At 72.2% G+C, this 56,928-nt stretch carries 48 protein-coding genes and 1 pseudogene (2 of these 49 running past the window's edge); 26 read left to right on the forward strand and 23 right to left on the reverse strand.

Translation table 11 applies throughout. The features are described 5' to 3' along the window. Nucleotides 1-2, reverse strand: a 2-nt sliver of a protein-coding gene (locus OO62_RS19090; RefSeq protein WP_033268677.1) for a MarR family winged helix-turn-helix transcriptional regulator. 430 nt of this gene lie to the left of the window's left edge; a 2-nt sliver of its 432-nt coding sequence is all that appears in the window; only part of the start codon is in view: it crosses the left edge, with 2 bases visible at nt 1-2; its stop codon lies off the left edge, out of view. 89 nt (nt 3-91) lie between these two features. Here OO62_RS19090 and OO62_RS19095 point away from each other — a divergent pair, with 89 nt between their 5' ends. The 7 genes and pseudogenes from OO62_RS19095 to OO62_RS19125 all read left to right on the forward strand — a co-directional run bounded on the left by OO62_RS19095 (nt 92) and on the right by OO62_RS19125 (nt 9,854). After that, nucleotides 92-1,111 carry an NADP-dependent oxidoreductase gene (locus OO62_RS19095; protein ID WP_033268678.1) on the forward strand — a complete coding sequence of 340 codons (1,020 nt, stop codon included), beginning with the start codon at nt 92-94 and terminating at the stop codon, nt 1,109-1,111. Between the two features lie 846 nt (nt 1,112-1,957). Next, nucleotides 1,958-2,386 (forward strand): organic hydroperoxide resistance protein, encoded by a 429-nt coding sequence (locus tag OO62_RS19100; RefSeq protein WP_033268679.1) that lies wholly within the window; start codon nt 1,958-1,960, stop codon nt 2,384-2,386. A gap of 447 nt (nt 2,387-2,833) precedes the next feature. Then, nucleotides 2,834-2,959 carry a hypothetical protein gene (locus OO62_RS41365; protein WP_266105129.1) on the forward strand — a complete coding sequence of 42 codons (126 nt, stop codon included), beginning with the start codon at nt 2,834-2,836 and terminating at the stop codon, nt 2,957-2,959. A gap of 454 nt (nt 2,960-3,413) precedes the next feature. Continuing rightward, the gene (locus OO62_RS19105) at nt 3,414-4,415 is read left to right on the forward strand and encodes a LacI family DNA-binding transcriptional regulator (protein ID WP_033268680.1); all 1,002 of its coding nucleotides are present in this window, start codon (nt 3,414-3,416) and stop codon (nt 4,413-4,415) included. A 400-nt stretch (nt 4,416-4,815) separates the two neighbouring features. After that, the gene (locus OO62_RS19110; protein ID WP_051733420.1) at nt 4,816-6,675 is read left to right on the forward strand and encodes a sugar ABC transporter ATP-binding protein; all 1,860 of its coding nucleotides are present in this window, start codon (nt 4,816-4,818) and stop codon (nt 6,673-6,675) included. Further along, nucleotides 6,665-8,721: pseudogene (locus tag OO62_RS41755) on the forward strand (ABC transporter permease/substrate-binding protein). The gene OO62_RS19110 and the pseudogene OO62_RS41755 overlap by 11 nt, the downstream one beginning before the upstream one ends. A gap of 209 nt (nt 8,722-8,930) precedes the next feature. Continuing rightward, nucleotides 8,931-9,854 (forward strand): ribokinase, encoded by a 924-nt coding sequence (locus OO62_RS19125; protein ID WP_033268683.1) that lies wholly within the window; start codon nt 8,931-8,933, stop codon nt 9,852-9,854. Between the two features lie 441 nt (nt 9,855-10,295). Here the strand turns inward: OO62_RS19125 and OO62_RS19130 are convergent, their stop codons facing one another. The 3 genes from OO62_RS19130 to OO62_RS19140 all read right to left on the reverse strand — a co-directional run bounded on the left by OO62_RS19130 (nt 10,296) and on the right by OO62_RS19140 (nt 14,103). Continuing rightward, nucleotides 10,296-11,255 (reverse strand): ornithine cyclodeaminase family protein, encoded by a 960-nt coding sequence (locus OO62_RS19130; RefSeq protein WP_033268684.1) that lies wholly within the window; start codon nt 11,253-11,255, stop codon nt 10,296-10,298. Then, the gene (locus tag OO62_RS38055; protein ID WP_078617248.1) at nt 11,252-12,646 is read right to left on the reverse strand and encodes a nitrilase-related carbon-nitrogen hydrolase; all 1,395 of its coding nucleotides are present in this window, start codon (nt 12,644-12,646) and stop codon (nt 11,252-11,254) included. Before OO62_RS38055 ends, OO62_RS19130 begins: the two co-directional genes overlap by 4 nt. Before the next feature lie 176 nt (nt 12,647-12,822). Then, the gene (locus OO62_RS19140) at nt 12,823-14,103 is read right to left on the reverse strand and encodes a C15 family peptidase (RefSeq protein WP_033268685.1); all 1,281 of its coding nucleotides are present in this window, start codon (nt 14,101-14,103) and stop codon (nt 12,823-12,825) included. A 133-nt stretch (nt 14,104-14,236) separates the two neighbouring features. Here OO62_RS19140 and OO62_RS19145 point away from each other — a divergent pair, with 133 nt between their 5' ends. Next, a complete protein-coding gene (locus OO62_RS19145; RefSeq protein WP_033268686.1) occupies nt 14,237-15,175 on the forward strand; it encodes an LppU/SCO3897 family protein in 939 nt (312 codons plus the stop codon). Nucleotides 15,176-15,193: 18 nt separating this feature from the next. On the opposite strand, the gene OO62_RS19150 is transcribed toward OO62_RS19145, so the two are convergent. Continuing rightward, entirely contained in the window at nt 15,194-15,856 is a 663-nt protein-coding gene (locus OO62_RS19150; RefSeq protein ID WP_033268687.1) for a TetR/AcrR family transcriptional regulator, read from the reverse strand. A gap of 137 nt (nt 15,857-15,993) precedes the next feature. On the opposite strand from OO62_RS19150, the gene OO62_RS19155 reads away from it, so the two are divergent. Next, entirely contained in the window at nt 15,994-18,483 is a 2,490-nt protein-coding gene (locus OO62_RS19155; RefSeq protein WP_033268688.1) for a glycoside hydrolase family 3 protein, read from the forward strand. Between the two features lie 17 nt (nt 18,484-18,500). Here OO62_RS19155 and OO62_RS19160 read toward each other — a convergent pair whose 3' ends face one another. The 3 genes from OO62_RS19160 to OO62_RS19170 all read right to left on the reverse strand — a co-directional run bounded on the left by OO62_RS19160 (nt 18,501) and on the right by OO62_RS19170 (nt 21,390). Beyond that, complete coding sequence (locus OO62_RS19160) at nt 18,501-19,199, reverse strand: DUF4097 family beta strand repeat-containing protein (protein ID WP_033268689.1); 699 nt, start codon at nt 19,197-19,199, stop codon at nt 18,501-18,503. Nucleotides 19,200-19,347: 148 nt separating this feature from the next. Then, nucleotides 19,348-20,409 (reverse strand): aldose epimerase family protein, encoded by a 1,062-nt coding sequence (locus tag OO62_RS19165; protein ID WP_033268690.1) that lies wholly within the window; start codon nt 20,407-20,409, stop codon nt 19,348-19,350. 69 nt (nt 20,410-20,478) lie between these two features. Then, the gene (locus OO62_RS19170; RefSeq protein WP_078617249.1) at nt 20,479-21,390 is read right to left on the reverse strand and encodes an SGNH/GDSL hydrolase family protein; all 912 of its coding nucleotides are present in this window, start codon (nt 21,388-21,390) and stop codon (nt 20,479-20,481) included. A gap of 323 nt (nt 21,391-21,713) precedes the next feature. On the opposite strand from OO62_RS19170, the gene OO62_RS19175 reads away from it, so the two are divergent. Further along, the gene (locus tag OO62_RS19175) at nt 21,714-22,208 is read left to right on the forward strand and encodes a DUF3145 domain-containing protein (RefSeq protein ID WP_018088059.1); all 495 of its coding nucleotides are present in this window, start codon (nt 21,714-21,716) and stop codon (nt 22,206-22,208) included. A 134-nt stretch (nt 22,209-22,342) separates the two neighbouring features. Continuing rightward, on the forward strand, nt 22,343-23,230 hold the full coding sequence (locus tag OO62_RS19180) for an NAD(P)-dependent oxidoreductase (protein WP_033268691.1): 888 nt from the start codon (nt 22,343-22,345) through the stop codon (nt 23,228-23,230). Nucleotides 23,231-23,296: 66 nt separating this feature from the next. Here OO62_RS19180 and fabF read toward each other — a convergent pair whose 3' ends face one another. The 5 genes from fabF to OO62_RS19205 all read right to left on the reverse strand — a co-directional run bounded on the left by fabF (nt 23,297) and on the right by OO62_RS19205 (nt 28,292). Further along, entirely contained in the window at nt 23,297-24,562 is a 1,266-nt protein-coding gene (gene fabF, locus OO62_RS19185) for a beta-ketoacyl-ACP synthase II (RefSeq protein WP_033268692.1), read from the reverse strand. A 79-nt stretch (nt 24,563-24,641) separates the two neighbouring features. Further along, a complete protein-coding gene (locus OO62_RS19190; RefSeq protein ID WP_033268693.1) occupies nt 24,642-24,890 on the reverse strand; it encodes an acyl carrier protein in 249 nt (82 codons plus the stop codon). Between the two features lie 105 nt (nt 24,891-24,995). Next, nucleotides 24,996-26,042, reverse strand: coding sequence for a ketoacyl-ACP synthase III (locus OO62_RS19195; protein ID WP_033268694.1), 1,047 nt, complete (start codon nt 26,040-26,042; stop codon nt 24,996-24,998). A 13-nt stretch (nt 26,043-26,055) separates the two neighbouring features. Beyond that, nucleotides 26,056-27,018: an ACP S-malonyltransferase gene (locus OO62_RS19200; RefSeq protein ID WP_033268695.1), complete on the reverse strand. Its 963-nt coding sequence runs from the start codon at nt 27,016-27,018 to the stop codon at nt 26,056-26,058. 89 nt (nt 27,019-27,107) lie between these two features. After that, complete coding sequence (locus OO62_RS19205; RefSeq protein WP_033268696.1) at nt 27,108-28,292, reverse strand: PucR family transcriptional regulator; 1,185 nt, start codon at nt 28,290-28,292, stop codon at nt 27,108-27,110. 57 nt (nt 28,293-28,349) lie between these two features. Between OO62_RS19205 and OO62_RS19210 the strand changes: the two genes are divergently transcribed. Continuing rightward, nucleotides 28,350-29,021, forward strand: a complete 672-nt coding sequence (locus OO62_RS19210) for a pirin family protein (protein ID WP_033268697.1) — start codon at nt 28,350-28,352, stop codon at nt 29,019-29,021. 46 nt (nt 29,022-29,067) lie between these two features. On the opposite strand, the gene OO62_RS19215 is transcribed toward OO62_RS19210, so the two are convergent. Then, complete coding sequence (locus OO62_RS19215) at nt 29,068-29,889, reverse strand: serine hydrolase domain-containing protein (protein ID WP_033268698.1); 822 nt, start codon at nt 29,887-29,889, stop codon at nt 29,068-29,070. Between the two features lie 127 nt (nt 29,890-30,016). On the opposite strand from OO62_RS19215, the gene OO62_RS19220 reads away from it, so the two are divergent. Continuing rightward, complete coding sequence (locus OO62_RS19220; protein ID WP_033268699.1) at nt 30,017-30,505, forward strand: MerR family transcriptional regulator; 489 nt, start codon at nt 30,017-30,019, stop codon at nt 30,503-30,505. A 7-nt stretch (nt 30,506-30,512) separates the two neighbouring features. Then, nucleotides 30,513-31,538, forward strand: a complete 1,026-nt coding sequence (locus OO62_RS19225; RefSeq protein WP_033268700.1) for an aldo/keto reductase — start codon at nt 30,513-30,515, stop codon at nt 31,536-31,538. Nucleotides 31,539-31,661: 123 nt separating this feature from the next. On the opposite strand, the gene OO62_RS19230 is transcribed toward OO62_RS19225, so the two are convergent. From OO62_RS19230 to OO62_RS19260, 7 genes are all read right to left on the reverse strand, one after another. Further along, complete coding sequence (locus tag OO62_RS19230; RefSeq protein WP_033268701.1) at nt 31,662-32,900, reverse strand: acyltransferase family protein; 1,239 nt, start codon at nt 32,898-32,900, stop codon at nt 31,662-31,664. Between the two features lie 70 nt (nt 32,901-32,970). Beyond that, complete coding sequence (locus tag OO62_RS19235; protein ID WP_033268702.1) at nt 32,971-34,137, reverse strand: alpha/beta hydrolase; 1,167 nt, start codon at nt 34,135-34,137, stop codon at nt 32,971-32,973. Nucleotides 34,138-34,316: 179 nt separating this feature from the next. Next, nucleotides 34,317-34,994, reverse strand: coding sequence for a response regulator (locus OO62_RS19240; protein WP_033268703.1), 678 nt, complete (start codon nt 34,992-34,994; stop codon nt 34,317-34,319). Beyond that, the gene (locus OO62_RS19245) at nt 34,991-36,394 is read right to left on the reverse strand and encodes a sensor histidine kinase (RefSeq protein WP_033268704.1); all 1,404 of its coding nucleotides are present in this window, start codon (nt 36,392-36,394) and stop codon (nt 34,991-34,993) included. Before OO62_RS19245 ends, OO62_RS19240 begins: the two co-directional genes overlap by 4 nt. A 100-nt stretch (nt 36,395-36,494) precedes the next feature. Then, on the reverse strand, nt 36,495-37,373 hold the full coding sequence (locus OO62_RS19250) for a DUF4429 domain-containing protein (RefSeq protein WP_033268705.1): 879 nt from the start codon (nt 37,371-37,373) through the stop codon (nt 36,495-36,497). 214 nt (nt 37,374-37,587) lie between these two features. Further along, complete coding sequence (locus OO62_RS19255) at nt 37,588-38,802, reverse strand: alpha/beta hydrolase (protein ID WP_033268706.1); 1,215 nt, start codon at nt 38,800-38,802, stop codon at nt 37,588-37,590. Between the two features lie 198 nt (nt 38,803-39,000). Beyond that, nucleotides 39,001-39,660, reverse strand: coding sequence for a TetR/AcrR family transcriptional regulator (locus OO62_RS19260; RefSeq protein ID WP_033268707.1), 660 nt, complete (start codon nt 39,658-39,660; stop codon nt 39,001-39,003). Nucleotides 39,661-39,775: 115 nt separating this feature from the next. On the opposite strand from OO62_RS19260, the gene OO62_RS19265 reads away from it, so the two are divergent. After that, on the forward strand, nt 39,776-41,377 hold the full coding sequence (locus OO62_RS19265) for an MFS transporter (RefSeq protein WP_033268708.1): 1,602 nt from the start codon (nt 39,776-39,778) through the stop codon (nt 41,375-41,377). 507 nt (nt 41,378-41,884) lie between these two features. Next, entirely contained in the window at nt 41,885-42,295 is a 411-nt protein-coding gene (locus tag OO62_RS19270) for a peptidase inhibitor family I36 protein (protein WP_033268709.1), read from the forward strand. 71 nt (nt 42,296-42,366) lie between these two features. Here OO62_RS19270 and aceE read toward each other — a convergent pair whose 3' ends face one another. Beyond that, the gene (gene aceE, locus OO62_RS19275) at nt 42,367-45,099 is read right to left on the reverse strand and encodes a pyruvate dehydrogenase (acetyl-transferring), homodimeric type (protein WP_033268710.1); all 2,733 of its coding nucleotides are present in this window, start codon (nt 45,097-45,099) and stop codon (nt 42,367-42,369) included. Between the two features lie 518 nt (nt 45,100-45,617). Between aceE and OO62_RS19280 the strand changes: the two genes are divergently transcribed. The 6 genes from OO62_RS19280 (at nt 45,618) to OO62_RS19305 (ending at nt 50,200) form a co-directional block, all read left to right on the forward strand. After that, nucleotides 45,618-46,049, forward strand: a complete 432-nt coding sequence (locus OO62_RS19280) for a DUF3052 domain-containing protein (protein ID WP_033268711.1) — start codon at nt 45,618-45,620, stop codon at nt 46,047-46,049. A 147-nt stretch (nt 46,050-46,196) separates the two neighbouring features. Continuing rightward, nucleotides 46,197-46,655, forward strand: a complete 459-nt coding sequence (locus OO62_RS19285; protein WP_033268712.1) for a peroxiredoxin — start codon at nt 46,197-46,199, stop codon at nt 46,653-46,655. Between the two features lie 174 nt (nt 46,656-46,829). Continuing rightward, a complete protein-coding gene (locus OO62_RS19290) occupies nt 46,830-47,405 on the forward strand; it encodes a TerD family protein (protein WP_033268713.1) in 576 nt (191 codons plus the stop codon). A gap of 179 nt (nt 47,406-47,584) precedes the next feature. Beyond that, a complete protein-coding gene (locus tag OO62_RS19295; RefSeq protein ID WP_033268714.1) occupies nt 47,585-48,160 on the forward strand; it encodes a TerD family protein in 576 nt (191 codons plus the stop codon). Between the two features lie 52 nt (nt 48,161-48,212). Further along, nucleotides 48,213-49,358 carry a DUF475 domain-containing protein gene (locus OO62_RS19300; RefSeq protein ID WP_033268715.1) on the forward strand — a complete coding sequence of 382 codons (1,146 nt, stop codon included), beginning with the start codon at nt 48,213-48,215 and terminating at the stop codon, nt 49,356-49,358. A 98-nt stretch (nt 49,359-49,456) separates the two neighbouring features. Next, the gene (locus OO62_RS19305; RefSeq protein ID WP_033268761.1) at nt 49,457-50,200 is read left to right on the forward strand and encodes a TerD family protein; all 744 of its coding nucleotides are present in this window, start codon (nt 49,457-49,459) and stop codon (nt 50,198-50,200) included. 45 nt (nt 50,201-50,245) lie between these two features. Here OO62_RS19305 and OO62_RS19310 read toward each other — a convergent pair whose 3' ends face one another. Next, nucleotides 50,246-51,382: a TerD family protein gene (locus OO62_RS19310; RefSeq protein WP_033268716.1), complete on the reverse strand. Its 1,137-nt coding sequence runs from the start codon at nt 51,380-51,382 to the stop codon at nt 50,246-50,248. 216 nt (nt 51,383-51,598) lie between these two features. On the opposite strand from OO62_RS19310, the gene OO62_RS19315 reads away from it, so the two are divergent. The 4 genes from OO62_RS19315 to OO62_RS19330 form a co-directional block, all read left to right on the forward strand. Next, nucleotides 51,599-52,771: an HpcH/HpaI aldolase/citrate lyase family protein gene (locus tag OO62_RS19315; RefSeq protein WP_033268717.1), complete on the forward strand. Its 1,173-nt coding sequence runs from the start codon at nt 51,599-51,601 to the stop codon at nt 52,769-52,771. Between the two features lie 15 nt (nt 52,772-52,786). After that, the gene (locus OO62_RS19320; protein WP_033268718.1) at nt 52,787-55,312 is read left to right on the forward strand and encodes a phosphoribosyltransferase; all 2,526 of its coding nucleotides are present in this window, start codon (nt 52,787-52,789) and stop codon (nt 55,310-55,312) included. Beyond that, a complete protein-coding gene (locus OO62_RS19325) occupies nt 55,309-56,193 on the forward strand; it encodes an HAD family hydrolase (protein WP_051733422.1) in 885 nt (294 codons plus the stop codon). Before OO62_RS19320 ends, OO62_RS19325 begins: the two co-directional genes overlap by 4 nt. A 104-nt stretch (nt 56,194-56,297) precedes the next feature. After that, a protein-coding gene (locus OO62_RS19330; RefSeq protein ID WP_033268719.1) for an O-methyltransferase crosses the window boundary here: on the forward strand, nt 56,298-56,928 show its 5' portion. Its footprint extends 29 nt past the window's final position; only the first 631 of its 660 coding nucleotides appear in the window; its start codon is at nt 56,298-56,300; its stop codon lies beyond the right edge, outside the window.

Genomic DNA, 56,928 nt, shown 5'->3' on the forward strand with positions numbered 1-56,928 from the left:
ATACACACCAGAGTACCCAATTGCTTGACAGCATGAAATATCGATGCGCATTATTGTTTCAGTACCTGAAGCATTAGGAAGGACCGCGCTCATGTCCGCACTGCCCACGACCAGCCGCGAATGGCACCTCACCGCCCGCCCGCACGGCTGGCCCACCCCCGCGGACTTCGCGCTGCGCGAGGCCGCGGTGCCCGAGATCGGCGAGGGCCAGGTCCTCGTCCGCAACAAGCACTTCTCGGTCGACCCGTACATGCGCGGCCGGATGAACGACGTGAAGTCGTACGTTCCGCCGTTCCAGCTCGACCAGCCGATGGACGGTGGCGCGGTCGGTGAGGTCATCGCCTCGCGCGCGGACTCCGTCGCCGTCGGTGACCACGTCCTGCACGGCCTCGGCTGGCGTGAGTACGCGGTCGTGGACGCCAATCGCGTCGCCAAGGCGGACCCGTCGCTCGCCCCCCTCACCGCCTACCTCGGCGTGCTGGGCATGCCGGGCCTGACCGCGTACGCGGGCCTGCTGGAGGTGGCGTCCTTCAAGGAGGGCGACACCGTCTTCGTGTCCGGCGCGGCCGGCGCGGTGGGCAGCGAGGTCGGCCAGATCGCCAAGCTCAAGGGCGCCTCCCGGGTCATCGGCTCGGCCGGCTCCGACGAGAAGGTCAAGCTCCTGGTCGAGGAGTACGGCTTCGACGCCGCCTTCAACTACAAGAACGGCGACGTCACCCAGCAGCTCAAGGAGGCTGCGCCCGACGGCATCGACGTCTACTTCGACAACGTCGGCGGCGACCACCTCGAGGCCGCCATCTCAAGCCTCAAGGTCCATGGCCGGGTCGCCATATGCGGCATGATCTCGATGTACAACGCGACGGAGCCGAGCCCCGCGCCGCGCAACCTCGCCATGGTGATCGGCAAGCGCCTGCGCCTCCAGGGCCTCCTGGTCAGCGACCACGCCCACCTGCAGTCGCAGTTCGTCGAGGAGGTCTCCGCCTGGGTCCGCTCCGGCGAGCTCAAGTACAGCGAGACCAAGGTGCCCGGCATCGAGAACGGCGTCGAAGCCTTCCTGGGCCTCCTCCGCGGCGAGAACACCGGCAAGATGATCGTGAGCCTGGAGGACTGACGCCCGGGGATCGAACTCTGGGGCCTGCGTTCTGCGCTCAGAGGTCTGAGCTTTGAGGGCTGAGGTCTGCGGGCTTGGGACTCGCGGGGTCGCCCAGCACTCAAGGCTGAGTGCGGAGGGCTGACCTTCGAGGGCTGAGCGGTGAGCCAGGAACGGCAGCTGGGTGCGGGTACGGGCACGAGCTCATGCTCGTACCCGCGCGCCGGTGGCTGCCGTGCCCGGGCGGGGGGCATATTCGTCCTTGTGCCGGGGGTACCGGTGCCTGGGTGGGGGCGTGTTCCTACCCGCGCCGGTGGTGGCCGTGCTCGGGCGGGGCGTGTCGTGCGGGCTTCCGTTCTTGGGCCTGTACGTTGCGCCCGCTCCTGGGCGGGCGCAGGCCCCGGGTCGGGGTCCGGCCCTGGGGTTCCCTGCGGGTGCCCGTGGCTGCGTCCGGGCCCGGCGTCGGCCTTGGCGTCGGCGTCGGCCTCGGTCCCGGCTCCGCCCCGGCTCCGGTCCCGGAGCCGGCATCGGTGTCGTGCCGATGGCAGTTCCCGGCCCTGGGGGCGTGTGGATGCTGGTGCCTGCGTACGGGCCCGGGGGTGTACATATCCCGTGTCCGTTCTCAGGTACTGGGTGTGCCCGTGGCTGCGTCTGTGGACCGTAGGGGTGGTGGGGGAGGGTGGGGCGGGGGGAAGGCAGGGAATGTGATTCGCCCGCTGTCCTTGGGTCGTCCGTGGGCTGTCCTTGGGGCTCGTTCCGTCGCCTGCTGCGCCCGCTCGTTGGACTCTTGCGCCCGCCCGTTAGGCTCGGCGGCAAGCCGTCGCGATCCGTGGGCGCGAGTCGCGGCGAACTACAGGAGGATTTCGTATGTCCATCCAGACCGTCGATGTCGTCTACACCGCCGTCGCCACCGCTGAGAACGGCCGTGACGGCCGGGTCGCCAGCGACGACGGCAAGCTCGATGTGGTCGTCAACCCGCCCAAGGAGCAGGGTGGCAGCGGCGCCGGCACCAACCCCGAGCAGCTCTTCGCGGCCGGTTACAGCGCCTGCTTCCAGGGCGCGCTCAGCGTCGTCGCCCGCCGGGAGAACGCCGATGTCTCGGGCTCCCGCGTGACCGCCAAGGTCGGCATCGGCAAGACCCCCGACGGTGGTTTCGGCCTCACGGTCGAGATCTCCGCGTCGATCCCCAACGTCGATGAGGCCACCGCCAAGGACCTCGTGGAGAAGGCGCACCAGGTGTGCCCGTACTCGAACGCCACCCGGGGCAACATCGACGTCAAGCTGACCGTCGCCTGATCCACCGCTGACGTACGCGTCACGCCAAGGGCCGCATCCCGCCATGGGGTGCGGCCCTTGGCATGTGGTTCCGTTACAGGCCGCGCCAGGCGCCCCCTGGCCTGTGAGGCTTCAGCGCTACGGCACCTCGGCGCTGCGTGACCTCAGGCCCGCGTTACGGGTTCACGTCGGCGTGGTCGGCGTGGTCGGCGTGGTCGGCGTGGTCGGCGTGGTCGGTGGGCTCCGGGGGGCGGGTGGTGGCGGGTTTTGCGATGCGGATTCGAGTCGCGGACGTCGCGGATTCGGAACGGCCGCCGGCTTCTCTGCGCCCGGTCAATTTCTCGCCCCGTGGCCTCAACTCGCGCTATTCTTTGGGGGCTTCACCGCGTTCCTCCCTACAGCTCCGCCGGCCGTCCGTCGGCGGGGGCCCTGGTCTCCGGGGCCTGTCCGGAGGAGCGAGGAGGAGCGATGGACGATCAGAACACGGAGCAGGAGAGCGACCGGTGGGCCCCGCCTGACAGATGGCAGGTGGTGATCGGCGTGCTGGGCCTGCTTGTGGCGATCGTCGCTTGTGTGGGGCAGTTCGCCCGGTAAGCGCCGGGCTGAGCCCGCAAGGTCCGGACACGGCCGGTGTCCGCCGTAACGGCGGAGCGGTCAACGGGGGAGTGCCCGGGCTTGGTGCCTCCTCGGCTTCCCATGCCTCCGATGCCTCCCATGTTTTCCGTGCTTCCTGCGGTCGGCTGGCCACGTCGCTTGGCCGCGTTCCTGTCGGTGGGCGAGTTCCCGTGGTGTCGGCGCCGGCCCTCTCTCTTCCCTTCGCTGGCCGTTTCCTGTGCGGGTGCGGGTGCGGGTGCGGGTGCGGGTGCGGATGCGGATGCGTGCGCCGAGCCGGGGGTGTCTCTCGTGAGCGGTGTGGTGTGACGTAGGCAACGTTCGCGGTGTCTTGACGTGAGTGCCGTGTAATCGATTTCGTAGCCCTCACGCAATTCTCGCGGAAACGATTACATCCCGATGAGGGCCACCCCACGGACGGAACGGCAACGGCGCCATGGCGAACATCAAAGATGTGGCAGAACGGGCAGGGGTGTCCGTCGCCACGGTCTCCCGGGTACTCAACGGCCACAGTCCCGTCGCCGAGACCCGTGAGCGGGTGCTCGCCGCCGTGCGGGAGCTGGGGTACCGCCCCAACAACGTCGCCCGCGCGCTGCGCACCGCACGCACCGGCGCGCTCGGCCTGGTCATCAGCGACCTCACCAACCCCTTCTTCACCGAGCTGGCCGACGCCGTCGAGGACGCCGCCCGCAGCCTCGGCTACAGCCTGGTCATCGGCAACGCCGGCGAGCGCCCGGAGCAGCAGGACGACTACATCCGTACGCTGCTCGACCGTCGGATCGACGGCCTGCTGGTCAGTTCGGCCGGCACCGGCTCGGCGATGCTCAGCGAGGTCGTCGCCTCGGGCACGCCACTGGTGCTGCTGGATCGCACCGTTCCCGGCGTCGACGCTCCCTGCGTACGGGCCGACGGCCGCGCCGCGCTCACCGACCTCGCCGCCCACCTGGCCGCGCTCGGCCGCCGTCGCCCCGCGATCATCGTCGCCCCCGCCGGCACCCCCACCGGCGACGAGCGCCTCGACCTCTTCCGTACGGCGCTGGCCGCGCACGGCATCGCGCTCCCCGACGAGCGGGTAGGCGCCACGCCCGATCTCCAGCACACCGGCGGCCGACGGGTGATGAGCGGTTTCCTCGACCTCCCCGAGCCGCCGGACGCGGTGCTGGCCACCGACAACCTGATGGCGCTGGGCGCGATGGACGAACTCCGTGCGCGCGGGCTACGGGTACCCGACGATGTGGCGCTGGTGGTCTACGACGACGGGCCGTGGTTCGCCCACACCGATCCGCCGCTGACCGCCATCGCGCAGCCCACCCGCGAACTGGGCCGGGCCGCCGTCCACACCCTGCTGGAGCGGATCGAGGGCCGGGTCGCCGAGTCGGTGTTGCTGCCCGCCCGGTTGATCACCCGACGATCGTGCGGCGAACCGGCCGCTCCCTGAACGGGCCTCCGCGCGGGCAGTCGAGCCGAGTCGCTGGCTGAGTCGCCGACCGGGACGCCGGCTGAGTCGTCGAGCGGACTGTCGCCGGACCCGGCTACGAGCCAGCTGGTCCGGGCAACTCCGGTCCCGCCGACCCCACCCGGCGGCCCCAACAGCCCCAACAGCCCCAACAGCCCCCAAGATCCCAGCGGCCCCACGGTCCCGAGCTCTCAGCTCACCGGCCCACCCGCTCACCAGCCCGACAGCCCGACAGCCCGGGTCCGACACCCCGAGGACCCGGACCAACCAACAGCTGGCACACCGGCCCCACACGTAGGCCGGGCCCCGGCACCCGCTTCAGCGAAACCGAGCACCTTCCGTCACCGAGCACACCACCACCCGAAGAAGAGAGGGGCAGCGCATGACCGGCGTCAACGACGACGTACCGGGCGGCCGCGAACTGCTGCGCGTGGAGGGGGTGACCAAGTCGTTCCCGGGCGTGCGCGCGCTCGACGGTGTGGATCTGAGCCTGCGCACCGGCGAGGTGCATGTGCTGCTCGGTGAGAACGGTGCGGGCAAGAGCACCCTGATCAAGATGCTTTCCGGCGCCCACCGCCCCGACGGCGGCCGCATCCTCGTCGACGGCCGGCCCGGCCCGAAGCCAGGCGGCCAGCCCACCCCCAGGACCAGCGGCCAGTCCGACCCCAAGACCGGCGGCCAGCCCGATCCCAAGCCCAACACCCGCCCCGGAATCCAGGACGGCGCGTACGAACGCGAAGGCAGAGGCGAACGCGAAGGCGGTGCCGAAGGCGGAGGCGAAAGCGCTGCCCTGCGCGAGGTGCAGATCCGTTCCGCGCAGGACGCCGAGCGCCTCGGGATCGCCACCATCTACCAGGAGTTCAACCTCGTCCCCGGGCTGACCGTGGCCGAGAACATCTTCCTCGGCCGGCAGCCGCGCACCGCCCTCGGCCTCGTCGACAAGAAGACCATGTACGCCCGCGCCGCCGAGCTGCTGGCCCGCGTACGCCTCGATGTCTCGCCGCGCACCCCGGTCGGCGAACTCGGCATCGCCCGCCTGCAGATGGTCGAGATCGCCAAGGCGCTCAGCCTCGAAGCGCGTGTCCTGATCATGGACGAGCCGACCGCGGTGCTCACCTCCGAGGAGGTCGAGACGCTCTTCACGATCGTCCGTGAGCTGCGCGACGCCGGCGTCGGCATCATCTTCATCACCCACCACCTGGAGGAGATCGGCGCCCTCGGCGACCGGGTCACCGTGCTGCGTGACGGGCGTTCCGTCGCCGAGGTACCGGCCTCGACGGACGAGGACGAGCTGATCCGCCTCATGGTGGGCCGCGACATCACCGAGCAGTACCCCAGACGACGCCCCGACGAGCCCGACGAACCCGAAGAGCCCGGTGCGCCCCTGCTGCGCGTCCGGGGGCTGACGCGCAACGGGGCGGTGGCCGGGGTGCCGGTGTTCGCGGACATCGACTTCGAGGTGCGGGCCGGTGAGGTGGTGGGCCTGGCCGGACTGGTCGGCGCGGGCCGTACCGAGGTGGCGCGGGCGGTCTTCGGCGTGGACCGCTACGACGCCGGTACGGTCGAGATCGACGGCGCGCAGCTGGCCCGCGGCGATGTGCGGGCCGCGATGCGGGCCGGACTCGGCCTCGTACCGGAGGACCGCAAGGGCCAGGGCCTGGTCCTGGACGCCTCCCTGCAGGACAACCTCACCCTCGCCCGGCTCGACCGTGACACCCGCGGCGGCCTGGTCGACCGGAGTGCGCAGCGGCGCTCGGCGGCCGCCGTCGCCGAGCAGTTGAAGGTCCGGATGAGCGGGCTGGCGCAGCCCGCCCGTACGCTCTCCGGCGGCAATCAGCAGAAGCTCGTCATCGGCAAGTGGCTGCTGGCGGACACCAGGCTGCTGATTCTCGACGAGCCCACGCGCGGCATCGACGTCGGCGCCAAGGTCGAGATCTACCAGCTCATCAACGAACTGACGGCGTCCGGCCGGGCGGTGCTGATGATCTCCAGTGATCTGCCCGAGGTCCTCGGCATGAGTGACCGGGTGCTGGTGATGTCCCAGGGCCGGCTGGCCGGTGAGCTGTCGGCCGACGAGGCCACCCAGGACGCCGTGATGGAGCTGGCGCTCCAGCCTCCGGGCGGCAACCCCACAAGCAGTGACAGCAACACAAGCAGTGACACCCACACGAGCACTGACACCAACACCAATACGAGCAATGACGCCAACGAGAGCGCGATGGAGGGCTCCGATGTCCGCTGAGGTGAAGACGGGAGCCGCCGCGGAGGCGGTGGGACGGGCACCGGACGGGGACGGTCCCGGGCAGTGGTTCTCCCGGGCGGTCCTCAGGAACGGTCCGCTGGGCGGTCTGATCGCCCTGGTGGTCGTGATGGCGGTGCTGTCGCGGGACTTCCTCAACGGGCAGAACCTGCTGAACGTCGGTGTGCAGGCGTCGGTCACCGCGATCCTCGCCTTCGGCGTCACCTTCGTGATCGTCTCGGCCGGTATCGATCTGTCGGTCGGCTCGGTGGCCGGGCTCTCCGCCATCGTCGTCGCCTGGGCGGCCACCGACCAGGGATTGCCGGTCTGGACAGCGGTACTGCTCGGTCTCGCGGTCGGCGCGGCGGCCGGTTTGGTCTCCGGCGCGCTGGTCGCGTACGGCAAACTGCCCGCGTTCATCGCGACGTTGGCGATGCTGTCGGTGGGCCGCGGCCTGGCCCTGGTCATCTCGGGCGGCTCGCCGGTCCCGTTCCCCGCCTCGGTCAGCCGGCTCGGTGACACCCTCGGCGGCTGGCTGCCGGTGCCGGTGCTGGTCATGATCGCGATGGGGCTGATCGCCGCGCTGATCCTGGCTCGTACGTACGCGGGCCGCGCGATGTTCGCGATCGGCGGCAACGAGGAGGCGGCCCGGCTCTCCGGCATCCACGTCAAGCGCCGCAAGCTGGTCATCTATGCGCTGTCCGGCGTCTTCGCCGCGGTCGCCGGCATCGTGCTCGCGGCCCGGCTCACCTCCGCCCAGCCGCAGGCCGCCACCGGATACGAGCTGGACGCGATCGCGGCCGTGGTGATCGGCGGGGCCAGCCTCTCCGGCGGTTCCGGCAAGGCGTCCGGCACCCTGATCGGCGCGCTGATCCTCGCCGTACTGCGCAACGGCCTCAATCTGCTGAGCGTCTCGGCGTTCTGGCAGCAGGTGGCCACCGGCCTGGTCATCGCACTGGCGGTGCTCCTGGACACGCTGCGCCGCCGGAGCGTGCGATGAGCGCCCGCGGGACGGGACGCGCCCGGGTGCGGAGGAACGGTCGGGTGCCGGGGAGTCGCCTGAGCAGGGGGCACGGCCTGACCGGGGGGAGCCGCCCGGTCAGGGGGAACGCCCTGGTCAGAGGCGGTGTACGCGGCAGGGTGGCGCTGGTGGCGGGGTTGGCGGCGACCGTCGCGCTCGGTCTGGCCGGCTGCGACCGCGGCGGCAACACCGACCTCGGCCTCGCGCTGTCGACGATGAACAACCCGTTCTTCGTCGGCATCAAGCAGGGCGCCCAGGCCGAGGCGGACGCCCGCGGACTGCACCTCAACATCACCGACGCCCAGAACGACCCCACCCAGCAGATCAACCAGATGGAGACGTTCACCAGCCAGAACGTCAAGGCGGCCATCATCAACCCGGTCGACTCCGACGCCGCCGTGCCGGCCGTCGGCGTCGCCAACCGGGCGAACGTACCGGTCATTTCCATCGACCGCGGGGTCAACGGCGGGAAGGTCGGCTCGACGATCGCCTCCGACAACGTCGCGGGCGGCCGGCTCGCCGCGAAGACACTGGCCGACTCGCTCGGCGGTAAGGGGAAGGTGGCGTTCCTGGAGGGCCAGCCCGGCACCTCCGCGGCCCGCGAGCGCGGCCAGGGCTTCGAAGAGGGCATCAAGAAGTACCCCGGCATCGAGGTCGTGGCCCGCCAGCCCGCGGATTTCGACCGCACCAAGGGCATGGACGTGATGACGAACATGCTGCAGGCGCACCGCGACCTCGCCGGGGTGTTCGCCGCCAACGACGAGATGGCCCTCGGTGCGTCGAAGGCGCTGGGCGGCCGCTCGGGCAAGGACGTCAAGGTGGTCGCGTTCGACGGCACACCGGACGGCGTCAAGGCGGTGCGGGGCGGCACCCTGACGGCGACCGTCGCCCAGCAGCCGGAACTCCTCGGCAAACAGGCCGTGGACTGGGCGCTGAAGGCGGCCCGCGGTGAGAAGCTGCCGCAGTCGGTCAAGGTGCCGGTGGTGCTGGTCACGGCGCGGAACGCGGCGAAGTTCGACGGCGGGTGAGAGCGCGGAGCGAACGACGCATACCTCGTATATAGCGCATATGACGCATGCGGCCGCGGGCGGGACGACAGTGCCACCGTGGCGGAGGCGACGAAGGTGACCGTGGATGACACGACGCAGGCAACCACGGAGGACACGGCAGATGACAACGAACGGTGAAGCGGCGCCCGGCTACCGGAGCGCGCCGCTCGGACATGGGAGAACGGCGCATGTATGACGTCCTGGTGGTTGGCTCGGCCAACGCGGACCTGACGGTACGGGTCGAGCGGCGGCCCGGCGCGGGGGAGACCGTGCTCGGTACGGATCTGGTCGAGTCGGCCGGCGGCAAGGGCGCCAATCAGGCGGCCGCCGCGGCCCGGATCGGCGGGCGCACCGCCCTGCTGGCACGGGTCGGCGGCGACGCGTTCGGTGAACTGCTGCTGAGCGCCCAGCGCGAGGCGGGCACCGATGTCTCGCCGGTCATCGTGGACGAGTCCGCGCGTACCGGCACGGCGATGATCATCGTCGATCCGGACGGCGACAACAGCATCGTGGTCTCGCCCGGCGCCAACGCCGCCCTCACCCCGCAGGACGTGGCGGCGGCGAAGGAGGTCATCGCCGCCGCGTCGGTGCTCTCCCTCCAGCTGGAGATCCCCATGGAGTCCGTACGGGCCGCGGCCGCGGCCGCCGAGCAGGCGGGCACCCGGGTCGTCCTCAACCCCTCCCCGGCCCCCGAGGCGGCACTCGCCCCTGAACTCCTGGCCGTGGCCGACCCGTTGGTGGTCAACGAGCACGAGGCGCGGCAGCTGTCCGGGCTGGCCGACGGCACGCCCGCGGAGTGGGCGCGGGCACTGCGTGACCGGGGAGCCCGCTCCGTCGTGGTCACCCTCGGCGGCGACGGCGCGCTGACCCTGGACGCCTCCGGAACCGTCGAGGTCCCCGGTGTCCGGGTCAAGGCCGTGGACACCACCGGTGCCGGGGACGCCTTCACCGGCGCCCTCGCCACCCGGCTGGCCGGCGGCGACGCGCTGCCTGAGGCGGCCCGCTTCGCCGTACGGGTCGGCGCCGCGGCCGTCACCAAGCCGGGCGCCCAGCCCTCCTACCCGACGCGCGCCGAACTGGACGCCCTGGCCCCGGACTCCCCGCAGGACTGAGCCCCCGACGCCGCCTCCCGGGTCCCGCCGCCCCGGCCCGGACCTAATGTCGCGTCCCAGGTCCCGCTGACGCGATACGGAGCTGTCGGCGCCGCCCGGGTCCCCCGACTCGGCGCGGGCCCGGCGGCGCCGCCCAAGTCCGTCCGCTCGGTACGGTCCCCGGCGGCGGCGCCCGGTCCGGCCACGCCCGGCCCGCCTACCGGCTCGGCTCCCGGTGCCGCACGGCCTGCCCCACGGCCCGGCCCGGTTCAGCGCCCAGCTCCCGACGGTGCCTTGCGGGGCCCGGCCCGCCGGATCAGCCGCACCACCGCCGCCCGGCCAGCGTGGCCCGGGTCCCGGCTCAAGCTGCATGCCGCCGCCTGCCCGTCCATCGCCCGCCCCGGCCCCCGGCTCAGGCCCCAGCGCCGCCTCCTCGCCCCCCCCGCCGGCCAATGACCCGCCTCAGGCCCGTGTCAAGGTCGCCGCTACCGCCACCTCCGTGCCGGCCAGGCCGACCGAGGAGAACAGCGTGATGTCGTCGTGTCCGCCCCGGCCGGGGGCGGTGCCGGCCAGTACCGCGCCCAGTGCGGTCAGCGGTGTCGGCCCCAGCAGGTGGTCGGTGCCGTAACTCCCGGCCTGGGCGGGGGAGTCGGTGGCGATCACCGCTGCCCGTTCGGCCAGCTCGGGCGGTATCTCGTAGTGGGTGGTGGACTTGGGGCCCAGGGTGCTGAGATGGGTGCCCGGGGCGACCCAGTCCGCTTCCAGTACGGGCGTCGGGCTGTTGGTCGCGACGATCACCACCTCCCGGCCCTGCACGGCTGCCCGGGCCGAGTCCACCGCCCGGGCGGCCAGTCCCAGTTCCTCGCGGACGCGGGCCGCGAACCGCTCCGCGCGCTTCCGCCGCCGTCCGAACACCGCGACCTCCGCCGGCCGGTGGGAGGCGCTCGCCGACAGTGCCCACAGCTGCGCCCAGCCCTGCGGGCCCGTGCCGATCAGACCGAGCCGGCAGCCCGCCGGTCCGCCGGTCCGCGCCAGGGCTTCGACCGCCACCGCCCCGATCGCCCCTGTCCTGCGTGGCCCGAGTTCCTGCCCGTGGACCACCGCGGTCAGCCGCCCGCTCGCGCTGTCCCACACCGCGACCAGCTGCTCGCCGGCCCGGTCCGCCGTGCCGTACGCGCGAAACCCGTGCACCCCAGCTACCCCCTGCGCCCCCTCGTCGGCCAGCGCGCCGACGGTGAACACCAGCTCCCCGCCGCCGAGTCCGGCGTGCACCCTGGGCGGTGCGGCCAGCCGTCCCGCCTGGTGTTCCAGGAGCGCGTGCCGGACGGCCGCGGTTGCCGTCGCCGGGGTGAGGCGCGCGCGGACCTCGGCGTCGCCGAGCAGGACGGGGGCCGGGCGGCGCGGTGCGGTGGGCGGCGTCATCGGTCGTCCCATTCCTTCGCCCCGTACCGGGCGTGGTCCGCGCCCGTCGCCAGGGCCCAGTACCGGTCGCCGTAGGACCAGTGCCACCACTCGGTCGGGTAGTTGACCAGGCCCGCCGCGGTCAGTGCGGCGCTGAGCACCCGGCGGTTGGCGCGGGCGGCGGGGGTCAGGCCCGGGGCGGAGGTGTAGCAGGCGCCGTCGCTCTCCTCCGGCGAGGCGTTGATCGGCGTCCCCATGTCGACATGTCCCCCGTCCGTGGTGACCAGGGTGACGTCCACCGCGCTGCCCGCGCTGTGCGGTGCGATGTCCGGAGGCGAGACATAGCGGCTGGCGGCGTCGTGGATCAGCGCGGCGTCCCGGCCGGGGTGCGCGGCGCGCAGCTCGTCGGCGTACTCCTCGAAGTAGCGGCGCTGCAACGAGGGCGGACGGTAGCCCTCGACGAACTGCAGCCGCAGTCCGTCCGGGAGCGCCTGCTGCGCCGCCAGCAGCCGCCGCAGCACCCCCTCCCGCAGCTGCGCGTAGGCGCCGGAGTCGTCCGTGCGGTCCTCGGCCACCAGCAGTCCCGGCGCCGCGGTCCGTACGTCGACGAGCGGCTCACCGCACTCCTTGACCGGGACCGCCGCCACCACCGGGTCCGCCATCAGCGTGATCCGGTCGCGGGCGTCGGCGCAGACCACCTCCGCCTCGCCGCCCGGCACCGGCGCCGTCCACTCGGCGGCCGTCGCCACCCGCTCGCCGGCCGGCGACCACACCCCGCTCAGCCCGCACGCCGGGCCGGGGCTGCCGACCTCGGTGCCGTTGGCGAGCAGCACCTGCAGGCCGTGCTCCCGCGCCATGTCCGCGTAGCGGGTCAGCCGTTCCGGCGCGTCGTGGAACGCGCTGGAGAGATACACCCGGCAGCCGTCCGCCGCGGCCCGCGCCGGGACCTCGGGGAAGGCGTTGTCGAAGCAGGTGGCCAGCGCGAACCGGATGCCGCCCAGGGTGAAGCGGCCGTCCGTGCTGCCCGGGGCGAAGAGTTCGCTCTCCGTCTCGGACAGATGGATCTTGTCGTAACGAGTCAGCAGCGCGCCGTTCGGCCCGAACACGAACGAGGCGATCGTCGGGCGGCTGCCGCCCTCGGGCGGGCGGCCCGCCCCGTTCACCACCGCCGCGACCCCGCCCGCCCGGCACGCCTCCCGTACGGGCGCGAGCCGCGGGTCGTCCTCCGCGACCGTCATGCCGGCCGGATCGGCCGCTATCAGCCGCAGGTCGTAGTGGGTCAGGGCGAGTTCGGAGAACACCACCAGGCCCACGCCGCGCCCGGCGGCCTCGGTGAGGAGCGTGGCCATCCGTGCGGCGTTGGCGGCGATGTCGCCCGGTACGGCACTGAACTGTGCGGCAGCAATGATCATGCACCCATGATGCCGGTGCCGCCCCCGCCGCGTGCGGGCCTGTGGATAACTCCCCGCCCGCACCCCTGCACCCCGCACCCCGCACGCGACCTCCCCGCCCCCTTCCTCCCTGCGCGACCTCCCGGCCGTCTCCTCCCTAAGCCTCCCTAAGCCTCCCTAAGCCTTCCTACGCTTTCCTACGCCACCTCCCCCGCCGCCACCGTCACGATCGCCCGCACCTGCCAGGTGATCGCGACCCGGTTCCGTACGAAGTCCGGATCGGTGACCCGGCCGTCCGCAGGGTCGGTGTTGCCGGGGCCGAACTCCAGGACGGGCGTGTGCAGATGGCCGCCCGGCAGCTCAGGCCGCCGCACCGCGTCCCGCAGCAGCGTCGCCCGGTAGGCGATCTCGTTCGACAGATAGTCCCCGCCGCCCCCGGCCCGGGCCGTCGAACCGGGAGTCGGCCCGTCGGCCCGTTCGACCGGCGTCGTGCCGCCGGCCGGGATCTCCGTGACGGCGGTGTGGTCCACCACCGGATACGGCCCGGTGCCGGCCGCCACGATCCGCGCGTACGGCAGGCTGGTGGTCGTCCACTGCGGCTGCGGCGTCACCGTCGGCACCCCGGCCGGTATCGGTACGACTTCGGTGCGGGACTCCCGTGCGTTGTCCGGATAGCCGCCCCGCCAGGCCCCGTTGGTCCGTTCGACGTCGAACCGCCCCGGCCGCCCCTGGCTGATCGTCGTGAACAGGTCCACCTGCCGCGGCCCCCGACGGAAGTGCGGCAGCAGCGTGCGCTCCACCGTGCCCGCCGCGAAATCGGCCCACCGTACGGGGAAGACCGCCGCCTCGATCCGGGCCGTCCGCCCCGAGGCGGTCCGCACCGTCGTCCCGTCCAGCGCGAGCGCGGCCGCCCCCGACGGATTGCTCCGCCGCGGATCGGCGTCCAGCTGGAACGGGTCGAAACCGGTCACCACGATCCGCAGTACGCGCTTCCCGGCGGGCAACTCGATCGAGTCCTCTCCACGAGAGGTCCGCTCCAACGACCCCAGAAGAGCCTCACGTTGACCATCGGGCAGCTCGAAGTCCGGCTGCCACTGGCGCAGTTCCTTCGTCATCTCCAGCCGTGCCCAGTACAGCGGCCGGTCGTCGTCCCGGCTCAGGTCACCGCCGGCCGGGCCACGCCCCTGTGCCCGGTCCACGGCCCGCCGCCACAGCGCCCGCCCCTCGCCGGCGACATAGTGCCGGGCCCGCGCGTACGTGGTCAGGTGCGCCAGCCCGCGCCCGAACTCCTCGCGCATGTCGTCGAATCCACTGCGGCGCAGGATCTCCTGAGGCGCGGCCAGCGTCAGCCGGCCCTCTTCCACCGTGGGCGTCGCGCCGGGCCCGGGGGAGGCGGCGGCCGGAGTCGTCAGGGCCGGTGCGACGGCGGCGAGCAGCGCCAGGACGACGGCGGCCGGTGTGGTAGCTGTGCGAGTCATGGAGGTGAGTAAAGCGGTGTGGCCCGTGGGGCGGTAGAGGGCGCCGGATGGCTGGAAGTGGCCGCTGGATAGGGTGCCTGGTCCGGTCCGCCGTCGCGTCCGGCACGCTCCACGCATACCAGGGGGAATTTCTGTGGCCACTCCGCCGCCACCACACGGGCCCCACCCGTACGCCCAGCCGCCCGGTCAGCCCCCGATGGGGCCGTACGCCCAACAGCAGCCCGCCGGGCCCTACGCTCCCCAGCAGCCGGCCGCCCCTTACGCCCAGCAGCCTGCCGGGCCGTACGCCCCGCAGCAGCCGGCCGGCCCCTACGCGCCTCAGCAGCCCGCCGGCCCCTACGCCCCACCGGGACACCCGGCCCCGGCCCAAGCCCCCTACGGATACCCCCAGCAGCCGCACCCCCACGCCCAACCGGGCCCCGTCGGCTGCCAGTTCTGCGGCGCCCAGCCGGCCGTCCAGGCCACCGTCCGCGGACATCAGGGCATCCTCTACGTGATGCGGTTCCTCAGCCGCAGCGGCGTGTTCTGCCGCTCCTGCGGGCTGGCCACCTACCGGGAGATGTCCGCGAAGACCCTGTGGCAGGGCTGGTGGAGCCCGCTGTCCGTGGTCATCACCCCGATCACCCTGCTGGTCAACCTCGGCCCCCGCAGCCGCTTCCACGCCCTGGCCGCCCCGGTGGGCGGCTTCCGGCCCTCGCTCGATCCGGGCAAGCCGCTGCTGCGCCGCCCCGAAACGCTGCTGATCCTCATTCCGCTGGCGCTGCTCGCGCTGGCGCTGACGGTCCTCTTCGTCATCGGCCTGTTCGCTGACGACTCGCCCAGCGAGCCCCTCACCACCGGCGCCGGCCAGGGGAAGGCGCAGACGCTCGCCGTCGGGGACTGCGTACGCAACGACGCCGACTGGCCCGACCAGGACCTGCGGGCCGTGGACTGCGGCTCGGCCGACGCGCAGTACAAGGTGAGCCGCAGGCTGGACGCGCCGGAACAGCACTGCGCCGGCGGCGATTACCTCGCCGCTCTCGAGTACAGCCCGGACGGCGCGACGACGTCCTGTCTCACGCCCGTCCGTTAGCGCGCCGGAAGCGGCGGTTCAGCCTTCGTCCGGGGCCGCGCCCGGCCCGCCGGACCGCCGCTCCCCGCTTCCCAGCAGGGCGAGGAAGTCCCGGAAGGCCGCGGGCATGTCGACCTCCTCCGGGTCCAGCAGCCACTGCAGTTGCAGCCCGTCCAGCACCGCGACCAGCAGCGGCGCCGCCCGCTCCGGGGTCAGCCCGCCGGGCAGCGTCTCGCCGAACTCGGCCCGCAGCGTCTCGGCCATCGAGGCCCGTACGGCACGGAAGCGGGACTCGAAGAAGGCGCGGGCGGGGTGTTCCTCGGTGACGCTGTCGGCCGCCAGCACGGTGTAGGTCTGCACGAGGCCGGGGCGGGTGGCGTTGTAGTCCACGAGCTGGGTGAGGGTGTCGGTGCGCCACGCCGCGGCCGCCGAGGCCAGGTCCCAGCGGTCCCGCGCCTCCAGGACGGCCACCAGCAGCGACTCCTTCGTGGGGAAGTGGTGCAGCAGCCCCTGCTGGGTCAGTCCGGCGCGCTCGGCGACGGCCGCGAGCGAGGTACGGCGGTAGCCGCGCTCCGAGATGAGCTCCATGGCGGCTTCCAGGAGGGCCTCCCGCCGCTCGGCGCGCTGGGCCTGCCGCCCGCCCCCGCCGCGCCGCGGCGCCGGCCGGCCGCCGGGTGTGCCGTCCTCGTCTCGTACAGTCACCGGCCGAGCGTAACCCGGCGTGGAGATCCCGTACGGCTGGTGTATCGGAAGCGTAACGACGCCTACCGTGTGGCAGGTGGAGGGTGAGAATCCGGGCAGGGGGCCCGCCCGTCAACCTCAGGAGCACCGGAGACCGCATGACCGACGACCAGCCCCAGCGCGCCGCCCGCGTCGACCACGCCACGGCCGTCGAACGCGCGCTCGCCGCCCTCGACCTCGACGCCAAGGCCCGGCTGCTGTCCGGCCAGGACATGTGGACCCTGCCGGCCCTGCCCGCCATCGGACTGCGCTCACTGGTGATGTCGGACGGCCCGGTCGGCGTACGGGGTCAGGAGTGGAGCGCCGAGGACCCCTCGGTCGCCCTGCCCAGCCCCACGGCGCTGGCCGCCACCTGGGACCCCGAACTGGCCCGCCGGACCGGCCACCTCCTCGCCCAGGAAGCCCGCCGCAAGGGCGTGCACGTCCTCCTCGCGCCGACCGTCAATCTGCACCGCTCACCGCTCGGCGGCCGGCACTTCGAGTGCTATTCCGAAGACCCGCTGCTCACCGGCGCGATCGGCGCCGGGTATGTGCGGGGCGTCCAGGAGGGCGGCGTCGGCACGACCGTCAAACACTTCGTCGGCAACGACGCGGAGACCGACCGGCTCACCGTCGACAACCGCATCGCCCCCCGTCCGCTGCGCGAGCTGTATCTGGCGCCCTTCGAGCACATCGTCACCAACGCCCACCCCTGGGGCATCATGACCGCCTACAACCAGGTCAACGGCGCGACGATGACCGAGCACCGCTATCTGGTCAACGAAGTCCTGCGCGGGGAATGGGGTTTCGACGGCTGCAACGTCTCCGACTGGACGGCGGCCCGCGACACCGTGCGTGCCCTGCGCGGCGGCCTGGACGTGGCGATGCCCGGGCCCCGGACGGTCTACGGCGCCCCCCTCGCCGCGGCCGTCCGCGCCGGCGAGGTGACCGAGGCGGAGGTGGACGCCGCGGTGCGCCGGGTGCTGCTGCTCGCCGCCCGGACGGGGTGCCTGGAGGGCGTCGCGGCCGCCGTCGATCCGGCCGGGGTCCCGCAGGGGATCGACGGCCGGGCGCTGGCCCGCGAGGTCGCCCGCCGGGGCTTCGTCCTGCTGCGCAACGAGCCCGTCCGCGGGGCGCGGCGGGCGCTGCCGCTCGACGCCACGGCGCTGCGCAGCCTCGCCGTCATCGGGGCGAGCGCACGCGACGCCCGGGTGCTCGGCGGCGGCTCCGCGACCGTCTTCCCCGACACCGTCGTCTCCCCGCTGGAGGGCCTGCGGGCCGCGCTGCCCGAGGGCGTCGAGGTCACCTTCGCGCCCGGGGCGGACCCGCGCACCCGGACCCCGCACGCCCGGGAGGGCTTCACCCTGCGCGCCCGCTACCTCACCGCCGACGGCCGGGTCCTCGCCGAGACACCGCAGTTCGACGGCAAGGTGCAGGCGATGGGCCGCTTCCCCGCGGGCGTCACCCGGAACGAACTGGCCGCCGTCGAGCTGACCGGCACCTGCGTCCCGCGGACCGGCGGCCGGCACACCTTCGCCGTCGCCGGCACCGGTGACCTGCGGCTGACCGTCGGCGGTGCGGTGCTCTTCGACGAGCACTGCGCGCCGGAGGGCCACGACCCCTTCGAGGCGTTCATGCACCCCGTCGAGCGGCAGGTCACGGCGGAGCTGACGGTGGGGAAGCCGGTGGACGTCGTCCTGCGGTTCGTCCCGCTCGGCCTCGGGTTGGGCGAGGGCATGGACGCGCTCCACTTCACCCTCGGCCACCGCGAGCCGCAGCTCGACCCCGACGCCGAGATCGAGGAGGCGGTCCGGGCCGCGGCCGCCGCCGATGCCGCGGTCGTGGTCGTCGCCACGACCGAGGAGGTCGAGTCCGAGGGCCTCGACCGCCGTGATCTGCGGCTGCCGGGCCGGCAGGACGAGCTGGTCGCCCGGGTCGCCGCGGTCAACCCGCACACTGTGGTGGTCGTCAACGCCGGGTCGCCGGTGGAGCTGCCGTGGCGCACCCGGGTCCCCGCCGTGCTGCTGAGCTGGTTCCCCGGCCAGGAAGGCGGTGCGGCGCTGGCGGAGGTGCTGCTCGGCGCGCACGAACCGGGCGGGCGGCTCCCCACCACCTGGCCGGCCCGGATCGAGGACGCCCCGGTCACCACGGTCGCCCCGACGGACGGCCAACTCGACTACTCCGAGGGCGTGTTCATCGGGTACCGCGGTTGGCGGGCGTCGGCCGCGGCGCCCGCGTACCCCTTCGGGCACGGCCTGGGATACACCGACTGGGAGTACGAGTCGCTGGACACCACCCCCGACTCGGTGCGGGTCCGGCTCCGCAACGCGGGCGAGCGGCCCGGGCGGGAGGTCGTCCAGATCTATCTGGCGCCGACGGCGGACTCCGCCCCGGACGCACCGGAGCGCCCGGCCCGCTGGCTGGCCGGTTTCGCGGTCGTCGAGGCCGGCCCCGGCGAGAGCGCCGAGACCGAGATCCCGCTCCCAGACCGCGCCTTCGCGGTCTGGGAGGAGGACGGCGGCTGGCGGCGCGTCAAGGGCGTCTACACCGTCGAGGCGGCGCACAGCGTCGCCGACCGCAGACTGACCGCCGAAGTCACCGTCGGCTGACGACCGGGCCGGGGGCACTACGAGGTCACCACCGACACGTCACCGCCGCTCGTCCGCGCCGTCACCTTGTGCGCGGACCGCGGGTCGGTCGGCACGTCGACCTTGCTGGTGCCGCCGCTCGTCGAGGCGTCGACCTTGTAGGAGCCCTTGGGGAGGCGGATGGTGACATCGCCTCCGCTGGTCCGTCCCGAGACCTCGTCCGGCGCCGCGACCAGCGCGACGTCCACGTTCCCGCCGCTGGTCCGCACCTGCGTCGTACGCGCCGTGGAGTCCGCGACGTTGATGTCGCCACCGCTGGTCTCCGCGGTGATCGCGCCCGAGGTGCCGCGGATCGTGACGTCCCCGCCGCTGGTGTGCAGATTGACCGAGGCGTCACGCGGCAGCAGCACGCGGTAGTCCACCTCGCACTTGCGCCCCATGCCGCAGTCCTCGGCCTTCAGCGTCAGCCGGCCGTCCTTCAGCTCGTGCTCCGGAGTCGGCTTGCTGTCGTTGTAGCGGTACTTCTCCCGCACCTTGACCGAGCCGCCGGCGTCCACCGGCACCACCTCGATGTCCCCGCCATGGGTCGTCGCCGACAGCGCGGTCACCTTGCCCTGCACCGAGTAGGTGCGCTCCGCCTCCTTCGTCGGGCCGAAGCCCGACAGCGAGCAGCCGGTGACCAGCACGGTCAACGCCGCACAGGACAGGACGAGATGAGGAGCGCGGAGGCGGGGCATGACGTAACTTCTCCCGTGGCAGGCAAGGATCGGAGCGGAAGCGAACCGATCACCACCATCTTCGGTCTTCCCCCCTGCGCGGGCGTCCCCGCAGGGGATGACCTTCACGTCACCGCACGGTATGACGTGCCCCTAGGGGCCCCCTCCCTCAGTACCCGCCCGCACTCCGGGTCCGTACCCCGAACCCGTACACGGTCGTGGAGCGGTAGGTCTCCCCGGGCCGCAGCACCGTGCCCGGGAATTCCGGCCGGTTCGGGGAGTCGGGGAAGTGCTGGGTCTCCAGCGCGAGGCCGGCCGCCGGCCCGTAGGGGACCCCGGAGGTGCCGGTCAGCGAACCGTCGAGATGGCCGGCGGTGTACAGCTGCAGACCGGGCTCGGTGGTCGCCAGCTCCAGCACCCGGCCGGAGCGCGGGTCGAACAGCTCCGCGACCACCCGTGGCTCCTCGGTCACCCCGCCGTCGAGGGCGAAGTTGTGGTCGTACGCGTCGCCCACGGGGCGCGCCGTCCGGAAGTCGAACCGGGTGCCGGCGACCTCCGCCGGTCCGCCCGGCAGCGGGATGCCGGTGCCGTCGACGGGCGTGTAGCGCGCCGCCGCGAGCCGCAGTTCGTGCCCGGTGGCGCTGCCGCTGCCGTCCCCGCCCAGGTTCAGATAGGTGTGGTTGGTCAGGTTGACGACCGTCGGGGCGTCGGTCCGCGCCCGGTAGGCGATGCGCAGTGCGCCGCCCCCGGGGCGGTCGGACAGCGTGTAGGTCACCCGGACGTCCAGGTTGCCGGGGAAGCCCTCCTCGCCGTCCGGGCTGACCCGGTGCAGCTCCACCCCGCCCGCCACCGGGCGGGCGTCCCACACCACCCGGGAGAAGTTCCGTGGTCCGCCGTGCAGGCTGTGCGCCCCGTCGTTCGGCGTCAGCTCGTAGGTCCGGCCGTCGAGCGTGAAGGCCGCCCCGGCGATCCGGTTGGCGTACCGCCCGACCAGCGCGCCGAAGTGCGAGCCGCCGTGCGCGGCGTACGAGGCCGGCTCGCCGAAGCCCAGGGCCAGCTGCGCCGGGCGCCCGTCCCGGTCCGGGGCCTCGACGCTCTGGACGATGCCGCCGTACGTCAGCACCCGGACCCGTAGCGCGCCGGGCCCGGGGCCGGTCTCCAGGGTCCAGCGGTCGACGCGACTGCCGTCGTCCAGCGTGCCGAAGAATTCCCTGCTGACCTGCGTCTCCATGCGCGCGAGCCTATGCCCGCGGCCCGGTGGGCGGCGTTGCGGACCGCGCGCGGGGGTGCGGCCGCCGCGCTAGGACCCCTTACGGGTGACAGCGCGGAACGCCAGCTCCGCCAGTTCCTGCTGGCCGCGGGTGCCCGGGTGGAACCAGTCCCAGGTGCTCAACTGCCGGTCGGTGAAGCGGTAGTCGAAGACGGACCGGTCGAAGCGGCACAGCGGATCCTTGCCGCACACCTCCGCCATCGCCGCGTTGTACGCCTTCACCCGGCCCTGCACCGCCGCCCGGCGGTCCTGCGCCGGCCGGGTCAGATCGTCCGGGTCGCGCAGCATCGACCCGCACATCCCCAGCTTCCAGACTTCCTTGCCGAGCGGGTTCTTGCGCCCCTCGGACCACAGCCGCAGCAGGTCCGGCACGGCCGCGACGTACACCTGGGTGTGCGGCAGGGTGCGCCGCAGGTACGTCAGGGACCGCGCGAAGTCGGCGCGGAAGGTGGCCGTCGGGGTCATCGCCGTCACGTCGCGGCGGCAGGCGTCATTGGCGCCGATCAGGACCGTCACCAGTTCGGGTTTGTGCAGGGCGGCCGCGGCGGCCTGGTCGGGCAGGTCGTTCATCACCGCGCCGGTCTTCGCGAAGTTCCAGCTGTGTGTGGCGGGGCGGGGGACCAGCCGCCGGGCGAGGCTGTCGACCTTGGGGTCGGTGCCGGTGGACCAGGAGACCTCGGGACAGTCGGAGAGCACGGTGCAGGCGTCGAAGCCGACGGTGATCGAATCGCCGAGTGCCGCGATCGAGTGGGGATCGGTGCGCCATACGGGCCCGTGCGCGGTCTTCCGTTTGGCCGACGCACCGGAGTGCGAGCCGCCCGTACCGTCCGCACTACAGGCGGTGAGGGCGATCAGCAGGGCGGCAGCGGCGGTGACGGTGCGTGAGAATCGGTGGCCGAAGCGGCGGTTCGGGGGGCGCGAGGGCCGATCGATCTGCGTCATCCCCTGTCCCCTCCGGCGTGCGAGTGATATCTCTTCGGGTACCGACGGTACGTCACCCCCTCGCCCGGCACCGCGCGGTAGCTTTGCCCCGTGCCTGCCGGGCGGTGACCCCAAGTGGTAAGTGCAGTCGGCACAGACAAATTACATCACGTCATTTCCTGTCCCTTTTGCGGCAAATTCCGCCTAATGGTGTTTACTGTAGGTCACCTCGCATGCTGGTGCCGAAGTGATCACTGGGGCAGAATGGCAACTGTCCCGGCCGCAACCGGAACGGGCACGAGGCCGCTGGGGAAGGCGAACCTCGAACCGCACTGGAGGTCCCGGTGACGACACGTGGAGTTCTGTACGTCCACTCCGCTCCGCGCGCGCTGTGCCCGCACGTCGAATGGGCCGTGGCGGGCGTGCTCGGCGTGCGCGTCAATCTCGACTGGATCCGGCAGCCGGCGTCGCCGGGGACCTGGAGAGCCGAGTTCTCCTGGCAGGGCGAGGCCGGCACCGCCTCCAAGCTGGCCTCCGCGCTGCGCGGCTGGCACCTGCTCCGCTTCGAGGTGACCGCGGAACCCTGCTCCACCGCCGAGGGAGAGCGCTACAGCTCCACCCCCGACCTGGGCATCTTCCACGCCGTCACGGGCATCCACGGCGACATCCTGATCCCCGAGGACCGGCTGCGCGCCGCCGTCGCCCGCTCCGCGCGTGGCGAGACCGAGCTGGCCGCCGAGGTCGCCAAGCTCCTCGGCAAGCCCTGGGACGACGAGCTGGAGCCGTTCCGCTACGCCGGTGAGGGCGCCCCGGTGCGCTGGCTGCACCAAGTCGTATGAGGACTGAGGCGCCGGTCCGCTGCCTCCACCAGGTCGTTTAGGGGATCTCTCCCGCGGGGGCCCGTCCGGGCGGCGGCCCGGCGACACGCGGCAGCGGTTGCCTTGGAGTGCGCTCGACGGCCTAGCGTGCCGGCATGGCCGACAACAACAACTCACCCCTGTCCGTCGCGGTGCTCGGCACCGGCATCATGGGCGCGGCGATGGCCCGCAACCTCGCCAGGGCGGGTCTGGACGTCCGCGTCTGGAACCGTACGCGGGCCAGGGCCGAGCCGCTGGCCGCCGACGGGGCCCGCGTCACCGACACCCCCGCGCAGGCCGTGGACGGCGCCGCGGTGGTCCTCACGATGCTGCTCGACGGGGACGCCGTGCTCGCCGCGATGCGCCAGGCCGCCCCGTCCCTCGCGGCCGGCGCCCTGTGGATCCAGGCGAGCACGGTGGGCACCGAAGGCTTCGCCCCGCTGGTCCACCTCGCCGGTGAGCACCGGCTGCGGTTCGTCGACGCTCCCGTCCTGGGCACCAAGGAGCCCGCCGAGAAGGGCGAGTTGACGATCCTCGCGGCCGGCCCGCAGGACGTGCGGGAGCGCGCCGGGCAGGTCTTCGACATCATCGGCAGCCGCACCCAGTGGGTCGGCGAGGACGCCGCGAGCGGCGCCGCCACCCGACTCAAGCTCGTCGTCAACACCTGGGTGCTGACCGTCATCAGCGGTACGGGTGAGGTGCTCGGGCTCGCCGAGGGGCTCGGGGTGGACCCGCGCGCCTTCCTCTCCGCGGTCTCCGGCGGCGCGCTCGACCTGCCGTATCTGCGGCTGAAATCCGAGACGATTCTGTCCGGGAACTATCAGCCGAGCTTCACCGTCTCCGCCGCGCGCAAGGACGCCCGGCTGATCACCGAGGCCGCCCGGGAAGCCGGCGTACGGGTGGACCTGGCCACGGCCGCCGCGGAGCGCTTCCGGCGGGCCGCGGAGCAGGGCCACGGCGAAGAGGACGCCTCCGCGGCCTACTTCGCGAGCTTCGGGGACTGAGGGACACGCCGAGGGCCCGCCCGGTGTGTGTCACCGGGCGGGCCCTCGGGTTGTGCTGAGCGTGCCTCAGACCGTGCGGAAGGCGAGCACCACGTTGTGGCCGCCGAAGCCGAACGAGTCGTTCAGGGCCGCGATCGTGCCCTCGGCCGGCAGCTTGCGGGGTTCGCCGCGGACGATGTCCGCGTCGGCCTCCGGGTCGAGCTGGTCGATGTTGATCGTCGGCGGGGCGATGCGGTTCTTGAGCGCGAGGACCGTGGCCACCGTCTCGATGCCGCCCGCGCCACCCAGGAGGTGGCCGGTCATCGACTTCGTGCTGGTGATGGCCATGTGGTCGACGTCGTCACCGAACGCCTTCCGCAGCGCCCTGAGCTCACCGACGTCACCGGCCGGGGTCGACGTCGCGTGCGCGTTCACGTGCACGATCTCCGCCGGGTTGAGACCGGTGTTGTCGATCAGGTTCTGCAGCGCCGCCGCGATGCCGTTGCCGGACGGCTCGGGCTGCGTGATGTGGTGCGCGTCGGCGGAGATGCCCTGGCCGACGGCCTCGGCGTAGATCGTGGCGCCGCGGGCCTTGGCGTGCTCCTCGGACTCCAGGATGATCACGCCGGCGCCCTCGCCGAGCACGAAGCCGTTGCGGTCGACGTCCCACGGACGGGAGGCGCCCTGCGGGTCGTCGTTGTTCTTGGACATCGCCATCATGTTGCCGAACGCGACGATCGGCAGCGGGTGGATGGCGGCTTCCGTGCCACCGGCGACGACGACGTCGGCGCGGCCCGAGCGGATCATCTCGATGGCGTAGCCGATGGCCTCGGCGCCCGACGCGCACGCCGAGACCGGCGTGTGCACACCGGCGCGGGCGTTGAACTCGATGCCGACGTTGGCGGACGGCGAGTTCGGCATCAGCATCGGCACGGTGTGCGGGGAGACGCGGCGTACGCCCTTCTCCTTGAGCACGTCGTACTGGTCGAGCAGGGTCGTCACACCACCGATGCCGGAGGCGATGACGGCGCCCAGACGGTCGGGGTTGACCGACGTGTCCTCGCCCGCCTTGGCGGTGAAGCCCGCGTCCTTCCAGGCTTCCTGGGCCGCGACGAGCGCGAACTGCGCCGAGCGGTCCAGCTTGCGGGCCTGCGGCCGCGGGATGATCTCGGACGGCTCGACGGCGATCTGCCCGGCGATGCGGACGGGCAGCTCGGCGGCCCAGTCCTGCTCGAGGGTGCTCACGCCGGAACGTCCGGCGAGCAGGGCCTCCCAGGTCGAAGCGCTGTCGCCACCCAGCGGTGTGGTTGCGCCGATACCGGTGACGACCACGGTGCGATTGGTCGCGTTCACGGGAATTCTTACTCCACGGGTAGAGGGGTCTGAATCGACGGCGCCACCGCGGGGTGGCGACATGCGCGGGTGAGCTGGATCAGCTCTGGTGCTTGAGGATGTAGTCGGTCGCGTCGCCGACGGTCTTGAGGTTCTTGACGTCGTCGTCCGGGATCTTCACGTCGAAGCGCTCTTCGGCGGCGACGACGACCTCGACCATGGACAGCGAGTCGACGTCCAGGTCGTCGGTGAAGGACTTGTCCACCTTGACGTCCTCGGTGGGGATACCGGCGATCTCGTTCACGATCTCGGCGAGACCGGCGACGATCTCTTCCTGAGTGGCGGCCATGATGGCGCTCCTTCGGTCATTTTAAGGGGAAACTGCGTTACTTGCGGTGAAGATCCGTGCGTGGCCGACACGTCCGAAGACGTACGGTGCTGCGCAGATCTTGCCCTAGGGGAGGGTAACGACCGTCGCGGCGTAGACGAGACCCGCCCCGAAGCCGATGACCAGCGCGGTGTCGCCGCTCTTGGCCTGACCCGTCGCCAACAGCCGCTCCATTGCGAGCGGGATGGAGGCGGCCGAGGTGTTGCCGGTGGTCTCCACGTCGCGGGCGACCGTCACGCTCTCCGGCAGCTTCAGAGTCTTCACCATCGAGTCGATGATCCGCATGTTGGCCTGGTGCGGAATGAAGACGTCCAGGTCGTCCGGGCTGACTCCGGCCGCGTCCAGCGCCTGCTGGGCGACCTTCGCCATCTCGAACACCGCCCACCGGAAGACCGCCTGGCCCTCCTGGGTGATGGCGGGGAATCGGATCTCCTCCAGGGCGGGGCGCTCTTCGGGCCCGTCGCCGCCGGGGAGAGGGATGGTGCGGTAGACGTCCCAGCCGAGGGTCTGCTTGATGGTCTCGGACTTGTCGCCCTCCGAGCCCCAGACCGTCGGGCCGATCGCCGGCTGCTTGGCGGGACCGACGATCACCGCGCCGGCACCGTCACCGAAGAGGAAGGCCGTCGCGCGGTCCTCCAGGTCGGTCAGGTCCGACAGCCGCTCGACGCCGATGACCAGCACGTACTCCGCGCTGCCCTCGGTGACCAGGCCCTTGGCCAGGGTCAGTCCGTAGCCGAAGCCCGCGCAGCCCGCCGAGATGTCGAAGGCGGCCGGCTTGCCGGCGCCGATGCGGTGCGCGATCTCGGTCGCGACGGCCGGCGTCTGCTTGAAGTGCGAGACGGTGGAGACGATCACGGCGCCGATCTGCTCGGGCGTGATGCCGGCGTCGGCGATCGCCTTGCCGGACGCCTCGACCGACATGGTCGCGACTGTCTCCTCGGGGCCGGCCCAGTGGCGGGTCGCGATACCGGACCGCGAACGGATCCACTCGTCGGACGAGTCGATGTGCTTGAGGATCTCCTCGTTGGGCACGACACGGGTCGGCCGGTAGCCGCCGACGCCCATGATCCGCGCGTACGGGGCGCCCTTCGAGGGCTTGATCTTCGATGTCATGCGCTTCGGACTCCTATTCGGCCGGTGCAGAGCCTGCGGTGACGGCAGAGGACGCGGCGGCGATCAGCGTGCGGGCCGCGTCGAGGTCCTCAGGCGTCTTGAGGGCGAGGGTCTGCACACCGGGCAGCGCACGCTTGGCCAGGCCGGTGAGCGTGCCGCCGGGGGCGGCCTCGATGAGCGCGGTGACGCCGAGCGTCTTGAACGTCTCCATGCACAGGTCCCAGCGCACCGGGTTGGCCACCTGGCCGACCAGCCGCTGCACCAGTTCGTGACCGGAGGAGACCAGCTGCCCGTCCTTGTTGGAGACGTAACGGGTGTGCGGGTCGGCGACCGACAGCTGGGTGGTCGCGGATTCCAGGGCCGAGACGGCGGGTGCCATGTGGTGAGTATGGAACGCGCCGGCCACCTTCAGCGGTACGACCCGGCGGGTGCCTTCCGGCTTGTTCTCGACGAGCGCGGCGATCTGCTCCGCGGTGCCCGCCGCGACGATCTGACCCGCGCCGTTGACGTTCGCCGGGGTGAGGCCCAGCTGCTCCAGGTGCGGGATGACGACGGCCTCGTCGCCGCCCAGCAGTGCGGCCATGCCGGTCTCGGTGATCGCGGCGGCCTCGGCCATCGCCTGGCCGCGCCGGCGCACCAGCTTCATCGCGGCCTCGTCGGAGACCGCGCCGGTCAGCGCGGCGGCGGCGAGCTCACCGACGCTGTGGCCGGCCGCGGCGCCGACCTGCGCGGCGAAGCCGTCGGCCGTCGGGAACAGCTGGCGGGCGGAGATCAGGGCGGAGGCCACCAGCAGCGGCTGCGCCACCGCGGTGTCGCGGATCTCCTCCTCGTCGGCCTTCGTGCCGTAGTGGATCAGGTCCAGGTCGATGGCGGCCGACCACTCACGGAGCCGGTCTTCGACACCGGGGAGGTCGAGCCAGGGGGTCAGGAAGCCGGGCGTCTGAGCGCCTTGGCCGGGAGCGACGAGTACGAGCACCCTCACACTCTCTCTTGTGGGTGGTTCCGCCCGCCCGTGGGGACAGGGACCAAGAACCATCGGGGGAATTGTTGGTCTCCGACAAAAGTCTAGGGTTGTGCCTCACCGTCAGCCAGACGCCCCAGAATCAGCGCGATACGGAGGGTGAAGGCCGAGCGGACATCGGAGGGTGACCATCCGGTGACGTCCGTCACACGTCGCAGCCGATAGCGCACGGTGTTGGGGTGCACGAACAGCATCCGCGCGGCGCCCTCCAGGCTGCTCGCCTGCTCCAGATAGACGCTCAGCGTCTCCAGCAGCGCCGACCCCGCCTCCTCCAGCGGTCTGTAGATCTCCTCCACCAACTGCTCCCGCGCGACCGGGTCGGAGGCCATCGCGCGCTCCGGCAGCAGGTCGTCGGCCAGCACCGGCCGGGGGGCGTCCGGCCAGGCCGCGCACGCCCGCAGACCGGCGGCCGCGGCCTGCGCGGAACGGGTCGCGGCGAGCAGGTCGGAGACCACCGGGCCGGCCACCACGGGGCCGGCCGCGTACGGGCCGATCAGCGCCTTCGCGGCCTTGAGCGGATTGTCCGAGCCGCCCGCGATCACCACCAGGCGCGAGCCCAGCACCCCGGTGAGGACCTGGAGCTTGGCGTGCCGGGCGGCCCGCCGGATCGCCTCCACGGTCAGTTCGCTGTCCCCGTCGGGCGCGGTGCCCAGCACCACGCACACGTGCTCGGGCGAGTTCCAGCCCAGCGCCGCCGCCCGGGAGACCGCGCCCTCGTCCGCCTCCCCCGACAGCACCGCGTTGACCACCAGGGACTCCAGCCGGGCGTCCCACGCGCCGCGCGCCTCGGCGGCCTGCGCGTAGACCTGCGCGGTGGCGAAGGCGATCTCCCGGGCGTAGACCAGCAGCGCCTCGCGCAGCACGGACTCGTCGCCGGGGGCTGCGACCTCGTCGATCGCCGTCTCCATGACCTCGATGGTCGTACGGACCATCTCCACGGTCTGCCGCAGCGTGATCGCCCGGGTCAGCTCGCGCGGGGCGGTGCCGAAGACGTCGGTGCTGATCGCCTGGGGGGTCTCCGGATGCCGGAACCACTCGGTGAAGGCGGCGATGCCGGCCTGCGCCACCAGACCGATCCAGGAACGGTTCTCCGGGGGCATCGCGCGGTACCACGGCAGGGTGGCGTCCATACGGGCGATGGCCGCGGCGGCCAGTTTGCCGGACGAGTTCTCCAGACGCCGGAGGGTCGCCGAGTGCGGGTGCGCGTCGCGCGAAGCGGGTTCAGACACGGGACAAGCCTGCACTATCGGGGCGAGGAGGTGAGGGGGCGGGGCTACGGTGGGCCAATGATTCAGGTGCGCAGGGGCGCGGAACGCTATCGGGGCGGCGATCCGGACGCCGGGATCGAGTCACTGCACGCGTTCTCCTTCGGGCCCCACTTCGACCCGGACAATCTGCGCTTCGGCGCACTCATCGCCTGCAACGAGGAGCGGCTGGCGGCCGGCGCCGGCTTCGACGAGCATCCGCACCGCGACACCGAGATCGTGACCTGGGTGATCGAGGGGGAGCTGACCCACCGCGACACCACCGGCCACGAGACCACCGTACGCCCCGGTGATCTCCAGCGGCTCAGCTCGGCGGGCGGGGTACGGCACGTCGAGCGCAACGACGCGGGACAGCCGCTGCGCTTCGTGCAGATGTGGCTGGCACCGGAGGAGGCCGGCGGCGAACCGTCGTACGAGGTGGTGCGCGGCATCGCCGACGGCACCCCCTACGCGGTGCCGCGGGCCGGCGCCCTGCTGCATCTGCGGCGCCTGGCCGACGGCGAGCGCACCGCGGTCCCGGACGCCGCGCGCGCCTATGTGCACGTGGTGCGCGGCGCCGTACGGGTCGGCGACGAGCGGCTGGAGGCGGGCGACTCCGCGCGGATCACCGACGGGGCCGACCTGGAGCTGAAGGGGCTGGCGGCATCGGAGTGCCTGGTGTGGGAGATGGGGACGGAGCCGCGGCACGGGTGACGCGGCGGGCCCGGGAGATGTCCCCGGGCCCGTACGTCCGCGCTGCTCAGGCCGTCTGCGCCAGCTCGGCCAGCACCGCGTCCGTCAGCTGCGGCCAGACCTCGATCGCCCACGGCCCGAAGGCCCGGTCGGTCAGCGCGACGCAGGCGGCCCGCGCGTCCGGGTCCACCCACAGGAACGTCCCGGACTGCCCGAAGTGTCCGAAGGTGCGCGGCGAGGAACCGGCGCCCGTCCAGTGCGGCGACTTCCCGTCGCGGATTTCGAAGCCGAGTCCCCAGTCGTTGGGCTTCTGGTGGCCGTAGCCCGGGAGCACGCCCGTCACGCCGGGGAAGACCACCTGGGTCGCCGCGGCCAGCGTGCTCTCCGAGAGCAGCCGCGGGGCCTGGAGCTCGGCCGCGAAGCGGATCAGGTCGGCGACCGTGGAGACGCCGTCCTTGGCGGGGGAGCCGGGCAGCTCCGTCGCCGTCATGCCGAGCGGTTCGAGCACCGCCTCGCGCAGGTACTGCGGGAAGGGGATGTCGGTCGCCTTGGCGAGGTGGTCGCCCAGCGCCTCGAAGCCGGCGTTGGAGTAGATCCTGCGGGTGCCCGGCTCGGCCATCACGCGCGGCTCGTCGAAGGCGAGACCGGAGGTGTGCGCGAGCAGATGACGCACCGTGGACCCCTCGGGGCCGGCCGGCTCGTCCAGCTCGATCGCGCCCTCCTCGACGGCCAGCAGCGCGGCGTACGCGGCCAGCGGCTTGGTCACCGAAGCCAGCGCGAACCGCTGCTCCAGCGGCCCGTACGAGCCGGCCACCACCCCGTCGGCACGTATGACGGCGGCCGCGGCCGTGGGCACCGGCCAGTTCTCGATCATCCGGAGGCTCTGCATGCCCCGAGCCTAACCTCCCCAAATTCAGGTCAAGTCCGGGTGGGAATCGCGCTTGCTTGGAGTGCACTCCAACTCTCTAGCGTTGGGACCGTCGAGAGGCATCCGGCGAAAACAGGGGAGACAGGGCATGACGGTGACGCAGAGCGAGGCGGTCGCGAACGGTGCGATCGCGACCCGCGCACGGCCGGCGGCGGAGCGCACCTGCGCCGCGCCTTCCGTCCACCCTCGGCCCGCAGGGCGTGACCGGTACACCATCAGCGAGGTCGCGGAGCACACCGGCCTGAGTGCGCACACCCTGCGCTGGTACGAGCGGATCGGCCTGATGCCGCACGTGGACCGCACGCACACCGGCCAGCGGCGGTTCACCAACCGCGACCTGGACTGGCTGAGCCTGGTGACCAAGCTGCGGCTGACCGGCATGCCGGTCGCGGACATGGTCCGCTACGCCGAGCTGGTCCGGGTGGGCGAGTCCACCTTCTCCGAGCGCGAACGGCTGCTGACCGCGCACCGTGAGGACGTGCGACGGCGGATCGCGGAGCTGCAGAGCACGCTCGACATCCTCGACTACAAGATCGACATCTATGCCGACGCCCGGCGGGCGTCCGAGAGGTTCTGAGATCCCCATGAGCACTGAGAAGATCGAAACGGTCGAGCTGGGCACCGGCGGCCCTCGCGTCGGGGTGCAGGGCCTCGGCTGTATGGGCATGAGCTTCGCCTACGGCCCCACGGACGCCGACGAGGCGCGCGCCACGCTGGAGCGGGCACGGGAACTGGGCGTGACGCTCTACGACACCGCCGACATGTACGGCCGGGGGGAGAACGAGAAGTTCCTCGCCCCGTTCGTCCGGGCGCACCGCGACGAGATCGTGCTCGCCACCAAGTTCGCGATAGCCCCGGACCCCGCCTTCCCCGACGACCCGACCAAGCGCGTCATCCGCAACGACCGGCCGTACATCCGGCAGGCCGTCGAGGGCAGCCTCCAGCGCCTGGGCGTGGACACGATCGACCTCTACTACATGCACCGGCGCAACCCGGACGTCCCGATCGAGGAGTCCGTCGGCGCGATGGCCGAGCTGGTCGCCGAGGGCAAGGTCAAGCACCTGGGGCTGAGCGAGGTGACCGCGGACGAGCTGCGCGCGGCGCACGCCGTGCACCCGATCGCGGCCGTGCAGTCCGAGTGGTCGCTGTTCAGCCGGGACATCGAGAAGCACGTGGTGCCGGCCGCGGCCGAGCTCGGCGTCGCCCTCGTCCCGTACTCGCCGCTCGGCCGGGGCTTCCTCACCGGCGCGTTCGTCAACGCCGACAAGGAGCTGGGCTCGGACGACTTCCGCCGGATGCAGCCCCGCTTCACGGGCGACAACGCGGCCGCCAACGCCGCGCTGCTGGAGCCGGTCCGCAAGATCGCCGAGGTCCACGGGGCCACGCTCGGCCAGGTCGCCCTGGCCTGGGTGCAGCAGCAGGCCGCGGTGGCCGGGCTGCCGGTCGTGCCGATCCCCGGCACCCGCAAGCGCACCCGCATCGAGGAGAACACCGGCGCCACCCGCATCCGGCTGAGCGCGCAGGAGCTGGCCCTGCTGGAGCCGATCGCCGGCCAGGTGGCGGGGGAGCGGTACGCGGACATGTCCAGCACGTCGGCGGGACGGGAGTAGCCCACCGCCCCCGGTACGGTCCGCGTCCGCGGTCCGCACCGGGGGCCGGGACGCCGGTCCCGGCCGGCCCGGTGGTGCCGGGCCGGCGCGGCAGCCGGACACCCCCTACGCCGGACCCGGCTCCTACGCCAGACCCAGTGCGAAGGCCGCGAACCCGGCGGCCAGCACCGCCGCCAGCGCCCGCCGCAGCCGGGTGACACCCGTCCAGGGCTCCTCGAAGCGGCGGGTGGTCCGGCCGATCACCACCAGCAGGACGGCGAACAGCGGCAGCCAGGCCAGCCGGGCCAGGAGCCAGCCGAGCGTGTCGGGCGCGACGGTCAGCCCCGGCACCGCCCCCACGAAGGACGCGGGCACGGCCGCCGACAGCATCGCGGTCTGGTGCCAGCACAGGACCGTCATCGCGGAGAGGTTGACGACCACCACGGGCGCCCACAGCGCGGGCCGGCGCAGGACCCGGGCCAGCCGGTCGCGGAGCAGCACCGCGGCACCCGACTGGGCCGCGGCCAGGGCCAGCACCAGCAGCGACGGCGGATGGGAGTTCGTCCGGTCCTGCCCGGGGACGCCGACCATGCTCGCCGGGTAGTGGAAGAACACCAGCAGCGCGGCGAACAGTGCGGTACCGCCGAGGAGCAGCGTCCAGCCGCCGCGCCTGCCGAGCCGTCCCTCACCCCAGGACACCCCCAGCTGGTAGGCGAACATCCAGCCCGGGAGCAGGTTCAGCAGACTCAGCCACGGCGGCACGGCGGACGCGAACGGGCCGTACCGCAGGAAGTCCACCGCCGCCACGGCCGCCAGCAGCGGCGCCGCCGCCCAGGCACCCATCCGCCGGGCGGCCCGCACGCAGTACGGCGTCAGCGCGGTGATCACGGCGTAGACGCCGACGAACCACAGCGGCTGGATCACCAGCGTCGCGCCGGTCCGCAGCGTCGCCTCGGGGACCCCCAGGGCGAACAGCAGCGGCAGCAGCGCCGCCCACACCGCCGTCACACCGAGCACCGGGCGGCCCAGCCGGACGAGCCGGCCCCGCAGCCAGCGGCCCGTGGACCCGCCCCGGGCGGTGGCCCGCCGGAAGGACAGCACCGACGCGTAGCCGCCGACCAGGAAGAAGATGCCGAGCATCTGCAGCACCCAACTGGCGGGCGCGAGCGCGCCGATGGCGGTCAGCGGGCTGGCGTTGTGCAGCGCGCCACCGCCGTCAAGGGCGAAGCCGCCGAGCAGCCAGTGGCCGGTGGGGACCGCGAGCAGCGCCAGGGCGCGCAGGCCGTCGATCGCCCGGTCACGGTCCGCGGGGGTGCGGTCCTCGATGGCGCGGACGGTGCTGCGGGCCGCGCCGCCGAGGCGCGCGAGAGGTGCGGAGTCCATGAGGCGTCCTTGCGTCCGTGAACCGGTGGGGTGGGGAGCGGCGAGCGGCCCGAGGCGGCCGGGCGCGGCGTCAGCGCACATCGCCGTAGCGGCCCAGCACGATCGCCGCGAAGCTGCGCAGCGAGTCCGTTCCGGGCGCGAGGTAGCCGGTGTGGCCCTGGGCCCGCTCGGCGGAGACGTGCCGGGCGCCGAAGCCCGGCGACGTGGGGTCCGCGCCGTGCCCCAGGCCCAGCAGCTCGACGTTCGGGACGTCCGCTATCCAGTCGGAGGCGTCCCGCGCGGCCCAGACCCGCGCGGAGGTGTGCAGCTCCGCCACGCTGTCCCGGCGCGTCCCGGGGGAGGCGAAGACGATCAGGTCGGCGAGGTCGCCGCGGCCCAGCCGGGGCACCGCCAGGCCGCAGACCACCGAGCCGTAGCTGTGGCACAGCACGGCCGGCGCCCGCACCCCGGTGGCGGCCAGCCCGGACAGCAGCCGGGCCAGCCGCGGCGCACCGGCCTCGGCGAGCCGCCCGGTCGCCGCGTCCGGGCCCAGGCCGACCGGGGTGGTGTAGCCGGCCCAGGCGATGACCGCGGTACGGGCCTTCGGCGCCTCGACCGCCATCTGCGCCCGCAGCGACGTGGCCATACCGGCCGGGGTCCCGTACGGGTCCTTCGCCCGGTCGAACGACGCCAGGTCGATGTCCGAGCCCGGCACGACCACGGCGGTGTGCTCGGCGGTCGCCAAGTCCCCGTACACCTCGGCCACCTGTCCGCGGCCCCGGGGGTCGAAGGCGAGGACCCGGCGGCCCGGCGCGAGCAGTTCGGCACAGCGCTCGGCCGCCTTCCCGGCCTGCCGGTGGTCCTCCAGGGTGCCGGCCGGATCGGTGGCGCGGGCCAGTTGGCGGGCCCGTTCCGCCTTCAGCGCAAGGGAGTTGGCCTCGTACCGCAGCGCGAGCGGCGCACCGTCGAGGTTGCCCACGGTGAGCGGGTGACGGGCCGCGAGCGCATGCCGCTGGGCGGCGGACAGCGCGGTGAAGAAGCGGGCGACGGCGGCCGGCCGGGCGCTCGCCGGGTCGGGCAGCCGGACGCCGAGCGAGTGGTCGGCGCGCCAGGCGGCGGCGCCGGGCGCGGGCCCGGTGACGGCGGTCTGCGCGGAGCCAGCCGCCCAGCCGCCCGTACCGGCGACCAGGGCCGCCGCGAGCGCGGCGCCGATGAGTGTGCGCCTGCCGCGTCGAACGGCGGTGCTCCGCACGGACATGGTGGTGTCTCCCTCTCCCGTTGGTGTGGCGGAGGGAAACGTAGGGAGGGGGTGACTGACGTGGCGTCACACCGCGGAGCCAACTCCCGGGTGATACCGGGGTAGGGGGTGCGACCGCCCCTCGTCCTCAGGGAGGAGGGGCGGGGTACGCGTCCTGTCGGGACGGGAGGGCGGCGCGGTCAGCGCTCGCCGGGTGCCACCAGCCCCGATTCGTACGCGAAGATCACGGCCTGCGCCCGGTCCCGCAGCTCCAACTTGGCGAGCACCCGCCCGATATGGGTCTTCACGGTCTGCTCGGCGAGGATCAGCGCCTCGGCGATCTCCTGGTTCGACAGGCCCCGGGCGATCAGCTCCAGCACCTCCGTCTCCCGCGGGGTGAGACCGTTCAGCCGGAGTGCGCCGCGGTCCTTGCGGGGCGCCGGACGCCGGGCGAAATCGGCGATCAGCCGCCGGGTCACCGACGGCGCGAGCAGCGCCTCACCGGCCGCCACCACCCGCACCGCGGAGATCAGATCGGCCGGCGGCGCGTCCTTGAGCAGGAACCCGGAGGCGCCCGCGCGCAGCGCCTCGTACACGTAGTCGTCCACGTCGAAGGTCGTCAGCATCAGCACCTTCGGCCGGTGGACCACGCCGACCGGCGGATCCAGCAGCTGCCGGGCGGCCTCCAGCCCGTCCATCTCCGGCATCCGGACGTCCATCAGCACCACGTCCGGGTGGGTCCGGCGGCTGAGCGCCACCCCCTGCACCCCGTCGGGCGCGTCGCCCACCACATCGATGTCGCTCTGTGCGGCGAGCAGTGCGGCGAACCCCGCTCGCACCATGGCCTGGTCGTCGACGATGATCACGCGCGTGGTCATGCGGAGCCGGAATCCTTCGCTGGGAGGGGAGCCGCCGCCGCGGTGGGCGGCGGGGTGAGCGGAAGCTGTGCGGCGACCCGGAAGCCGCCGTCGGGCAGCGGCCCGGTGTCGAGTGTGCCGTCCACCAGCCGCACCCGTTCCCGCATGCCGATCAGACCGTGACCGGTGCCGGTGGTCTCCAGCGGCGCGGAGGGCGCGGGCGGTGCGGAGTTGACGACCAGCACCGTCAGCCGGGAGCCGTCCGCCGCCGTCGTCACCGACACCCGGGTGTGTGCGCCCGGGGCGTGCCGCACCACGTTGGCCAGCGCCTCCTGAACGATGCGGTACGCGGACAGATCCACCGCCGGTTCGAGCGCGACGGGATCTTCGGGCAGCACCAACTCCACCGGCACACCGGCCCGTACGGTCCCCTCGACGAGCTTGGGCAGCATGCCGATACCGGGCTGCGGCGCCTTCTCCGGGCCGCCTTGCCGCTCCGTCTCCTCGCTGCGCAGCACCCCGAGCAGCCGGCGCATCTCGGCCAGCGACTCGCGCGCGGTCGCCGCGATCGACCCGAACTCCTCCTGCGCCTCCTGAGGGAGCCCGCCGATGCGGTACGGGGCGCTGTCCGCCTGGACCGTGATCACCGACATGTGGTGGGCGACGACGTCGTGCAGCTCGCGGGCGATGCGGGTGCGCTCCTCCAGCAGCGTCCGGCGGGCCCGTTCGGCCTCGCTGATGGTCTCCTGCTCGATCAACTTCCGCTGGGCGTCGCCGCGTTCCCGCAGCGTGGCGCCCATCATGAGCACCACACCGGAGAGCACGAACAGCAGCACCCAGGTGCTCTGACTGCCGTCGGGCGTGCTCATTTCGGAGAGAATCCCCGTCACGCCGGTCGTCAGCCAGACGGCTATCAGGGTGCGGCGGCGCTCGCGCAGGGACAGCGCCAGCATCAGCGCCAGATAGCCGACGATCGCCGTGGGCGGCCAGGGCCAGGCGCGGCCCGCGACGCCGTCGACACCGGTCAGCACCAGCGCGCCCACGACGTCCGCGGCGAAGATCACCCACCAGGCTTGCAGCGGACGGGTCACCGCGAGCAGCAGCGGTACGGTCTGCGCGGTCGACAGCGCACCGGCCAGCCCGCCGTTCACGCCGTAGTCGTTGCCGAGGACGTTGATGCCCGACGGCAGCAGGGACACCGCGAACACGAAGGCCACGACGTACGGCAGACGGCGCAGCCAGGGGTTCTGGACGCTGCCGAAGAGCGGGGTGCCGGGTTCGGTCGGGGTACCGAGCTCCACGGCGAGGACACGCAGCGCCTGCCGTGCGGCCCGCAGCGCCCTCGCGCGGGCCGCCCCGGGCCCGGTGCCGCGGCCCGGCTCGGCCGGCTGGTGGGCGGGGGTGGAAGTGGGTCCGTTCATCGCGCCGTCAATGTAAGCGGACCCGGGCCGCGGGAGCGTCATACCTGGGTCCCGCCTTGCACCCCGTACCACGGTATGAGTCCCGGTCCGGTGGTTCGCCCTAGAGCTCCGCCAGCAGGTCGGCCTTCTTGGCGCTGAACTCGGCGTCCGTCAGCAGCCCCGCGCCGTGCAGCTCGCCGAGGTGCCGTATGCGGTCCGCGATGTCCGCCGGGTCCCGGCGGGCGTCCCCGGTGCGGCGGCACACCGGCTCGCCGTCCGGCGTCTCCTCCGACTCGGCGGCGCGGACGGCCTGCAGCACCGCGGCCGCGAACGGCAGCGACTCGTGGACCGGGCCGTACCCGGGACCGAAGACGACGGCGGCGGGATCCTGGTCCGCGGCGCCCGTCTCCGGCTCGCGGGCGCCGCGTTCCAGCAGCCGCAGATGGCCCTTGACGATCTCCGGGGACCGCCACTCGACCCCGGCCAGCTCGCCGACCGCGAAGGTCTGGTCGCCGCGCTTCCACTTCGCCGACGAGGCGCCCGTCCAGAACCAGCGGAAGGCCACCGACCGGCCGTCGAAGGACGCCTTGCCGTCGTACGCCTTGAAGTGCAGCGGAGGCTCCGGGGCGGCCACCAGATGGCGGTCGGCGGGCTCCTTCGCGGCGGGGCCGAGCGCGCTGCGCAGTTCCTCGGCGTAGTACCCGGCCAGCGTCTCGCGTTCGGCCGGCAGCACCAGACGGTAGGGGTCGACATCCTCCTTGAGCTGCCCGTCCGCCGCCTCCATCAGGGGGTCGGCGCCGGGCCGGGGCACGGCGTGCAGCACCACCGTGCCGCGTCTGCCCCCGGACACCTCGACAGCGCTCAGCGCCTCGTACGGGATGCGTCGCTCGCCGAGCGCCTGGAACAGCTTCGGCCTGCGGATCCCCCGTTCGAAGCGGATGAGTACGGAGTCCGTGTCGAACTCCCAGACGGCGTGAAAACCGGCCAGCACATCACCCATGTGGCTCATCGTATGCGGGCGGTTGCCCGCCCGTCCCCCTTCCGGACACCTGGAAGGCGCCCCGCCGGAGCCGCGTGCGCAACGAGCTCCCCGGCCGGGCGCTCCGTCCTTTGCACCGTGGACGCGCGCTCCACCGGACGTGGTTCCCGCGGGCCCGGCCCGTCCCCGGGCGCCGGGCCGGGCCCGCGGGAAGCGGCGCGGTGGCGGAGCGGCCTCAGGCCGTCGCCGCGCTGCAGTGCGGATCGGCGGAGGCGCACTCCACCGAGCCGGTCGCGCCCACCCCGACCAGCGCGAAGTTGTGCAGGCTGCGGGTGCCGGGCGCGAAGTAGCCGGCGTGCCCGACGGCACCGTCGGCGGACAGGATCCGGGAGCCGAAGGACGGATCGACCGGGTCGGCGCCGTGGCCGAGCCCGCCGACCTCCAGGTACGGCACATCCTGGATCCAGTCGTCGGAGTCCCGCATCGCCCACACCCGGGCGCGGGTGCCGAGCCCGGCGAGGCTGTCGGCCCGCATGCCGGGGCTGCCCGCCACCGCGATGTCCCCCACGTTGGACGGCAGCGCACGGGCGGCGACGCCGCACACCACGGACCCGTAGCTGTGGCAGAACAGCGAGACGGAGTCGGCGGACGGCAGCGAGTTCACCAGGGCGCGCAGCCGGACCGCGCCGGCCTCGGCAAGCTGCCCGGTGGCGGCCTGGACGCCCAGTCCGGCCGGCGAGGTGTAGTCGGCCCAGGCGATCACGGCGGTGCGGGTGCCCGGGCCGGCCTGCCGCTCGGCGTCGTAGAGGGAACGCGCCATGCCGACGGGGGCGGTGGTCGCCCGCGCGGTGCGCTCGAAGGTCGAGAGGTTGGTGTCCACGCCGGGCACCACGACCGAGACCCGCTTCGCCGCCGGGAGGTCGCCGAAGACCTCCGCGGCCCGGCCGCCGCCGGCCGGGTCGAAGGCCAGGATCTGCCGGCCCGGAGCCATCATCGACTCCAGGCGGTGCATCAGCCGGCCCGCCTCCTGGCGGCCGACGGGCGTGAGCCGGTGGTCGGTCATCCGCCGTTTCTCGACGGCGCGGGCGTCGTCGATCGCCATCCGGTTGGCGCGGTAACGGAGTTGGACGGGTGCACCGCCCATGTTGCCGACGGCCAGCGGAAAGCGGTCGGCGAGCTGCTGGCTCTCGGCCCGGCTGAGGGGGGCGAAGAAGGCCCGGATCGCGGCCGGCCCGGAGTTGGGGTCGGGCAGCGGGCGACCGAGGAAGGTGGCGTGCTTCCACGCGGCCTTGGCGGTGGCCAGGGGGTTGGCGTCGTCCTTGCTGCCTCTGATGGCGGTCCATCCGGTCATGGCAAGCATCACGAACACCACCACCAGGGCGAGTGCGGCGCGCCAGGCGGTGGACTGAAGGAAACCGGAGGAGGGGCCGAGGCCCGGGAAGGAAGTCACCGCGAGCCACCCTAGGAGACGCGACAGGGTGGCTGCTGTGGCCGTGAGTGATATCACGTTTCACGGTGGCCATTTCGACCAAACCGGACACCGTTCGTCGAATTCCGGTGCTCAGGCGTGCGGAAGCGGTCTCATGGGGAGATTAATCGGTTGCGCAGCGGCCGCGGGCCGTTACGGCAGGTGGCGAGGGGCGCCGGGTCAGCGGTGCGTGCGCCAGTCGTCGTCGATCGCCGGCGCCATGTGGTCGAGATAGGACTGGGTCAGCTCCCGGATGGACGCCACGCTGCAGTCCGCGCCCTCGCCCCAGATCTTGCCCGCCACCCGCATGACCCCGCAGAACGCCGCGACCAGCACCCGCGGCCGCGGATCGGCATCGACGTCCAGCCCCTCGCGCCCCGCGATCAGCCGCGCGATCTGCTCCTCCAGTTCGGAGGACCGGCGCAGGTGGACGGCCATCAACGCGGGTGTGGACTCGATCATTTGGTACGAGCGCATGTGCAGCTCCACCGGGATCACCGACTCGATGGCGCTGCCGATGTCGTCCCAGGCGACCATCACCGCGCTGCGCAGCGCGGTCAGCGGGGCCTCCGTCGCGGGCCGCGCGGTCAGCTCCGCCATGAAGCGGGCCTCGACCATCTCCTGGACGGCGAAGGCGACGTCCTCCTTGTTGGCGAAGTACCGGAAGTACGTCCGCTGGGAGACGTCCACGGCCTCGGCGATCTCGTCGACCGTCGTCGCCTCGTACCCCTGCTCCGTGAAGAGTTCGAGTGCCGCGCGGATCAGGGCGTCGCGGGTGCGCTGCTTCTTGCGTGCGCGCAGGCCGCCCGCGGGGGCCGTCTGCGGCGTCGGGGTCGCCATCCTGCGCCGCCTTTCCGTGGTGTTCTCGCTGCTCAGGTTACCTGTGAGGGAGATGACAGTTACCGACTCATGAATTGCTTTGTCAACTGTCAGTGGCTGACATTAGTGTCGGGGTATGAGTTCTCAGACCCCGGTCGCCGACGCCGCGCCGGACCTCTCCGTACCGGAGCCCCGCAAGGGGCTGCGAGGCCATCCGTGGCTGACCCTCTTCTCCGTCGCCATCGGCGTCATGATGGTCGCCCTGGACGGCACCATCGTCGCCATCGCCAACCCGGCCATCAAGCAGGACCTCGGCGCCTCGCTCGCCGACGTGCAGTGGATCACCAACGGGTACATGCTCGCCCTGGCCGTCTCGCTGATCACGGCCGGCAAGCTCGGTGACCGCTTCGGCCACCGCCAGACCTTCCTCATCGGCATCCTCGGCTTCGCCGCCGCCTCCGGTGCCATCGGCTTCTCGAACGAGGTCGCGCTGGTCGTCGGCTTCCGCGTGCTGCAGGGGCTGTTCGGCGCGCTGCTGATGCCCGCCGCGCTGGGACTGCTGCGCGCCACCTTCCCCGCCGAGAAGCTCAACATGGCGATCGGCATCTGGGGCATGGTCATCGGCGCCTCGACCGCCGGCGGCCCGATAGTCGGCGGACTGCTGGTGGAGCACGTCAGCTGGCAGTCCGTGTTCTTCATCAACGTCCCGGTCGGCGTGCTGGCCCTGGTCCTGGGGCTGGTGATCCTCAAGGACCACCGCGCGGAGAACGCCCCGCGCTCGTTCGACGTCCCCGGCATCGTGCTGCTCTCCGGCGCGATGTTCTGCCTCATCTGGCCGCTGATCAAGGCGTCGGAGTGGGGCTGGGGCGACATGAAGACCTGGGGCTTCCTGATCGGCGCCGTGGTCCTCTTCGTCCTGTTCGCCGTCCTGGAGTCCAAGGTCCGTGAACCGCTCATCCCGCTGCGGATGTTCCGTTCCCTGCCGCTGACCGCCGGCACGGTCCTGATGGTCCTGATGGCTTTCGCCTTCATGGGCGGCCTGTTCTTCGTGACGTTCTACCTCCAGAACGTGCACGGCATGACCCCCGTCGACAGCGGCCTGCACCTCCTCCCGCTCACCGGCATGATGATCGTCGGCTCCCCGCTCGCCGGGGCGCTGATCACCAAGCTCGGCCCGCGCATCCCGCTGGTCGGCGGCATGGGCCTGACCGCCGTCGCGATGTACGGCATGTCCGGCCTGGACACGAACAGCAGCACCGGCCCGATGTCCCTGTGGTTCGCCCTGCTCGGCCTGGGCCTGGCCCCCGTGATGGTCGGCGCCACCGAGGTCATCGTCGGCAACGCCCCGCTGGAGCTCTCCGGCGTCGCCGGCGGCCTCCAGCAGGCCGCGATGCAGGTCGGCGGCAGCCTCGGTACGGCCGTGCTCGGCGCGGTGATGGCCTCCCGCGTCGACAACGAACTCCCCACCAACTGGAAGACGGCCGGGCTCCCGCCGCTCCCGCCCGCGCAGGCGTCCCAGGTGTCCGACGCGGTCTCGGCCGGTATCGCCCCCGTACCGAAGGGCACCCCGCCGGAGTTCGCCCAGAAGATCACCGCCGTGGCCCACGACACCTTCGTGTCCGGCATGGGTCTGGCCTTCACGGTCGCCTGCGGCGTGGCGATCGTCGCGGCCGTCGTCGCGGTCTTCACCAAGCGCGGCGCGAACGCCGAGGCGGGGGCCGGCGTCGGTCACATCTGACCGCCGTCCGGACCACTCCGGCGCCACCGGCGCCCCTTCCGCAGCACCCGGCGCGCGGCCGGCCCGAGGACATGCGTTCCCCGGCCGGCCGCGCGCTGTCGTGTGCGGCCGTCAACCCGCCGCCCGGGGCCGCTTTCCTCCCCACCCGCCGTACGCCGTGCGGCAGTTGGCCCCCGGCGACGCGGTGAATCCCTCATCCGGATGAGCCGGCACCGGGAACCTCCGCCACGACCACGGCCACCGCACCACCGCGCCCGGCGGGCCCACCCCCGCGGTTCCCGGGAGGAACGGTTTCCGCAGCCGTCACCGTGCCCCCGCCCCGCGTCAACACCGCACCCCGCGCCCCCGCCGGGCGCGCCACCGGTTGTCCACATACCTGATCCGGGTGGCAGCGCCGGCCCGGCCTTGGCAACCGCGTCCCGCCCTCGCGAAGCTCGATGACGAACCCGCGGCGGGCGCCTCGCCCGCCGCGGCCGGCCCGATCCGTACTCCACGGGGGAGATTCCCATGCGTCTGCGTCTGCGTACGTCCCGCACCACCGCCGCCCTGACCGGCCTGGCCGCCCTGACCGCCGCCCTGGCCGTTCCGCCCGCCCTCGGCACCCCGGCCGCGCACGCCGCCGGCCGCTCCGCCACCCCGGGCCCCTGCGCGGCGGGCCAGCTGTGTCTCTGGCCGAAGGCGGACTTCGGCGGGAAGCGGGTGACCTACGAGCTGCCCGACATCGACATCGAGAGCTGCGTCCCGCTGCCCAAGGGGACCACCGCCGCCGCGCTCGCCAACCGCACCGGGCGGCCGGTCACCACCTACCAGAGCGCGGAGTGCGCCGAGACCGCCGAGTTCGACACCTACCCGGGCGGCGGCAGCTGGGTGCCCCGGTCCCCGTACCAGGTACGGGCGTTCAAGGTGTGGGAGCGGTGAGCCGGGACGGCCGAAGCCCCCGGCAGCGGGGGGCTGCCGGGGGCTTCGGTCGCGTGTGTCGCGGTGGTGCGTCAGGCGTCGCCGCCGGCCTCACCCGCGTCGGCGGCCGAGACGTCCAGGAGCTGGTAGCGGTCGATCGCCTGCTTCAGCAGGGACCGGTCGACCTTGCCCTCCTTGGCGAGCTCGGTGAGCACGCTCAGGACGATGGACTGCGCGTCGATGTGGAAGAAGCGACGGGCCGCGCCGCGGGTGTCCGCGAAGCCGAAGCCATCGGCACCCAGCGACTGGTAGGTGCCCGGCACCCAGCGCGCGATCTGGTCCGGAACGGCACGCATCCAGTCCGAGACCGCGACCGTCGGGCCCTGGGCGCCCTGGAGCTTCTGCGTCACGTACGGGACGCGCTGCTCCTCCTCCGGGTGCAGGAGGTTGTGCTCCTCGGCGTCCACCGCCTCCCGGCGCAGCTCGTTCCAGGAGGTCGCCGACCAGACGTCCGCCTTGACGTTCCACTCGTCCGCGAGGATCTGCTGGGCCTCGACGGCCCACGGCACGGCGACACCCGAGGCGAGGATCTGGGCGGCGTGCTCGCCCTTCTCGCCGGGCGCGACGCGGTGCAGACCCTTGAGGATGCCCTCGACGTCGACGTCGGCCGGCTCCGCGGGGTGCAGGATCGGCTCGTTGTAGACCGTGAGGTAGTAGAAGATGTCCTCGGCGTTCTCGCCGTACATCCGGCGCAGACCGTCCTTGACGATGTGCGCGATCTCGTAGCCGTAGGCCGGGTCGTAGGCGACACAGGCCGGGTTGGTCGAGGCCAGCAGCTGGGAGTGGCCGTCGGCGTGCTGGAGGCCCTCACCGGTCAGCGTCGTACGGCCGGCGGTGGCGCCGAGCACGAAGCCTCGCGCGAGCTGGTCGGCCATCTGCCAGAACTGGTCACCGGTGCGCTGGAACCCGAACATCGAGTAGAAGACGTAGACCGGGATCAGCGGCTCGCCGTGCGTGGCGTAGGCGGAGCCCGCCGCGATCAGCGAGGCGGTGCAGCCGGCCTCGGTGATGCCGTCGTGCAGCATCTGGCCGGTCGGCGACTCCTTGTAGGCCAGGAGCAGCTCGCGGTCGACGGACTCGTACTGCTGGCCCAGCGGGTTGTAGATCTTGGCCGACGGGAAGAACGCGTCCATGCCGAAGGTGCGGTACTCGTCGGGGGCGATCGGCACGAAGCGCTTGCCGATCTCCTTGTCCCGCATGAGGTCCTTCAGCACCCGGACGAACGCCATGGTCGTGGCGATCTTCTGCTGGCCCGAGCCCTTCTTGGCACCCGCGTACGCCTTGTCGTCCGGCAGTGCCAGCGGCTTGGCGCGCACGACGCGGGTGGGCACATAGCCGCCCAGCGACTTGCGCCGGTCGTGCATGTACTGGATCTCTTCGGAGTCGCGGCCCGGGTGGTAGTACGGCGGCAGGCCGTCCTCCAGCTCCTTGTCCGGGATCGGCAGGTGCAGCCGGTCACGGAAGCCCTTGAGGTCCTGGACGGTCAGCTTCTTCATCTGGTGGGTCGCGTTGCGGCCCTCGAAGTTCGGACCGAGCGTCCAGCCCTTGACGGTCTGCGCGAGGATCACCGTCGGCTGGCCCTTGTGGGCCTTGGCCGCCGCGTACGCCGCGTAGATCTTCTTGTGGTCGTGACCGCCGCGGCCCAGGTGCAGGATCTGGTCGTCGGTCATGTTCTCGACCATCGCCCGCAGGCGGTGGTCGTCACCGAAGAAGTGCTCACGGATGTACGCGCCGGTCTCGGTGGCGTACGTCTGGAACTGGCCGTCGGGGGTGGTGTTCAGCTTGTTGACCAGGATGCCGTCGCGGTCCTGCGCGAGCAGCGGGTCCCAGCTGCGGTCCCACACGAGCTTGATGACGTTCCAGCCGGCGCCGCGGAACTGCGACTCCAGCTCCTGCATGATCTTGCCGTTGCCGCGGACCGGGCCGTCCAGGCGCTGCAGGTTGCAGTTGACGACGAAGGTCAGGTTGTCCAGGCCCTCACGGGCGGCGATGGACAGCTGGCCGAGCGACTCCGGCTCGTCCATCTCGCCGTCGCCGAGGTAGGCCCACACGTGCGACTTGGAGGTGTCGGCGATGCCGCGCGCCTCCATGTAGCGGTTCATCCGGGCCTGGTAGATCGCGCCGAGCGGACCGAGGCCCATCGAGACGGTCGGGAACTCCCAGAAGTCCGGCATCAGCCGCGGGTGCGGGTAGCTGGACAGGCCGTTGGGGGCCTTGGACTTCTCCTGGCGGAAGGCGTCGAGCTGCGGCTCACTCAGTCGGTCGAGGAGGAACGCGCGGGCGTAGACACCGGGCGACGCGTGGCCCTGGAAGAAGATCTGGTCGCCGCCGTCGCCCTCGTCCTTGCCCCGGAAGAAGTGGTTGAAGCCCACGTCGTAGAGGGAGGCCGAGGAGGCGAAGGTGGCGATGTGGCCGCCGACACCGATGCCCGGACGCTGGGCGCGGGACACCATGACGGCGGCGTTCCACCGGGTCGCGTTGAGGACCTTGCGCTCGATCTCCTCGTTGCCGGGGAAGAACGGCTCGTCCTTGGTCGCGATGGTGTTGACGTAGTCCGTGCTGCGCATCTCGGGCACGGCCACACGCCTCTCCCGGGCGCGCTCGATCAGCCGCAGCATGAGATAGCGGGCACGTTCCCGGCCTCGCTCGTCAACAGCCGCGTCGAGCGAGTCGAGCCATTCCTGGGTCTCTTCGGGATCGAAGTCCGGGACCTGGCTGGGAAGGCCGCCAATGATGATCGGGTTTCGATCGGATCCGGAAGCCACGCTGTTCCTTCGTGTTCGGGTCGTGACGTGCTCGGCACGCTATTGCTGCTGTGCACGGGACGAATACGGTCTCTGCCTTGGTGTCGCGCCGTCTTCCATCGTGTACCGAGCCACAGGGCTACGTCACCTCTACCGATGGGTAACCATCCGCTGAGAGATGGCGCTGAAAAGGCCGATTTCTCAGGTCGGCCAAATCGCAACCATACGCCCATGTCGAAAGTGCTTCGCGTACGGCCGTGCGACCATCGAAAGGGGAACCGGAAGCGGTCCGTCCACCCCCCGAAGGGACCAGTCACGCGCGACTACCCGATAAACCCCCCAGAATGCTGTGGTGTGAATCACTTCAGCCTGTCCTGTCGGCGTCGCTGTTGCGGCGAGACGCCTCCAAACGTCACCGTTTCGGCGGTCTGGACCTCCGGGTACTTGCGCGATCCGCCCGGCCCGTGTGGACTACGCCCAATGCTCCGCGCACGCGCGGGGTCCCCGAGCATTTCCCGAAACATGACAGGAGGCAATCCGTGAGCGCGACCGCGGACCACGCGGAGGAGCGGACCAACCCTGCCGCCAGGCTTGGGTTCGAGCCCGGACAGGTGGTCCAGGAGATCGGTTACGACGATGACGTCGATCAGGATCTTCGCGAAGGCATTGAGACCGTGACCGGCCAGGATCTCGTTGACGAGGACTACGACGACGTCTGTGACGTCGTGCTGCTGTGGTTCCGCGACGAGGACGGCGATCTCACGGACGCGCTGGTGGACGCCATCGGGCTGGTCGACGAGGGCGGGCACATCTTGCTGCTGACGCCGAAGACCGGCCGGGATGGCTACGTCGAACCGAGCGACATCAATGAGGCCGCGCAGACCGCGGGTCTGTCCCAGACCAAGAGCATCAACGCGGGCAAGGACTGGGCCGGCAGCCGCCTGGTGACGCCCAAGTCCGGCAAGCGCTGAGCCGTACCCCCTCGGCAAGCGCCACCGAGCCCTCTCCGCCTGTTCCGGAGGGGGCTCGGCCCCGTTCCGTACGGGTTCCCCCGCCGTCCAGCCCTGCGCGTAGGGTTGGACGCGTTCTGTTGAGCGTGAGTGGAAGGGAAGCACCCCATGGCGATCGAGGTCGGCACGAAGGCTCCGGATTTCGAGCTGAAGAACCAGCACGGCGAGCTGGTCAAGCTCTCCGACTTCCGCGGTGAGAAGGCCGTCGTCCTCCTCTTCTACCCCTTCGCCTTCACCGGCGTGTGCACCGGCGAGCTGTGCGCGCTCCGCGACGAGCTGCCGAAGTTCGTCAACGACGACGTCCAGCTGCTGGCCGTCTCCAACGACTCCCCCTTCTCGCTGCGCGTCTTCGCCGAGCAGGAGGGCCTGGAGTACCCGCTGCTGTCCGACTTCTGGCCGCACGGCGAGGCTTCCCGGGCGTACGGCGTCTTCGACGAGGAGAAGGGCTGCGCGGTGCGCGGCACGTTCATCATCGACAAGGAGGGCGTGGTGCGCTGGACCGTCGTCAACGGCCTGCCCGACGCCCGTGACCTGAACGAGTACGTGAAGGCCCTCGACACCCTCTGAGCCGGCCCCGCCGCTCCGTGCGCCCCCGGCGTCCGCATGGCCGACATCCGCAGCGATCCAGGTGCGATTTCTGCAATCGGTGGGAACCGGTCACTAGGATCAATTCGTTGATCCGATGCCATGCACGATGGGGGCGCACATGTATACGTACCCCTCGAATCTATGGGAGGACTCGTGGGAGTCAGCCTCAGCAAGGGCGGCAACGTCTCGCTGACGAAGGAAGCCCCCAATCTGACCGCCGTCGTCGTCGGTCTGGGCTGGGACGCGCGCACGACCACCGGTACGGACTTCGACCTGGACGCCAGCGCCCTGCTGACGAACGACCAGGGCAAGGTGGCCAACGACCAGAACTTCGTGTTCTTCAACAACCTGAAGAGCCCGGACGGTTCGGTCGAGCACACCGGCGACAACATCACCGGCGAGGGCGAGGGTGACGACGAGCAGATCAAGGTGAACCTGGCCGCCGTGCCGGCCGATGTCGCCAAGATCGTCTTCCCGGTGTCGATCTACGACGCCGAGACCCGCCAGCAGAGCTTCGGCCAGGTCCGCAACGCCTTCATCCGCGTCGTCAACCAGGCCGACAACAACGAGCTGGCGCGCTACGACCTGAGCGAGGACGCCTCGACCGAGACCGCCATGGTCTTCGGTGAGCTGTACCGCAACGGTGCCGAGTGGAAGTTCCGGGCCATCGGCCAGGGCTACGCCTCGGGTCTGCGCGGCATCGCGCAGGACTTCGGCGTCAACGTCTGAGCGACCGGATCCCGTCCGATCGCCGGCCTCCGGGTACGCCGCCGCGGCGGCGTACCCGCGCCGAGCAGTAACCGCGTCCGGCGCCGTACCCCCCGAGGGGAGTGCGGCGCCGGAGGTGCTTGAAGGGAGACGGGCCGCGCCGGGCGCGGCCCGTACCGACACCGGGGAGGAAGCGAACGATGACCGTCACACTCGCCAAGGGGGGCAATGTCTCCCTGTCCAAGGCCGCTCCGAATCTCACCCAGATCATGGTCGGCCTCGGCTGGGACGCGCGATCCACGACCGGAGCGCCCTTCGACCTCGACGCCAGCGCGCTGCTGTGCCGGTCGGGCCGGGTGCTGGGGGACGAGTACTTCGTCTTCTACAACAACCTCAAGAGCCCCGAGGGCTCCGTCGAGCACACCGGGGACAACCTCACGGGCGAGGGGGAGGGCGACGACGAGTCGCTCCTGTTGGACCTCTCGCAGGTGCCCGAGCAGGTCGACAAGATCGTCTTTCCGGTCTCGATCCACGAGGCCGAGGCGCGCGGCCAGAGCTTCGGCCAGGTCAGCAATGCCTTCATCCGCATCGTCAATCAGGCCGACGGCGGCGAGCTCGCCCGGTACGACCTCAGTGAGGACGCGGCCGGCGAAACCGCAATGATCTTCGGCGAGGTCTACCGCCACAACGGCGAATGGAAGTTCCGGGCAGTAGGACAGGGGTACGCGTCGGGTCTGCGGGGCATCGCTCTAGACTTCGGGGTCAACGTTTCGTAAAGCGCCGCGCGCTGCGCGCGGGGGACCCACACAGCGAGGGATTGGGTAGGCAGTGCTCCTGAAAACCTTTGGCTGGTCGTTCGCCATCACGGTGGTCGGCCTCGTCGTCGCCGGCGTGCTCTGGGGGTGGCAGGGGCTCGCGATCGTCGGGATCCTGTCCATCCTGGAGATCTCGCTCTCGTTCGACAACGCGGTCATCAACGCGGGCATCCTGCGCAAGATGAACGCCTTCTGGCAGAAGATCTTCCTCACCGTCGGCATTCTCATCGCGGTATTCGGCATGCGGCTGGTGTTCCCGGTCGTCATCGTCGCGATCACCGCGAAACTGGGGCCGATCGAGGCGGTCAAGCTCGCCATCAACGACAAGGCGCATTACCAGGAACTGGTCACCAGCGCCCACCCGGCCATCGCGGCCTTCGGCGGGATGTTCCTGCTGATGATCTTCCTCGATTTCATCTTCGAGGAGCGCGACTACAAGTGGCTGTCGTGGATCGAGAAGCCCATGGCCAAGATGGGCAAGCTCGACATGCTGTCCGTGATCATCGCGCTGGTCGTCCTGCTGGTGAGCGCGATGACGTTGGCCACCGACGTGGCGCACGGCGGCGGTGACAAGACCGCCACCGTCCTGCTGGCCGGCGTGGCGGGACTGATCACGTACCTGGTCGTCGGCGGGATCTCCGGCTACTTCGAGGACAAGCTCGAAGAGGACGATGAGGACGACGAGGACGACGAGGAAAGCGAGGCCGGCGCGGCGGCTCCCGTGGCGACCGGCGCCGGCTCGGCGGTCGGCCTGGCGGGCAAGGCCGCGTTCTTCATGTTCCTCTACCTGGAGGTCATCGACGCGTCCTTCTCCTTCGACGGTGTCATCGGCGCGTTCGCCATCACCAACGACATCTTCATGATGGCGCTGGGTCTGGGCATCGGTGCGATGTACATCCGCTCGCTGACCGTCTTCCTGGTCCGCAAGGGGACGCTGGACGACTACGTCTATCTGGAGCACGGTGCGCACTACGCGATCGGTGCGCTGGCCGTCATCCTGCTGATCACGATCAGGTACGAGGTCAGCGAGGTCGTCACCGGCCTGATCGGCATCGTGCTCATCGGCCTGTCCTTCGCCTCGTCCGTCGTGCGGAACCGGCGTGAGGGCAAGCCGGGCGACACGTCGGGAACGAAGGCGGAAGTCACGTCCGGAGTGTGACGCGGCGCTGATTGAGGAACGCTCTCTGCGGGGCGGCCCTGAGGTCCAGACCTCGGGCCGCCCCGCTCTGATTGGGGCCGAGCGATGGGGTGGGCAAGGTGTCGTTCCTGGGGAATCTGTGGCGCGGTGGCGCGCAGAAGTACGACTTCGACAGCGGCGGGGCGTCCTACGTCGTCGAGCTGACCAAACGCAGTCCGGTCATCTCGCTGACCAAGCAGGGCGCGGCCTCCGGACATCTGCGGGTCAATCTGCACTGGCAGATGCGGACTTCCGACTTCCACGAGCGGGGCGGACAGGGCAGGGGCGGGCTGCTGCGGCACCCGGGCAAGCTGTTCAAGCCCGAGGTCGTCCAGGCGCAGGGGCCGGCCGTGGTCAACGTCGACCTGGACCTGGCCTGCCTGTACGAGCTGAAGGACGGCACCAAGGGCGTGGCGCAGCCGCTGGGCAACTTCCTGGGGGACCTCAACGGGCCGCCGTTCGTCCAGCTCAGCGGCGACGACCGGTTCGGTTCGGGGTCCGGCGAGACGCTGTACATCAACCTGGACCACCGCGACGAGATCAAGCGGTGCCTGATCTTCGTCTACATCTACGACGGCACTCCGGCCTTCGACCGTACGCACGCCGTCGTGACGCTCTACCCGAGCAGCGGGCCGCGGGTGGAGGTCAAGCTGGACGAGCGGGCGCCGCAGGCCCGGTCCTGCGCCGTCTTCATGCTGGACAACACCAAGGGCGAGCTGACGGTGCGCCGCGAGGTGAAGTACGTCTACGGCTTCCAGGCGGAGTTGGACCGGCTGTACGGCTGGGGGCTGCAGTGGGGCCGGGGCTACAAGTCGAAGGTCTGAGACCCGGCCCGTGCGCCGTGCGTCCCTCGCCGGACGCGGCCGCCCCTACCGGCGCTGGAACTGCGGCCCCTGGGGCGGCAGTACGAACGACGGGTCCGGGACGAACGGCTGCTGCGGCACCGGATGGCCGTACGTCGGGGCCGGGTAGGGCGGCTGCTGCTGCGGGTAGCCGTAGGTCGGCGGTGCCTGCTGGGGCTGGTAGGCGGGCGGCGGCCCGGGGTAGCCGTAGCCGGGCTGGGCCGGTGGCTGCGTGGGCGGCGGCGGAACGTTCTGCGGGTAGCCGTAGCCGCCGCTCGCGGGCGGGGGCGCCGGGGCGGCAGCGGCGGCCGGGGGCAGCGGCGCGGACGAGAACGGCTCCGGCATCGCGTCCGGCACGTGCTGGGTGACGGCCTCGGGGTCCGCCGTCGGCCGGCTCTGCGGATTCCCCGCGGAGGGCGGGCCGGAAGCCTCCTCGGGCCAGGCGCTCGGAGGCGGGGTCGTCGGCGCGGAGGCGCCGGTGGGGGAGGGGCCGGCGGGCTCGTTCCGCGCGGGGGCGGGCATGGCCTCCGTCGGCTCCGAGCCGGGCGGCACCGGCGCCGGCTCCGCCGCGGCCGGCGGGGCGCTGCTGCCTGAGCCGTCCGTGCCCTCCGCGGCGTCGTCGTTCTCCTCCACCGTGATCCCGAACTCGGTCGCCAGGCCGACCAGCCCGCTCTCGTACCCCTGTCCCAGGGCGCGGAACTTCCAGCCCGTGGCGCGGCGGTACAACTCCCCGCAGATCAGGGCCGTCTCGTCGCCGGTCTCCGGCACTACGTCGAAGACCGCAAGCGGCTCGCCCTCGGTCTCGGCCGCGTCGTACAGCAGGACACGCAGATCCGTTACGCCCGCGAAGGCGCCGCCGTCCGACGACGCGGCGAGCACGACCCGGTCCACCGAGGGGTCCAGCGTGGCCAGGTCCGCCTCGATGGTGTCGGTGAGGCTGTCGGCCACCTGGGTCTTGGGCAGGTACCGCACCAGTCCGCTGGGATGCCGCGGCTGGTTGTAGAAGACGAAGTCCTCGTCGGAGCGCACGCGGCCCTCGGGCCCCACCAGCAGGGCCGAAGCATCGACATCGGGGACGCCGGCGCCGGGGGTCCAGCGCAGGACGGCCCGGACGGCGGTGGCGTCGAGGGGTACGTTCGACCCTTTCAGCATCGCGTGCGTCATGCCGCAATCCTGCCTTCCTTGCCGTCGCGTCGACAACGCGGGGCCCGCGAGCCGCACCCGGGCGCCCCCGCGGACACCTGGGCGCCGCGCCCGGGTCACGTGATTTTCACGCACGCGGGAACTAACCACACCCCCACACACGTACGATTACCGGCTGGATCCAGACAGCGAGACGCAGCGGGGGTGCCCGGGTCCCGCATGTATTCGGGGAGTTGTATGCGTCATTTTGGGCACCTTCCGCCCGACATCCGGAAGGCACTGTTCCACCAGGAGCCCGCGGAGTTCACCGCCGACTCCCCGGCCCGCACGCTGGCGGTAGCCCTCGGCGCCACGCTCTACAGCCCCGCCACCCGTCCGCGGCTCGCCGCCGACGTCACCAAACAGGCCGCGCGCGGTGTGCTGTCCATGGTCCTGTGCCTGGAGGACTCCATAGGGGACGGGGATGTCGAGGCCGCCGAGGAGAACCTCGTCCGGCAGCTCACCCTGCTCGACGAGGCGGCCGGGGACGGCGCGGACCTGCCGCTGCTGTTCATCCGCGTCCGCACCCCGGCTCAAATACCGGACCTGGTACGCCGGATGGGGCCGGCGGTGCGCAGGCTGTCCGGATTCGTACTTCCGAAATTCACCGAAGAGCGCGGAGTCCCGTTCCTCGAAGCGCTGACCGCCGCGGAGTCCGCCTGCGACCGGCGGCTGTTCGCCATGCCCGTGCTGGAGTCACCGCAGCTGCTCCACCTGGAGAGCCGCGCCGAGACCCTCCAGGGCATCGCCCGGACCGTCGACAAGTACCGCGACCGGGTCCTCGCCCTGCGGCTCGGCGTCACGGACTTCTGCTCCGCCTACGGCCTGCGCAGAGCCCCCGACATGACGGCCTACGACGTCCGGATCGTCGCCTCCGTGATCGCCGACGTGGTGAACGTCCTCGGACGGGCCGACGGCACCGGCTTCACGGTCACCGGCCCGGTCTGGGAGTACTTCCGGCTGCAGGAGCGGATGTTCAAGCCCCAGCTGCGCCGCTCCCCGTTCCTCGGACGCGCCGAGGAACTGCGTACCGCGCTGATCGAGCACGACATGGACGGTCTGCTGCGCGAGATCGAACTGGACCGCGCCAACGGCCTCCAGGGCAAGACCTGCATCCACCCCACGCACGTCGCGCCGGTGCACGCCCTCTCGGTCGTCAGCCACGAGGAGTTCAGCGACGCCATGGACATCCTGCGGCCGGAACGGGGCGACGGCGGGGTCCTGCGCTCCGCCTACACCAACAAGATGAACGAGGTGAAGCCGCACCGGGCCTGGGCGGAGCGGACCCTGCTGCGGGCCGAGGCATTCGGGGTCGCGCGCGAGGGCATCGGCTTCGTGGAACTGCTGACGGCAAGCCTGCCGCAGACCTGAGCCGCGGCGAACGACATGAACGGTACGACGGAGGAGACGGAACGCGTGGTGTGGACGGGAGAGTGGGTCGCCGGTCGGCTCGGGGTCTCGCTGAGCGGCGGGGACGAGCTGCCGGACCTGCTGGGGCTCGCGCTGCGGCGCAACCCCAAGCGGGCCCATCTGCTCGTGTCGAACGTGCTGGGCAAGCACGTGCCGCAGCGGCCGGACGTGGTGCACGGCGCCGGCGTCGGACTGGGGCGCCGGGTGCGGCGGCTGCTCGGGGAGGACGCCGCCGCCCGCGCCGTCGTCCTGGGCTACGCCGAGACCGCCACCGGCCTGGGCCACTCGGTGGCCGACGGCCTGGCACTCGCGCCGTATCTGCACTCCACCCGCCGCCCGGTGGACGGCGTGGCGCAGGTGGGCGGGTTCGAGGAGGAGCACAGCCACGCCACCTCGCACCTGCTGCTCCCCGAGGACCGCGCCCTGCTCGCCGGCGACGGGCCGCTGGTCCTCGTCGACGACGAGTTCTCCACCGGCCGGACCGTCCTGAACACCATCAAGGCGCTGCACGCGCGGTTCCCGCGCGAGCGGTACGTCGTCGTCGCCCTCGTCGACATGCGCTCCGCCGCGGACCGCGACCGTCTGGAGGAGTTCGCGGCCGAACTGGGCGCCCGCGTCGACCTCGTGGCGCTGGCCGCGGGCGGCGTACGGCTGCCCGAGGACGTCCTGCTCCGCGGCCAGGAACTCGTCGCCGCACACGAATCCCCCGGGGCGCCGGCGGCGGGGCCCGCCCCACAGCCGCTCGCCGACCGCCCGGAGGCCGTACGCGTCGAACTCGGCTGGCCCGCCGGACTGCCGGACGGCGGACGGCACGGCTTCACCCCGGCGCACCGCGCACGCCTGGAGTCCGCGCTGCCGCAGATGGCCGCCCGGCTCGCGGAGCGGCTGGCCGGCGCCCGGCGCGTCCTCGTCCTCGGCAACGAGGAGCTGATGTACGCCCCGCTGCGGCTCGCCGAGGCCCTGGACGCCCTGGTGACCGCCGGTTCGGACGGCGCGCGCGCGTCGCGCGGCGGTGCGCCGTCCGCCCCGGCCGCGGGACCGGGCGTGCACTTCTCGACCACCACCCGCTCGCCGGTGCTCGCCGTGGACGACCCCGGCTACGCGATACGCACCCGGCTGTCCTTCCCCGCCCACGACCGGCCGGCCGACGGGCCCGGGGAGCGGTACGCCTACAACGTCGCGGCCGGCGCCGACCCGGCACGGCGCTTCGACGCGATCGTCGCCGTCGTCGACTCGCACGGTGACCGCCCCGAACTGCACGCCGCCGGCGGCCTGCTGGACCGCCTCGCCGGCCACACCGACCGGCTGCTGCTCGCCGTCATTCCCTCCTACGCCCCGCGACCCCAGGCCACCACCATGCCCCTCCCCGAGCCGCTGCGCGGCCCCGCCTTCTCCTCCTACGCCGCCGACGAGGTCGGCTGGCTGCTCCAGGACCTGTCCGACGTCACCCTGGAAGCGCCCACCGAGGAACGCGAGGAGGCGATCCAGCGCGGCGGTGCCCACTACGCCGAGTCGCTGCCGGTCGAGTACCAGCCGAGCGAGCAGTACCAGGCGCTGTTCCACAGTGCGCTGGAGACCTCCGCGCGCCGCATCGCGCGGGCCGTCGGCACCGTCACCGAGACCGTGCTCGCCGAACGCAGCCCCCGCCCCGTACTGGTCTCCCTGGCCCGGGCCGGCACCCCCGTAGGGGTACTGATGCGCCGCTGGGCGCACCACGCACACGGCCTGGACCTGCCGCACTACGCGGTCTCGATCGTCCGCGGCCGCGGCATCGACGCCACCGCGCTGCGCTGGCTCGCCGCCCACCACGACCCGGCGGACGTCGTCTTCGTGGACGGCTGGACCGGCAAGGGTGCCATCACCCGCGAACTCGCCCGGGCGCTGGCGGACTTCCCGGGCTTCGACCCGCGGATCGCCGTGCTCGCCGACCCCGGCGGCTGCGTCGACACCTACGGCACCCGCGACGACTTCCTCATCCCGTCCGCCTGCCTCAACTCCACCGTCTCCGGCCTCATATCGCGCACAGTGCTGCGCGCCGACCTCGTCGGCCCGGACGACTTCCACGGCGCGAAGTTCTACCGCGAGCTGTCCGCGACCGACGTGTCCGGCACGTTCCTGGACGCGGTCGCGGCGCGGTTCGACGACGTCGCCGAGGAGGTCGCCGCGGACGTGAAGGACCTCGCCGCCGCCGACCGGGCCCCGACCTGGGAGGGCTGGGCCGCCGTCGAGCGGATCAGCGCGGAGTACGGCATCCACGACGTGAATCTCGTGAAGCCGGGCGTCGGCGAGACCACCCGCGTCCTGCTGCGCCGCGTGCCCTGGAAGATCCTCGCCCGGAAGGGCGCCGGGGCCGACCTCGCTCATGTGCGCCTGCTCGCCGAACAACGGGGCGTGCCCGTCGAAGAGGTCGACGAACTCCCGTACACCTGCGTCGGGTTGATCCATCCCCGCTTCACCCGCGGGGCGACGGGCGCCGACGGCAAGGCGGTGGCCTCCCGATGAGCACGGTCGTCGCCAGCGATCTCGACCGCACCCTGATCTATTCGGCCCCGGCGCTCGGACTCGCCATGCCCGACGCCGAGGCCCCGCGGCTGCTCTGCGTCGAGACGTACGAACGCAAGCCGCTGTCCTACATGACGGAGACGGCCGCCGGGCTGCTCGCCGAACTCGCCGGCAGCACCACCTTCGTCCCCACCACCACGCGCACCCGCGAGCAGTACCGGCGCATCCATCTCCCCGGCCCGGCACCGGAGTTCGCGATCTGCGCCAACGGCGGACAGCTCCTCGTCCGCGGGGAGTCGGACCGGGAATGGCAGCGCACCGTCGCCGAGCGCCTCGCCTCGCACTGCGCACCCCTGGAGGAGATCCGTACGCACCTCGTCCGCACCGCCGATCCGGCGTGGCTGCTCAAGGAGCGCACCGCCGAGGACCTCTTCGCCTATCTCGTCGTCGAACGGCCGCTGCTCCCCGACACCTGGGTGAAGGACCTCGCCGGCTGGGCCGGGGAACGCGGCTGGACGGTCTCCCTCCAGGGCCGGAAGATCTACGCGGTGCCGCGGCCGCTGACCAAGAGCGCGGCCGTGGCGGAGGTGGCGCGCCGCACCGGGGCGTCCGTCGTCCTCGCTGCCGGTGACTCCCTGCTCGACGCCGATCTGCTGCTGGCCGCGGACCGCGGCTGGCGCCCGGGACACGGCGAGCTGGCGGACACCGGGTGGCACGCCCCGCACGTCACGGCCCTCGACGAGCGGGGCGTCGCCGCGGGCGAGGAGATCACCCGGGCCTTCCTCCACGCCGCCGCGGCCCCGGGACACGGGCGGTCGCCGGCACCGGACGGTTCGGGGGCGGCCGGTTCGGCGGTGGATGCTTCGGCGGCGGGCGGGTAATAACGGCTGGTGGGACCGCGGCTCGGCTAGTCTCGCCGAGGCGGTCGGCGACACCGTCCGGTGCTCGGCCGAGAGACCACGATCCTTGATCAGAAGGAGAGCCAGTGGCTGAGTCCAAGAGCGCACCGATCACCCCGGAGCTGTACGACTACGTCCTCGCCCACAACCCGCCGCTGTCCCCCGAGCAGCGGAGCCTCGTGGAGCTCACCCACCGGAAGTTCCCCGAGTCCGCCGGGATGCAGTCGGCGGAGGAGCAGGGGCCGCTGCTCGCCTTCCTCGTACGGCTGATCGGGGCTCGGCGCATCGTCGAGGTGGGGACGTTCACCGGCTACTCGGCGCTGTCCATGGCCCAGGCGCTGCCCGACGACGGCACGCTGATCGCCTGCGACATCTCCGAGGAGTGGACCGCCTACGGGCGGGAGGCATGGGCCAGGGCCGGCGTCGCGGACCGCATCGACCTGCGGATCGCGCCCGCGCTGGAGACGCTGGGGGCGATGCCGGCCGAGCCGCACCTCGATCTCGCCTACATCGACGCGGACAAGGAAGGCTATATCGCCTACTGGGAGGAACTGGTGCCGCGGATGCGGCCGGGCGGCCTGATCGTCGTGGACAACGTCCTGTTCCACGGCGAGGTCGCCGACCCGGCCGCGACCGGGTCGGCCCGGGCGATCCGAGCCTTCAACGACCACGTCGCGGCGGACCGGCGCATGGAGACGGTGCTGCTCACCGTGGCGG

The sequence above is a fragment of the Streptomyces lydicus genome (assembly GCF_000717345.1).
GTDB lineage: Bacteria > Actinomycetota > Actinomycetes > Streptomycetales > Streptomycetaceae > Streptomyces > Streptomyces lydicus.

Bases quoted from the DNA above. Each gene is read 5' to 3' on its own strand.
- OO62_RS19195 (WP_033268694.1), bottom strand. From the start codon at position 26,042: ATGACATCGAAGATCAAGCCCTCGAAGGGCGCCCCGTACGCGCGGATC.
- OO62_RS19125 (WP_033268683.1), top strand. From the start codon at position 8,931: ATGTATGACGTCCTGGTGGTTGGCTCGGCCAACGCGGACCTGACGGTA.
- OO62_RS19225 (WP_033268700.1), top strand. From the start codon at position 30,513: ATGAGCACTGAGAAGATCGAAACGGTCGAGCTGGGCACCGGCGGCCCT.
- OO62_RS19270 (WP_033268709.1), top strand. From the start codon at position 41,885: ATGCGTCTGCGTCTGCGTACGTCCCGCACCACCGCCGCCCTGACCGGC.
- OO62_RS19155 (WP_033268688.1), top strand. From the start codon at position 15,994: ATGACCGACGACCAGCCCCAGCGCGCCGCCCGCGTCGACCACGCCACG.
- OO62_RS19190 (WP_033268693.1), bottom strand. From the start codon at position 24,890: ATGGCCGCCACTCAGGAAGAGATCGTCGCCGGTCTCGCCGAGATCGTG.
- OO62_RS19315 (WP_033268717.1), top strand. From the start codon at position 51,599: ATGCGTCATTTTGGGCACCTTCCGCCCGACATCCGGAAGGCACTGTTC.
- OO62_RS19215 (WP_033268698.1), bottom strand. From the start codon at position 29,889: ATGCAGAGCCTCCGGATGATCGAGAACTGGCCGGTGCCCACGGCCGCG.
- OO62_RS19165 (WP_033268690.1), bottom strand. From the start codon at position 20,409: ATGGAGACGCAGGTCAGCAGGGAATTCTTCGGCACGCTGGACGACGGC.
- OO62_RS19100 (WP_033268679.1), top strand. From the start codon at position 1,958: ATGTCCATCCAGACCGTCGATGTCGTCTACACCGCCGTCGCCACCGCT.
- OO62_RS19250 (WP_033268705.1), bottom strand. From the start codon at position 37,373: ATGGGTGATGTGCTGGCCGGTTTTCACGCCGTCTGGGAGTTCGACACG.
- OO62_RS19160 (WP_033268689.1), bottom strand. From the start codon at position 19,199: ATGCCCCGCCTCCGCGCTCCTCATCTCGTCCTGTCCTGTGCGGCGTTG.
- OO62_RS19130 (WP_033268684.1), bottom strand. From the start codon at position 11,255: ATGACGCCGCCCACCGCACCGCGCCGCCCGGCCCCCGTCCTGCTCGGC.
- OO62_RS19295 (WP_033268714.1), top strand. From the start codon at position 47,585: ATGACCGTCACACTCGCCAAGGGGGGCAATGTCTCCCTGTCCAAGGCC.
- OO62_RS19240 (WP_033268703.1), bottom strand. From the start codon at position 34,994: ATGACCACGCGCGTGATCATCGTCGACGACCAGGCCATGGTGCGAGCG.
- OO62_RS19245 (WP_033268704.1), bottom strand. From the start codon at position 36,394: ATGAACGGACCCACTTCCACCCCCGCCCACCAGCCGGCCGAGCCGGGC.
- OO62_RS19260 (WP_033268707.1), bottom strand. From the start codon at position 39,660: ATGGCGACCCCGACGCCGCAGACGGCCCCCGCGGGCGGCCTGCGCGCA.
- OO62_RS19220 (WP_033268699.1), top strand. From the start codon at position 30,017: ATGACGGTGACGCAGAGCGAGGCGGTCGCGAACGGTGCGATCGCGACC.
- OO62_RS41365 (WP_266105129.1), top strand. From the start codon at position 2,834: ATGGACGATCAGAACACGGAGCAGGAGAGCGACCGGTGGGCCCCGCCT.
- OO62_RS19170 (WP_078617249.1), bottom strand. From the start codon at position 21,390: ATGACGCAGATCGATCGGCCCTCGCGCCCCCCGAACCGCCGCTTCGGC.
- OO62_RS19320 (WP_033268718.1), top strand. From the start codon at position 52,787: ATGAACGGTACGACGGAGGAGACGGAACGCGTGGTGTGGACGGGAGAG.
- OO62_RS19265 (WP_033268708.1), top strand. From the start codon at position 39,776: ATGAGTTCTCAGACCCCGGTCGCCGACGCCGCGCCGGACCTCTCCGTA.
- OO62_RS19285 (WP_033268712.1), top strand. From the start codon at position 46,197: ATGGCGATCGAGGTCGGCACGAAGGCTCCGGATTTCGAGCTGAAGAAC.
- OO62_RS19140 (WP_033268685.1), bottom strand. From the start codon at position 14,103: ATGACTCGCACAGCTACCACACCGGCCGCCGTCGTCCTGGCGCTGCTC.
- OO62_RS19110 (WP_051733420.1), top strand. From the start codon at position 4,816: ATGACCGGCGTCAACGACGACGTACCGGGCGGCCGCGAACTGCTGCGC.
- OO62_RS19180 (WP_033268691.1), top strand. From the start codon at position 22,343: ATGGCCGACAACAACAACTCACCCCTGTCCGTCGCGGTGCTCGGCACC.
- OO62_RS19230 (WP_033268701.1), bottom strand. From the start codon at position 32,900: ATGGACTCCGCACCTCTCGCGCGCCTCGGCGGCGCGGCCCGCAGCACC.
- OO62_RS19235 (WP_033268702.1), bottom strand. From the start codon at position 34,137: ATGTCCGTGCGGAGCACCGCCGTTCGACGCGGCAGGCGCACACTCATC.
- OO62_RS19095 (WP_033268678.1), top strand. From the start codon at position 92: ATGTCCGCACTGCCCACGACCAGCCGCGAATGGCACCTCACCGCCCGC.
- OO62_RS19105 (WP_033268680.1), top strand. From the start codon at position 3,414: ATGGCGAACATCAAAGATGTGGCAGAACGGGCAGGGGTGTCCGTCGCC.
- OO62_RS19210 (WP_033268697.1), top strand. From the start codon at position 28,350: ATGATTCAGGTGCGCAGGGGCGCGGAACGCTATCGGGGCGGCGATCCG.
- OO62_RS38055 (WP_078617248.1), bottom strand. From the start codon at position 12,646: ATGATCATTGCTGCCGCACAGTTCAGTGCCGTACCGGGCGACATCGCC.
- OO62_RS19310 (WP_033268716.1), bottom strand. From the start codon at position 51,382: ATGACGCACGCGATGCTGAAAGGGTCGAACGTACCCCTCGACGCCACC.
- OO62_RS19325 (WP_051733422.1), top strand. From the start codon at position 55,309: ATGAGCACGGTCGTCGCCAGCGATCTCGACCGCACCCTGATCTATTCG.